57 protein-coding genes (2 of these 57 only partly in view) are annotated in these 57,671 nt (G+C 38.9%); 22 read left to right on the top strand and 35 right to left on the bottom strand.

Annotated features, from left to right (window positions below):
* Positions 1–120: the 5' end (the start) of a bifunctional aspartate kinase/homoserine dehydrogenase II gene (gene metL, locus BI291_RS07735; RefSeq protein WP_083601955.1), read on the bottom strand. The gene continues 2,346 nt to the left of window position 1, outside the view; 120 of the gene's 2,466 nt are visible here — the first part of the coding sequence; it begins with the start codon at positions 118–120; its stop codon lies beyond the left edge, outside the window.
* 24 nt (positions 121–144) lie between these two features.
* Entirely contained in the window at positions 145–1,305 is a 1,161-nt protein-coding gene (gene metB / locus BI291_RS07730; protein WP_074497948.1) for a cystathionine gamma-synthase, read from the bottom strand.
* 184 nt (positions 1,306–1,489) lie between these two features.
* On the opposite strand from metB, the gene metJ reads away from it, so the two are divergent.
* Positions 1,490–1,822 carry a met regulon transcriptional regulator MetJ gene (gene metJ / locus BI291_RS07725; RefSeq protein WP_074497947.1) on the top strand — a complete coding sequence of 111 codons (333 nt, stop codon included), beginning with the start codon at positions 1,490–1,492 and terminating at the stop codon, positions 1,820–1,822.
* 87 nt (positions 1,823–1,909) lie between these two features.
* On the opposite strand, the gene BI291_RS07720 is transcribed toward metJ, so the two are convergent.
* The 13 genes from BI291_RS07720 to BI291_RS07660 form a co-directional block, all read right to left on the bottom strand.
* Positions 1,910–3,151, bottom strand: a complete 1,242-nt coding sequence (locus tag BI291_RS07720) for a malic enzyme-like NAD(P)-binding protein (protein ID WP_074497946.1) — start codon at positions 3,149–3,151, stop codon at positions 1,910–1,912.
* Positions 3,152–3,544: 393 nt separating this feature from the next.
* A complete protein-coding gene (locus tag BI291_RS07715; protein WP_074497945.1) occupies positions 3,545–4,294 on the bottom strand; it encodes a hypothetical protein in 750 nt (249 codons plus the stop codon).
* 143 nt (positions 4,295–4,437) lie between these two features.
* Positions 4,438–5,733, bottom strand: a complete 1,296-nt coding sequence (locus tag BI291_RS07710) for an adenylosuccinate synthase (protein WP_074497943.1) — start codon at positions 5,731–5,733, stop codon at positions 4,438–4,440.
* A 147-nt stretch (positions 5,734–5,880) separates the two neighbouring features.
* Complete coding sequence (locus tag BI291_RS07705; protein ID WP_074497941.1) at positions 5,881–6,069, bottom strand: DUF2065 domain-containing protein; 189 nt, start codon at positions 6,067–6,069, stop codon at positions 5,881–5,883.
* Between the two features lie 70 nt (positions 6,070–6,139).
* Positions 6,140–7,021 carry a protease modulator HflC gene (gene hflC, locus BI291_RS07700; protein WP_074497938.1) on the bottom strand — a complete coding sequence of 294 codons (882 nt, stop codon included), beginning with the start codon at positions 7,019–7,021 and terminating at the stop codon, positions 6,140–6,142.
* Positions 7,022–7,024: 3 nt separating this feature from the next.
* Positions 7,025–8,170, bottom strand: coding sequence for an FtsH protease activity modulator HflK (hflK, locus tag BI291_RS07695; protein WP_074497936.1), 1,146 nt, complete (start codon positions 8,168–8,170; stop codon positions 7,025–7,027).
* 75 nt (positions 8,171–8,245) lie between these two features.
* Positions 8,246–9,532, bottom strand: a complete 1,287-nt coding sequence (gene hflX / locus BI291_RS07690; RefSeq protein ID WP_074497934.1) for a ribosome rescue GTPase HflX — start codon at positions 9,530–9,532, stop codon at positions 8,246–8,248.
* A 33-nt stretch (positions 9,533–9,565) separates the two neighbouring features.
* Positions 9,566–9,829 (bottom strand): RNA chaperone Hfq, encoded by a 264-nt coding sequence (gene hfq / locus BI291_RS07685; RefSeq protein ID WP_074497932.1) that lies wholly within the window; start codon positions 9,827–9,829, stop codon positions 9,566–9,568.
* Between the two features lie 128 nt (positions 9,830–9,957).
* Positions 9,958–10,896, bottom strand: coding sequence for a tRNA (adenosine(37)-N6)-dimethylallyltransferase MiaA (miaA, locus tag BI291_RS07680; protein WP_074497929.1), 939 nt, complete (start codon positions 10,894–10,896; stop codon positions 9,958–9,960).
* A gap of 7 nt (positions 10,897–10,903) precedes the next feature.
* On the bottom strand, positions 10,904–12,712 hold the full coding sequence (gene mutL / locus BI291_RS07675; protein WP_074497927.1) for a DNA mismatch repair endonuclease MutL: 1,809 nt from the start codon (positions 12,710–12,712) through the stop codon (positions 10,904–10,906).
* Between the two features lie 3 nt (positions 12,713–12,715).
* Positions 12,716–14,035: an N-acetylmuramoyl-L-alanine amidase gene (locus BI291_RS07670; RefSeq protein ID WP_074497924.1), complete on the bottom strand. Its 1,320-nt coding sequence runs from the start codon at positions 14,033–14,035 to the stop codon at positions 12,716–12,718.
* Positions 14,036–14,051: 16 nt separating this feature from the next.
* The gene (gene tsaE / locus BI291_RS07665) at positions 14,052–14,534 is read right to left on the bottom strand and encodes a tRNA (adenosine(37)-N6)-threonylcarbamoyltransferase complex ATPase subunit type 1 TsaE (RefSeq protein WP_074497921.1); all 483 of its coding nucleotides are present in this window, start codon (positions 14,532–14,534) and stop codon (positions 14,052–14,054) included.
* A 7-nt stretch (positions 14,535–14,541) separates the two neighbouring features.
* Positions 14,542–16,059, bottom strand: a complete 1,518-nt coding sequence (locus tag BI291_RS07660) for a bifunctional ADP-dependent NAD(P)H-hydrate dehydratase/NAD(P)H-hydrate epimerase (RefSeq protein WP_074497919.1) — start codon at positions 16,057–16,059, stop codon at positions 14,542–14,544.
* Between the two features lie 17 nt (positions 16,060–16,076).
* Between BI291_RS07660 and queG the strand changes: the two genes are divergently transcribed.
* Positions 16,077–17,234 (top strand): tRNA epoxyqueuosine(34) reductase QueG, encoded by a 1,158-nt coding sequence (queG, locus tag BI291_RS07655; RefSeq protein ID WP_074497917.1) that lies wholly within the window; start codon positions 16,077–16,079, stop codon positions 17,232–17,234.
* 7 nt (positions 17,235–17,241) lie between these two features.
* Here queG and BI291_RS07650 read toward each other — a convergent pair whose 3' ends face one another.
* From BI291_RS07650 to orn, 5 genes are all read right to left on the bottom strand, one after another.
* Positions 17,242–18,939: a response regulator gene (locus BI291_RS07650; protein WP_074497914.1), complete on the bottom strand. Its 1,698-nt coding sequence runs from the start codon at positions 18,937–18,939 to the stop codon at positions 17,242–17,244.
* Entirely contained in the window at positions 18,936–19,133 is a 198-nt protein-coding gene (locus tag BI291_RS07645) for a DUF1289 domain-containing protein (protein WP_074497912.1), read from the bottom strand. Before BI291_RS07645 ends, BI291_RS07650 begins: the two co-directional genes overlap by 4 nt.
* 5 nt (positions 19,134–19,138) lie before the next feature.
* The gene (locus BI291_RS07640) at positions 19,139–22,648 is read right to left on the bottom strand and encodes a hypothetical protein (RefSeq protein ID WP_074497910.1); all 3,510 of its coding nucleotides are present in this window, start codon (positions 22,646–22,648) and stop codon (positions 19,139–19,141) included.
* A 156-nt stretch (positions 22,649–22,804) separates the two neighbouring features.
* Positions 22,805–23,317, bottom strand: coding sequence for a DUF4442 domain-containing protein (locus BI291_RS07635; protein ID WP_074497904.1), 513 nt, complete (start codon positions 23,315–23,317; stop codon positions 22,805–22,807).
* Between the two features lie 77 nt (positions 23,318–23,394).
* A complete protein-coding gene (orn, locus tag BI291_RS07630; protein ID WP_074497902.1) occupies positions 23,395–23,940 on the bottom strand; it encodes an oligoribonuclease in 546 nt (181 codons plus the stop codon).
* Between the two features lie 158 nt (positions 23,941–24,098).
* On the opposite strand from orn, the gene rsgA reads away from it, so the two are divergent.
* From rsgA to BI291_RS07605, 5 genes are all read left to right on the top strand, one after another.
* Positions 24,099–25,136: a small ribosomal subunit biogenesis GTPase RsgA gene (rsgA, locus tag BI291_RS07625; protein ID WP_074497900.1), complete on the top strand. Its 1,038-nt coding sequence runs from the start codon at positions 24,099–24,101 to the stop codon at positions 25,134–25,136.
* 25 nt (positions 25,137–25,161) lie between these two features.
* On the top strand, positions 25,162–26,046 hold the full coding sequence (gene asd, locus BI291_RS07620) for an archaetidylserine decarboxylase (RefSeq protein WP_217693813.1): 885 nt from the start codon (positions 25,162–25,164) through the stop codon (positions 26,044–26,046).
* Positions 26,046–26,786 (top strand): glycerophosphodiester phosphodiesterase family protein, encoded by a 741-nt coding sequence (locus BI291_RS07615; RefSeq protein WP_074497897.1) that lies wholly within the window; start codon positions 26,046–26,048, stop codon positions 26,784–26,786. Before asd ends, BI291_RS07615 begins: the two co-directional genes overlap by 1 nt.
* Positions 26,787–26,943: 157 nt before the next feature.
* The gene (locus BI291_RS07610) at positions 26,944–27,330 is read left to right on the top strand and encodes a BlaI/MecI/CopY family transcriptional regulator (protein ID WP_074497895.1); all 387 of its coding nucleotides are present in this window, start codon (positions 26,944–26,946) and stop codon (positions 27,328–27,330) included.
* 24 nt (positions 27,331–27,354) lie between these two features.
* The gene (locus BI291_RS07605; protein WP_074497892.1) at positions 27,355–29,259 is read left to right on the top strand and encodes a M56 family metallopeptidase; all 1,905 of its coding nucleotides are present in this window, start codon (positions 27,355–27,357) and stop codon (positions 29,257–29,259) included.
* Between the two features lie 164 nt (positions 29,260–29,423).
* Here the strand turns inward: BI291_RS07605 and BI291_RS07600 are convergent, their stop codons facing one another.
* Positions 29,424–29,933 (bottom strand): Spy/CpxP family protein refolding chaperone, encoded by a 510-nt coding sequence (locus BI291_RS07600; protein WP_074497890.1) that lies wholly within the window; start codon positions 29,931–29,933, stop codon positions 29,424–29,426.
* A 148-nt stretch (positions 29,934–30,081) separates the two neighbouring features.
* On the opposite strand from BI291_RS07600, the gene BI291_RS07595 reads away from it, so the two are divergent.
* The 3 genes from BI291_RS07595 to BI291_RS07585 are packed head-to-tail and all read left to right on the top strand — an operon-like array spanning position 30,082 to position 33,204.
* Positions 30,082–30,786, top strand: a complete 705-nt coding sequence (locus BI291_RS07595; RefSeq protein WP_074497887.1) for a response regulator — start codon at positions 30,082–30,084, stop codon at positions 30,784–30,786.
* 3 nt (positions 30,787–30,789) lie between these two features.
* Entirely contained in the window at positions 30,790–32,172 is a 1,383-nt protein-coding gene (locus BI291_RS07590) for an ATP-binding protein (RefSeq protein WP_074497885.1), read from the top strand.
* A 48-nt stretch (positions 32,173–32,220) separates the two neighbouring features.
* Entirely contained in the window at positions 32,221–33,204 is a 984-nt protein-coding gene (locus BI291_RS07585; protein WP_074497883.1) for an alpha/beta fold hydrolase, read from the top strand.
* Here the strand turns inward: BI291_RS07585 and BI291_RS07580 are convergent.
* Positions 33,171–34,061 (bottom strand): cation diffusion facilitator family transporter, encoded by an 891-nt coding sequence (locus BI291_RS07580; RefSeq protein WP_074497881.1) that lies wholly within the window; start codon positions 34,059–34,061, stop codon positions 33,171–33,173. The two genes, BI291_RS07585 and BI291_RS07580, sit on opposite strands and share 34 nt — an antisense overlap.
* Positions 34,062–34,194: 133 nt before the next feature.
* Here BI291_RS07580 and trmL point away from each other — a divergent pair, with 133 nt between their 5' ends.
* The gene (trmL, locus tag BI291_RS07575; RefSeq protein WP_074497878.1) at positions 34,195–34,659 is read left to right on the top strand and encodes a tRNA (uridine(34)/cytosine(34)/5-carboxymethylaminomethyluridine(34)-2'-O)-methyltransferase TrmL; all 465 of its coding nucleotides are present in this window, start codon (positions 34,195–34,197) and stop codon (positions 34,657–34,659) included.
* Positions 34,660–34,662: 3 nt separating this feature from the next.
* Here the strand turns inward: trmL and gpsA are convergent, their stop codons facing one another.
* From gpsA to BI291_RS07555, 4 genes are all read right to left on the bottom strand, one after another.
* The gene (gpsA, locus tag BI291_RS07570; protein WP_074497876.1) at positions 34,663–35,673 is read right to left on the bottom strand and encodes an NAD(P)H-dependent glycerol-3-phosphate dehydrogenase; all 1,011 of its coding nucleotides are present in this window, start codon (positions 35,671–35,673) and stop codon (positions 34,663–34,665) included.
* Complete coding sequence (gene secB / locus BI291_RS07565; protein WP_074497874.1) at positions 35,673–36,173, bottom strand: protein-export chaperone SecB; 501 nt, start codon at positions 36,171–36,173, stop codon at positions 35,673–35,675. The genes gpsA and secB overlap by 1 nt, the downstream gene beginning before the upstream one ends.
* A gap of 79 nt (positions 36,174–36,252) precedes the next feature.
* Positions 36,253–36,510 carry a glutaredoxin 3 gene (grxC, locus tag BI291_RS07560; protein ID WP_074497872.1) on the bottom strand — a complete coding sequence of 86 codons (258 nt, stop codon included), beginning with the start codon at positions 36,508–36,510 and terminating at the stop codon, positions 36,253–36,255.
* 22 nt (positions 36,511–36,532) lie between these two features.
* On the bottom strand, positions 36,533–36,958 hold the full coding sequence (locus BI291_RS07555; protein WP_074497870.1) for a rhodanese-like domain-containing protein: 426 nt from the start codon (positions 36,956–36,958) through the stop codon (positions 36,533–36,535).
* Between the two features lie 289 nt (positions 36,959–37,247).
* Here BI291_RS07555 and gpmM point away from each other — a divergent pair, with 289 nt between their 5' ends.
* The 3 genes from gpmM (at position 37,248) to BI291_RS07540 (ending at position 40,819) form a co-directional block, all read left to right on the top strand.
* Complete coding sequence (gene gpmM / locus BI291_RS07550; protein WP_074497868.1) at positions 37,248–38,792, top strand: 2,3-bisphosphoglycerate-independent phosphoglycerate mutase; 1,545 nt, start codon at positions 37,248–37,250, stop codon at positions 38,790–38,792.
* 38 nt (positions 38,793–38,830) lie between these two features.
* Positions 38,831–39,991 (top strand): murein hydrolase activator EnvC, encoded by a 1,161-nt coding sequence (locus BI291_RS07545; protein WP_083601952.1) that lies wholly within the window; start codon positions 38,831–38,833, stop codon positions 39,989–39,991.
* A 75-nt stretch (positions 39,992–40,066) separates the two neighbouring features.
* The gene (locus BI291_RS07540) at positions 40,067–40,819 is read left to right on the top strand and encodes a divergent polysaccharide deacetylase family protein (protein WP_074497865.1); all 753 of its coding nucleotides are present in this window, start codon (positions 40,067–40,069) and stop codon (positions 40,817–40,819) included.
* A 6-nt stretch (positions 40,820–40,825) separates the two neighbouring features.
* On the opposite strand, the gene BI291_RS07535 is transcribed toward BI291_RS07540, so the two are convergent.
* Complete coding sequence (locus BI291_RS07535) at positions 40,826–41,587, bottom strand: serine protease (RefSeq protein WP_074497862.1); 762 nt, start codon at positions 41,585–41,587, stop codon at positions 40,826–40,828.
* 165 nt (positions 41,588–41,752) lie between these two features.
* Here BI291_RS07535 and BI291_RS07530 point away from each other — a divergent pair, with 165 nt between their 5' ends.
* The 6 genes from BI291_RS07530 to BI291_RS07505 all read left to right on the top strand — a co-directional run bounded on the left by BI291_RS07530 (position 41,753) and on the right by BI291_RS07505 (position 48,387).
* Entirely contained in the window at positions 41,753–42,607 is an 855-nt protein-coding gene (locus BI291_RS07530; protein WP_074497860.1) for a patatin-like phospholipase family protein, read from the top strand.
* Between the two features lie 110 nt (positions 42,608–42,717).
* A complete protein-coding gene (locus BI291_RS07525; RefSeq protein ID WP_074497859.1) occupies positions 42,718–44,313 on the top strand; it encodes an acyl-CoA ligase (AMP-forming), exosortase A system-associated in 1,596 nt (531 codons plus the stop codon).
* A complete protein-coding gene (locus tag BI291_RS07520) occupies positions 44,310–45,539 on the top strand; it encodes a pyridoxal-dependent decarboxylase, exosortase A system-associated (RefSeq protein WP_074497858.1) in 1,230 nt (409 codons plus the stop codon). The genes BI291_RS07525 and BI291_RS07520 overlap by 4 nt, the downstream gene beginning before the upstream one ends.
* A gap of 88 nt (positions 45,540–45,627) precedes the next feature.
* Complete coding sequence (locus BI291_RS07515) at positions 45,628–46,431, top strand: PEP-CTERM/exosortase system-associated acyltransferase (protein WP_074497857.1); 804 nt, start codon at positions 45,628–45,630, stop codon at positions 46,429–46,431.
* Positions 46,432–46,439: 8 nt separating this feature from the next.
* A complete protein-coding gene (locus BI291_RS07510; protein WP_074497856.1) occupies positions 46,440–47,300 on the top strand; it encodes a ThiF family adenylyltransferase in 861 nt (286 codons plus the stop codon).
* Positions 47,301–47,337: 37 nt separating this feature from the next.
* Positions 47,338–48,387, top strand: coding sequence for a hypothetical protein (locus BI291_RS07505; protein WP_074497855.1), 1,050 nt, complete (start codon positions 47,338–47,340; stop codon positions 48,385–48,387).
* A gap of 87 nt (positions 48,388–48,474) precedes the next feature.
* Here BI291_RS07505 and trpS read toward each other — a convergent pair whose 3' ends face one another.
* Both trpS and rpe read right to left on the bottom strand, forming a co-directional pair.
* Positions 48,475–49,479, bottom strand: a complete 1,005-nt coding sequence (gene trpS, locus BI291_RS07500) for a tryptophan--tRNA ligase (RefSeq protein WP_074497853.1) — start codon at positions 49,477–49,479, stop codon at positions 48,475–48,477.
* Between the two features lie 20 nt (positions 49,480–49,499).
* Positions 49,500–50,168: a ribulose-phosphate 3-epimerase gene (rpe, locus tag BI291_RS07495; RefSeq protein WP_074497848.1), complete on the bottom strand. Its 669-nt coding sequence runs from the start codon at positions 50,166–50,168 to the stop codon at positions 49,500–49,502.
* Positions 50,169–50,445: 277 nt separating this feature from the next.
* Between rpe and BI291_RS07490 the strand changes: the two genes are divergently transcribed.
* Both BI291_RS07490 and BI291_RS07485 read left to right on the top strand, forming a co-directional pair.
* Positions 50,446–51,114, top strand: a complete 669-nt coding sequence (locus BI291_RS07490; RefSeq protein WP_083601951.1) for a TorF family putative porin — start codon at positions 50,446–50,448, stop codon at positions 51,112–51,114.
* Between the two features lie 248 nt (positions 51,115–51,362).
* Positions 51,363–51,554, top strand: a complete 192-nt coding sequence (locus BI291_RS07485) for a DUF2970 domain-containing protein (protein ID WP_074497846.1) — start codon at positions 51,363–51,365, stop codon at positions 51,552–51,554.
* A 15-nt stretch (positions 51,555–51,569) separates the two neighbouring features.
* Here the strand turns inward: BI291_RS07485 and BI291_RS07480 are convergent, their stop codons facing one another.
* The 6 genes from BI291_RS07480 to BI291_RS07455 all read right to left on the bottom strand — a co-directional run.
* Entirely contained in the window at positions 51,570–52,388 is an 819-nt protein-coding gene (locus tag BI291_RS07480; protein WP_074497844.1) for a Dam family site-specific DNA-(adenine-N6)-methyltransferase, read from the bottom strand.
* 72 nt (positions 52,389–52,460) lie between these two features.
* Complete coding sequence (locus tag BI291_RS07475; protein ID WP_074497842.1) at positions 52,461–53,843, bottom strand: hypothetical protein; 1,383 nt, start codon at positions 53,841–53,843, stop codon at positions 52,461–52,463.
* 20 nt (positions 53,844–53,863) lie between these two features.
* On the bottom strand, positions 53,864–54,928 hold the full coding sequence (gene aroB / locus BI291_RS07470; RefSeq protein ID WP_074497840.1) for a 3-dehydroquinate synthase: 1,065 nt from the start codon (positions 54,926–54,928) through the stop codon (positions 53,864–53,866).
* A gap of 1 nt (position 54,929) precedes the next feature.
* The gene (gene aroK / locus BI291_RS07465) at positions 54,930–55,448 is read right to left on the bottom strand and encodes a shikimate kinase AroK (protein ID WP_074497838.1); all 519 of its coding nucleotides are present in this window, start codon (positions 55,446–55,448) and stop codon (positions 54,930–54,932) included.
* A 148-nt stretch (positions 55,449–55,596) separates the two neighbouring features.
* Positions 55,597–57,645 carry a type IV pilus secretin PilQ gene (locus BI291_RS07460; RefSeq protein ID WP_074497835.1) on the bottom strand — a complete coding sequence of 683 codons (2,049 nt, stop codon included), beginning with the start codon at positions 57,643–57,645 and terminating at the stop codon, positions 55,597–55,599.
* Between the two features lie 2 nt (positions 57,646–57,647).
* Positions 57,648–57,671 carry the end of a pilus assembly protein PilP gene (locus BI291_RS07455; RefSeq protein ID WP_074497833.1) on the bottom strand. The gene runs 516 nt beyond the window's last position, so the window shows 24 of its 540 coding nt (coding positions 517–540); its start codon lies off the right edge, out of view; the stop codon is at positions 57,648–57,650.

Below are 57,671 nucleotides of genomic sequence, written 5' to 3'. Positions count from 1 at the left end.
ACGCTCAATACACTGCACTGATGCCAACGAACTACCACCAAATTTGTGGACATTCGTTGCGTGTTTCGCTAATTGGTTATTATCAGCACTAAATTGTTCAATTACGTTAGTTTGATTCATTACTTCTTCAACTTAATTCGATATCTAGACTTTTTGACTTGCGTTTAAGCCATTATTTAAATCTGAGAGAATATCTTCACTATCCTCTATTCCAACGGAAATACGCACTAATGATTGGCTAATACCCGCGGCAATTTGTGCAGATAGTTCCATGCCTGCATGCGTCATTGTTGAAGGGTGACTTATTAAACTTTCAACACCACCTAATGATTGTGCCAGCGTAAACAAAGAAAGATTATCGAACAGTAATTTTACAGCCTCAACTCCGCCTTTAATTTCAAAGCTCATCATCGATCCATGCGCCATTTGTTGTTGCATAGCGATACGATGACCTGGGTGATCTTCAAAACCTGGGTAATACACTCGTTCAACTGCACCATGTTCACGTAAAAAATTTGCGACTGCATCGGCATTTTCTTGATGTTGCTTCATGCGAATGGGTAAAGTTTTTAGCCCTCTTAACGCTAAATAACTATCAAATGCAGAGCCTGTAATTCCAATACAGTTCGCCCACCATGCTAGTTCTTCTCCAAGTGCTTGATCTTTTGTGACCAGCACCCCGCCAACTACATCACTGTGTCCGTTGATAAATTTGGTGGTAGAGTGAAAAACAATGTCAGCTCCTAGCGCGAGTGGCTGTTGCAATATTGGAGATAAAAAAGTGTTATCTACAGCGACAAGCGCATTGACGTCGTGACTTTGTTTAACCACTTGTGCAATATCCACAATACGCATTAACGGGTTACTCGGTGTTTCTACTAGCACTAATTTAGGGCGTTGTGACAAGGCCTCTTTAAGTGCTGCTTGATCATTTTGATCTACGACCAGTAATTTGAATTGGCCTCGCTTTGCTAAATGGGTAAATAAGCGATAACTACCACCATAACAGTCATGTGGAATAATCACTAAATCATCTGTTGATAATAACTGACAAATTAAATGAACAGCTGACATACCCGTTGAAGTCACAATACCTACCGAACCGCCTTCTAAACTGGCAATCGCTTTAGCAAATGTAGCGCGCGTTGGATTTCCTGTACGAGAATAGTCAAATTGGCGTTTATCATTAAAACCTTTCAATGCATATGTACTTGAAAGATGTATGGCAGGGATCACAGCACCATGATGTTGATCTGTATTTATACCAGCTCTTACCGCGGTGGTTGCTAATTTGTTTTTACTCATATTGCCTCGCCTTTTTGCTGCAGTTACCAATCAAATAGATGTTTGGACGTCCAAAAGTCTATACGTTATAAAGCATCGGATCAAGCACTTTAGACATCTAAACTTCTACACATTCATATTGACTAAGATGCTACAAACAGTAAAATCAACGTAATTATGTATTATAGGTAACTAGAGGTCTTTCATGGCTGAATGGAATGGCGAATATATCAACCCGTATGCTGAACACGGTAAAAAAAGTGAGCAAGTAAAAAAAATCACCGTATCGATTCCAATTCGTGTGTTAAAAGTGTTAACTGACGAACGAACACGTCGCCAAATTAATAATTTACGTCACGCTACAAATAGTGAATTATTATGTGAAGCGTTTCTACACGCATTCACTGGACAACCCTTACCCAGCGACGAAGACCTTGCCAAAGACAATGAGCACAGGTTACCTAAAAGTATTCGCGATGCTTTAGCTGAGCAAGGCATTACTGATTTTAGCGTCTTTGAAGATGACGAAGATTCATAGTAAATCATTATTCAACATTCACATTATCAAACTCAGTCAGAATATTTGCATCGTTACTTAACACATTAAATAACGATGCAATAGCTACTAGTCTTGATATTTTTCTGGTAATGATAATGCAGCAACGCCAGATTCAACCGCAGTTAGTGCCACAGCTTTCGCTACTCGATGACATAACCTTGGGTCCATAGGCTTAGGAATAATATAATCTTTGCCAAATGATAACTGCTTGTCACCACTTGCTGATAACACTTCATCTGGTACCGGCTCTTTTGCTATTTCACGAATCGCATGTACACAAGCTACTTTCATTTCATCGTTAATAGTACGCGCACGTACATCAAGTGCCCCGCGAAAAATAAAAGGAAAACATAAAACATTATTCACTTGGTTTGGGTAATCAGAACGACCTGTGGCAATAATCACATCATCTCTTGCTGCCAATGCAATTTCAGGCTTTATTTCAGGGTCGGGATTCGAACAGGCAAATATAACAGGATTTTTTGCCATTAATTTTACCTGCTCTGCAGACAAAACATTTGGCCCTGATACGCCAACAAAGACATCTGCACCATCAATGACATCATCAAGGGTTCTTTTATCCGTATTGTTGGCAAAAAGTTTTTTATATTCATTTAAATCATTACGGCGAGGATGAATAACTCCTTTCGTATCTAACATATAAATTCTTTCACGCTGAGCACCGCAATTAATCAATAATTCCATACAAGCAATAGCAGCCGCACCCGCCCCCATACATACAATATTTGCGTGACGTAACTCTTTACCTTGAATTTCAAGCGCGTTGATCATACCCGCAGCAGTCACAATGGCGGTTCCATGTTGATCATCATGAAACACAGGAACTTTACAACGTTCTATTAAGGCCTTTTCAATTTCAAAACATTCGGGTGCTTTTATATCCTCAAGATTGATTCCACCAAAGCTGTCTGCGATATTGGCTACTGTAGTAACAAATTCTTCAACCGTTTTATGTTTTACTTCTAAATCAATCGAATCAATATTTGCAAAGCGTTTAAAGAGTAAAGATTTACCTTCCATCACAGGTTTGGCAGCCATTCCACCTAAATTACCCAACCCTAAAATTGCCGTACCATTGGTAATTACAGCAACAGTATTTCCTTTAGCAGTATATTGATAAACAGCCTCTGGGTTTTCGGCAATCTCTCGCACTGGTTCGGCAACACCAGGGCTATATGCTAATGCTAAATCATGGCTAGTTTCTGCGGGTGTTGTTAATTCAATGCCGATTTTCCCTGGTTTAGGAAACTGATGATAATCAAGAGCTTTTTGGCGAAAGTCCGTCATGGGGTGTCCTTGTGCGTTATATTAAAAATTAAAGTAAAGTTATTGTTTTTATTCTTTCAGGCTATAGTAAAAGATCTTCTTAGCTCTTAGCAAGGCCGACCAGTCGGCCAATAAAGTGCATTAAATTAAATCATAGTCACTTTTCTTGCCTAATTCACATAACAGTCGTTAATGCTCAGTATCTTTACGTTTAATAATGTTGTTATTTTTCGTACAAAAAACAAAAAAATAGATATAAACGGGGAAAAATTGCCGTTTAGCACTCGTTAATCAATTATTACTCGTAATTTTTTAACATTTACAATTGGCACTAACGCAGTAGTTTTTACGTAGGTATACTTTATTCTCGCTATATAAAAAAGAAAAAGAATATAAGAAAGCTGAATGATTTAGCTATTTACCCTGCTCATTTTCTTTGTATACGCTAATATCATCAATATGATACTTTTTTTTGAGCTTTTCTAATAAGACCTGATTATTTAAGAGGAATTGATCAAACTCTTTTAAGACTTCAGGGTAATGAATTGTAGAAAGATGATAGCTATACACTTCGTGAGGCAAGCTCTCATCAATCACAAGTGCACCTTCTCTATTTAGCAAACGTAAATGATGTTTCACAACGGCAGGTTCTAAATTTAACGCATCCACATAGCCATGAGCTGCTTGTTTAACAATATTTAAGGTGGATGGGCTTTCAACTAACGTAGTATTACCATTTTCAATTAAATCTAGCCACAAGGTTGGATGAAAACCAAAGATGGTGCCTAATTGTTTAATCTCTTCACGTTTACGACCTAATTTCTCCACTGGCACTATCGCTGCGGCCAACAGTTCAACAGTAGGTAAACTAAACTTTAAAAGCGGATAATAACTTCGGCCGTTCGTCCAACGTTTATTATCTGGATATTTAAAATCAATCGCATTTTCTTTATACCAAAAGTTTGTTCGCTTAACCGGTAACGCTATATAGGTAAAGGTGTAACCTTTAGATTTTGCAAATGCATCAAGAAGATCTTTGGTATGGCTTGGATTAGGAAAATCATACAAGGGGTAAAAAGAAGTGTTTTGAACTCCAACCGTAAACTCTTTCGCCGTTAACGGTAATAACAGCATTAAAAAAAATATAATCGATATGGCTTTCATTTACTACCCTCACCTCTTTAATTTAGTATAGAACAAAACAAATTAAATATGCGTAAAGGCCACTTATAATTCGAACAATCACGACAAACACCCATAAAAAAACCACCGAAATGGTGGTTTTTTTATGGGTAGAATACATTCGTTTATTGGAACGGATTCACTTTAATAATAGTTTCAACACGATCTGGTCCTGTTGAGATTATATCTACAGGAACTCCAGTTATGTCTTCAATGCGCTTGATGTAAGCCTTTGCATTTTCTGGTAATGCATCATAGCTAGTTACCCCAACGGTAGAATCATCCCAACCTGGTATTTCTTCGTATATTGGCGTTACTTTTTCGTAGCCTTCTGCTGCTGTTGGTGACACAGTGATCACTTCACCGTTCTCAAGCTGATAACCCGTACATATTTTTAACGTTTTTAAACCGTCTAATACGTCTAATTTGGTCAAACAAAAACCACTTATTGAGTTTATTTGTACTGCACGATGCATAGCAACAGCATCAAACCAACCACAACGACGCTCACGACCTGTAGTAGCTCCAAACTCATGACCAACCGTACCTAAATGATGACCTATTTCATCAGCTAGCTCTGTTGGGAATGGGCCTGAACCTACACGTGTTGTATAGGCTTTGGTAATACCAAGAACATAATCAAGATAACGCGGACCAAAACCACAACCTGTAGCAACACCACCAACGGTAGTATTTGATGAAGTTACGTAAGGGTAAGTCCCATGATCAATATCAAGTAACGTGCCTTGGGCACCTTCAAACATGATTGAATCGCCATTTTTACGTGCTTGATCAAGTAATTCTGGTATATCAGCAATCATACCTTTGATCACCTCACCAACTTCAAGTGCGTCTGCTAGCACTTGTTCAAAATCGACAGGCTCAACTTTATAATAATTCACTAAAGAGAAATTATGGTATTCAACAATTTCTTTGAGCTTAGTTGCGAATGTTTCAGCGTTTAATAAGTCGCCTACACGTAAACCGCGTCGCGCAACTTTATCTTCATAAGCTGGGCCAATACCACGACCAGTAGTACCAATAGCTTTGTTGCCACGTGCTTTTTCTCGCGCAGCATCTAATGCATTGTGGTAAGGAAGAATAAGTGGACAAGCATCACTAATTAAAAGACGTTCGCGTACAGGTACGCCGCGCTCTTCTAACATGTTCATTTCTGTCATTAAGGCTTTAGGACAAAGCACAACACCATTACCAATCAGACACTTTACATTTTCACGTAAAACACCAGAAGGGATAAGATGAAGTACGGTTTTTTCACCGTTAATCACCAAAGTGTGACCTGCATTGTGCCCACCTTGATAGCGCACCACATATTTAGCTTTATCAGTAAGTAAATCTACAACCTTACCTTTACCTTCGTCACCCCATTGAGTGCCGAGAACAACGACGTTTTTACCCATATTCACATATTGGAAAGAAAATTAGGCGGGGATTCTACCAAAAACCCTAATTGAGGCCAAGGAATTATTTGGTGGTTTTTAATACGATTTTAAAATTTAAAAGAATCAGAATAACTTAACAGCAGTATTCTTTTATATTAATTGATATTAATAAAGCAGCCATAAGATTAAACAGCCGATAAAAACCACAACTATTCCCATAGTACGAATGTTCCTAGGGCTTTCTTGTGCGATTTTCAACACATAATTTCGCCACTTATTTGGGAACAATGCGGGTATCAGCCCCTCAATAATTAACGCAAGACAAAATGCCGTTAGCAATAATTCAACAGTCATTATATTCCTTAGAATAAAAAGGCCATGATCATTAAACTGAGCATGGCCTTACATCTTTAACGTTATCAAATTACTTTGATTTATCTGTATTCTTTAAATAACGAAAGAAGTCACTATCGGGTTTCACAACCATGATATCGTTTTTACTATTAAAGCTGTTTTCATACGCTTCTAAACTTCTTACAAAGCTATAGAATTCAGCATCTTCGTTAAAAGCATCCGCATACACTTTAGCCGCTAATGCATCACCTTCACCACGAATTTCAAACGCTTCTTTTTGCGCGTTAGCTAACATAACCGTTACTTTTGCATCAATCGTGGCTCGAATAATCTCTGCCTGCTCTTGACCTTTTGAACGATGCTCTTTCGCTACTGCAGTACGTTCAGCACGCATTCGATCATAAATAGAATTACTGACTTCTGTTGGCAAGTTAATAGCTTTAACTCGTACATCAATAACATCAATACCTAAATCTTCACGACTACTTTCAGCGCTTTCTAAAGCTTTGCTCATGATATCGTCACGATCACCAGAAACAATCTCTTTAATAGTGCGAGAGCCAAATTCAGTACGTAGGCCATTATTAATTTTCTGTTTCAGTAAAGCTCTAGCATTTTCTATAGAGCCTGAAGTACGTAAGTAATACGTTGAAAAATCAACAATGCGCCATTTCGCGTATGAATCAACCATTAAATCTTTTTTCTCTGATGTAACAAAGCGATCTGGTTCTTCATCTAACGTTTGGATACGCGCATCAATCTTACGAACAGATTCAATAAACGGTATTTTAAAATGTAACCCTGGCTCATAAACCATCATTTGGCCGGCATCGTCACGTTTAATTTTTGAAAATTGAAACACAATGCCACGCTGACCTTCGAATACAACAAAGACAGCAGAAACTGCTAGCACCAACAGGGCGGCAATAAGGGCAATAAGAAAGTTTTTCATTGCTTAATTTCTCCCATTGTTGAAGCGATCAGCACGACCTGAAGTAGACGGCGCTGAGTTCTTAGAGGAATGTGTTGTTGTCACAGGTTGACTGGACTGATTATTCACTCTTGGTGAATTTGCTGATTGCTGTTGAATAATTTTATCGAGCGGCAAGTACATCATGTTATTACCACCATCAACGTCGACCATAACCTTACTGGTATTGCTGTAAACCTTTTCCATTGTAGTTAAGTATAAGCGTTGACGCGTCACTTCTGGCGCAGCTTTATATTCAGGCAACAATTTTGAAAAGCGAGCAACCGAACCTTCAGCATCTAATACCGTTTGCTCCTTATAGGCTAGCGCTTCTTGTTCCATTCTCTTAACACGACCACGAGCACGTGGCTCTATACCACGAGCATATGCTTCAGCTTCTCGCAAAAACCTAACCTCATCTTCTTGCGCTGCAATTGCATCATCAAATGCATCTTTTACTTCTTCTGGTGGACGAGCATCTTTAAAGTTAACATCAACAATCAAAATACCAAGATTGTATGGTTCAATCACTTTTTCTAATTCTGCCCAAACCGCTTGACGTACAATTTCACGCCCACTTGTTAGCACATCATCCATGATTGAATGGCCAACCACATAACGTAATGCACTATCTAATGATTGGCTTAAACTATCATCGGCATTCGTTACGCTAAATACATAGTTACGTGGGTCAACAACACGATATTGAATTTGCATTTCAACACGTACTACGTTTTCATCTTGCGTAAGCATAAAGCCTGACGCTGGAAGATCTCGTGTTGTTTGTATATCAACAGGGATCACTCGTTCCACGAAAGTCCATTTCCAACGTAAACCTGGCTCTACTGTGCCAGCATACTGACCAAACCTTAGGACGATCCCTTTTTCAGCCTCTTTGATGGTATAAAAACCACTAAATGCGTACACAAGTACAGAAACAATGATAGCCAGCGCTAAGCCGATGGATGAGAAGCTTTTACCGCTACCACCAGAAGACTTGCCGCCAAATACACCACCAAACTTATTACCTAAATCTTTGATTAAATCATCTAGATCTGGTGGTCCTTGGTTTTTACCACCTTTATTTTTCCAGGGGTCTTTATCATCTTTCCCTGGTTCGTTCCAAGCCATAACGCTCTCCGCTATTAATACTCTATGCCTATAAATGACATATTAAGTCAAGAATTGCTCTAATATATCAGTCTGTTAACTTTCGATAAAGCGTTCTATGTGCACTTCATCTTGTTTTCTTAATTTATTCCACTCTTGTTCCGGTAATTTTACCTCTATTAAACAATTACCTTGTTCATCATATGACTCTCGTTCTATGCAATTTAAATCATACAATTCACCGCGTAATTTGCCGTATGCTGGTGGTATTTTTAAACTAAATTGAACGATTTTACGAGCCATACGTTCGCTTAATGCCATGAATAATAAATCGATACCAATTCCCGCTTGCGCAGATAACCAAACACGTATTGGCAACCCTGATTCATCACGATCTATTCTTGGTTCACCATCTTCGAGCATATCAATTTTGTTACAAATTAACAGCTGAGGTACATCACCAGCGTCTATTTCATCTAGCACAGCTTGTACTTGTTCAATATTTTCTGAACGTCGTTCATCTGCAATATCAATAACATGAAGCAATATTTCAGCCTCACGTGTTTCAGTTAATGTCGCTTTAAATGCAGCCACTAAGTCGTGAGGTAAATGGCGAATAAAGCCAACCGTGTCTGCTAGTATAACTCGGCCAACATCTTCCACTTCGATTTTTCGTAACGTTGGATCTAAAGTCGCGAACAATTGATCGGCAGCATAAACTCCCGCCTGGGTGATTCGATTAAACAATGTTGACTTACCGGCATTGGTATATCCAACTAACGAAACCGTTGGAATTTCTGCTCTATTACGAGCCCTTCTACCTTGCTGGCGTTGTTTTTCAACTTTTTCTAAACGCTTACGAATGTTTGTCATTCTTTCTCGAAGCAAGCGTCTATCAGTTTCTAATTGAGTCTCACCTGGTCCTCGAAGACCAATCCCCCCTTTTTGACGCTCTAAATGCGTCCACCCTCTGATTAATCGCGTACTAATATGTTTAAGCTGAGCAAGCTCAACCTGTAACTTACCTTCATGCGTACGGGCACGTTGTGCAAAAATATCAAGTATTAAGGTTGTACGATCAACAACACGACACTTACATAACGCTTCAACATTCTTTTCTTGAGACGGGGATAAACTATGATTAAAGAGTACGACATTGGCTTGATAACATGCCACTGCTTCAGCGATTTCTTCCGCTTTGCCACTCCCTACAAAGAATTTCGGGTGCGGTGTATCGCGCTTACCTGTTACAACAGCAAGCGACTCTATACCAGCGGAGCTTACAAGCATTTCAAACTCTTGTAAGTCTTCGCGGGCATTTTCGTCTGGAAAATCTACATGAACAAGTATCGCTTGTTCGCCTGCTTGATAACGATCAAACAAATGAACAACTCCGAACAATACGAGTTACTAGCATTAATCTTCGTTTTCCACTGATTGATTAAAACCAGTTTGGCTAGCTTGAGGTGCGGTATTAACTGCACGAGCTGGTACAACCGTAGAAATGGCATGTTTATAAACCATTTGACTAACGGTGTTTTTTAATAAAATAACAAATTGATCAAATGATTCTACTTGTCCTTGTAGTTTGATGCCATTCACTAAGTATATTGCTACTGGAATGCGATCACGACGTAACGCATTTAAAAATGGGTCTTGTAAAGATTGCCCCTTTGCCATTATTTGGCCCCTTTTGTTATTGTTGTCAAAATCAACGAGTAATACTCACTCAAAATTTAATGTTTAAGCAGATAGTCAAAAGAGTAATTTAATCAATACTATCTGCAAAACTAATTATACATCAATGTTTACACTTTGCTTACTGCGTTTAAAATTTCTTGGAGATTGTTTTTATTCTCCATCGCTAACCAAGTAAGTGTTGGCCAGTTACGTAACCATGTTAACTGACGTTTTGCTAATTGCCTAGTGGCACATATACCTTTAAAAACCATTTCCTCATGACTACATTCACCCTGTAAATATTGCCACATTTGGCGATAACCTACACACCGAATAGCAGGAAGGTTTTCATGTAAATCGCCACGTTCTTTTAATTTAACGACTTCTTGCTCAAAACCTTGAGCAATCATTTGCTCAAACCTCAGTTCAATTCGAGCATGTAAATCTTTGCGTTCTTTCGGTGCAATCGCAAATTGTAAAACATTACCGGTTAGTCTCTCACCTTTTATTGCGGTTAATTGTGTCAAAGTGTTACCGGTAATGCGGAATACTTCTAACGCTCTTGTCAATCGCTGCGGGTCATTCGGATGAATACGTTGCGCAGATTGCGGATCAACCTTTGCTAATTCATCGTGTACCCCTTGCCAACCAAGAACACTTGCTTGTTTTTCAATCTCAGCCCTAATTGTGGCATTTGCTTCAGGTAATGGCGAAATACCATCAATTAAGCTTTTAAAGTACATCATAGTACCGCCAACTAAAATTGGCATACGACCTTTGGCGCGTATAGCAGCAATTTCTGTTAAGGCATCTTGGCAAAACTCAGCGGCAGAATAGCTTTCACTCGCATCTTTAATATCGATTAATCGATGCGGATACCTCGCTTGCTCAGCTAATGTTGGCTTTGCCGTTCCAATGTCCATATCCTTGTATACTAGCGCAGAATCTACACTGATGATGTCACAAGGTAATGCATCATAAAGTTCACATGCTAATGCTGTTTTTCCAGAAGCCGTCGGCCCCATTAAACAAATAACTGGCGGCAGCTCATTAAACGTAGATGACATACAAGAACTAATTGGCCTGCTGTAATTGCTGTATAGCTGATGTAAGGTCTACCGGCAGTGTTTTCAAGACTTGTTGTTGTTTATTTTTTTCAGGAAAATAGTGTTCGAACTCTTTCATCAAATTGTTCATGTCTACGGCTTGAAAGCTTGATGGTGTTGCAACTTCTGCAAATGCCTGTTGCCAAAGTTTTTCATCAGTTAATTCACATTCAGCCACACTAAGAGCTTCTATTAATTTCAAGTAACAATAGCTAACATCAACATGTCGTAACATTGCCGGAAACTGCCTTATTTGGACAGCCTTATCGCTGATAAGTTCTACCACTATGCCTAACTGCTCAAATTTTGTTTGGTGGTTATTCACCATACTCCTATGCACCTTATCAGCATTCAGTTTTACAGGTAACAATAAAGGCTGACTCGTTATACCTCTTGGCCATTGTGACGACACTTTTTCTTGCAGAATTTTCTTAGCTAGCTGTTTTAGACAGCATAATTGAACTTGTTGCTGATCATCAACAAACAACCCATAGTGCGGAGCTACAAATAACCAAGTATTTGCAGTTGTCTCTAATGATTGCTGAGGTGACTCAGTCACTGGCGTCATTAGCTGCTGATAATTTTCAGCTGCGTTTAACGGCACTTGCGACGAAGACGAAAACGGCGCCTGACTGTTTGCTCTGTAGCCAGATACCGAACCTGAGGATCTTAAGGGAGCGATATAATCCTGACTCTGTTCTGCTGCTCCTCTGATAGCAGTACGCTGTTCAAGGTTTTGATATGATGAAGTCGCTTCGGAGGTTTGTTCTATCAGTTCTGTCTGTTCAGTAAGTGCTTGATGGCAAGTTGCGTAAATAAAATCATGAATATAGCGACCTTGGTGAAACCTCACTTCATGCTTTGCCGGATGCACATTTACATCCACTTCCCGTACATTTAAGGTAAGAAATAACACAAAGGCGGGATATGTTTCCGCGGGTAACAGTTCTTGATAAGCTTGCCTTATTGCATGATTAATTAATTTATCGCGCATCATACGGCCATTAACATAGCTATAACATAAGTCATTTTGATTGCGATGAAAGCTAGGTTTGGTTAACCACCCCGTTAACGACACTCCATTATGTTGACAATTAATTTCAAGCGCATGATCAATAAATGCTTGTCCACACACTTGTGCAACACGTTTACTTCGCTTTGTGTCGGTGTCAGCAAGGCGATATTGTTTTACCACTTTATGGTTGTGCGTCAGCGTTATTGCGACATCAAAACGTGCAAGCGCAATTCTTTTGATCACTTCTTCAATGTGGCCAAATTCTGTTTTTTCTGTCCGAAGAAACTTTCGACGTGCAGGGGTATTAAAAAATAAATCTACTACGTCAATAGTTGTACCGTTGCCATGCGCTGCTGGCTGCACTATTACTTCCATGTCTCGACCTTCAGCATGCGCTTGCCATGCTTCTGGTTGTTCAGCGGGCTTTGATGTTAATGATAACCGCGCAACAGAACTGATACTGGCTAATGCTTCACCTCTAAAACCCAATGAAGCGATACCTTCAAGATCGATTAATGCTTTTATTTTACTCGTTGCATGACGACTTAATGCTAAGGTAAGTTCTTGTTTAGCAATACCACAGCCGTTATCAGAAATACGGATGCGTTTGGCTCCACCTTTTTCAATGTCTATTTTTATTGCTGTTGCACCGGCATCTAAACTGTTTTCAACCAACTCTTTAACCACTGATGCAGGGCGTTCAACCACTTCACCCGCTGCTATTTGGTTAGCAAGTTGAGCGGGTAATATTTCAATTGTCATAGATTAATCTGCGCGAGGAATTTTTAAGGTTTGTCCAATACGAACAACATTTGATGTAAGTTTGTTCACTGACTTTAATTTTTTTACCGACACATTATATTTGTGAGCCACTACTGATAACGATTCTCCCCTTGCGATTTTATGTTTACGATGGCCGATTGAGGCATAATAAGTACCGTCAGGGGCGTTAGCCGCAAAATAATTATCTATTGAAGTATAAATTGCTCTGGCAAGTTTTTGTTGATGCTGAGTAGAGCGCAATCGTTTTTCTTCCGCATGGTTTGAAATAAAACCGGTTTCAATTAATACGCTTGGAATATCAGAAGACTTTAATACTGCTAAGCTCAACCCTTCTGGTCTCTTTTTATGTAATTTGGTAATTTTACCTAACTCTCGCAATACATATTCAGCAAAAGCATAACTGCTTGCCATAGTGTATTCTTTTTTCATATCAGCTAGCGTTAATGCAAGGTTGTGATCTTTCGTTTTCTTAATCGTATCGCCCGCCCCTCCAAGTAATTCAGACTCTTTCTGACGATTAGCAATCCAGCGGGTAAATTCAGAGTTAGCTCTTCTGCTCGATTGCACCAATACCGATGCCCCATGCGGCTGTGGCGATGTGAATGCGTCAGCATGAATAGACACTAATAAATCGGCTTTATTTTCTCGTGCGATTACCGTTTTACGGTTATGATTCACATAATAATCACCTGTTCTTACCATCACAGCAGACAAGCCTTTTTGTCGATTAAGTAATGCGGCGAGTTTTTTTGAAATATTCAGCGTTACATGCTTTTCGTATGTGCCTTTCGCACCGATTGAACCAGGGTCTTCGCCACCGTGACCTGCAACGATCGCGATCACAATATCACGGTTGCCTTGAGAAATAGGGTTTGTTTGCTTCACCACTCGATTTTGATCAAACAAGTCAACCACAAGGCGATCTCCATATTGCCCCGCTGGCGGCAATGCAAAGATATCAAGCTTAAATGCTTCGCTTAATTCTAATACTAAGCGAGTTGAGCGTTTATTTTTTGGTGTTGATGTGCGAATCTTCCGAATTCGCTTATCGTTATTTAATACATTAACCAAGTTAGCAATGTTTCGCGTATCATTAAAATCAATCACTAAACGTTGAGGATTTTTTAAAGAAAAATAGCTATAATCTGGCGTGGATGATAAATCGAATACCACACGCGTGTTTTCTGGTGCAGGCCACACCCGCACACTATCAATGTTATTTTTTGCAACTGATTCACTTGCATAAAACAGGGTGAAAATACTTGCTATAAACCACACTATAGCAACACTTCGTTGCAACATTATTATTACCTCTTTCTTAGCGCTCACCTAATACTGCCAAAAGTGTTCGTCCTTTGGAAGTATGAGCGGTTAATTCTACTTCTCTTTGTTCACCACAATATTGTAAGGAAATACTAATATCAGCGTTAGGTAACACGCCCTTACCACGATCTGGCCACTCAACAAAACAGCAAGCTTTTTCATCAAAATAATCACGAATTCCCATAAACTCTAACTCTTCGGGGTCTGAAAGGCGATAGAGATCAAAATGGTACGCATGCCATTTTCCTATTTCATAGGGCTCAACTAAAGTATATGTTGGGCTCTTAACCTTACCTGAATGACCTAATCCTTGTACAAAACCTCGGGTAAGCGTTGTTTTGCCTGCACCAAGATCACCGTAGAGATAAGCAACAAAACCGCATTTTAATTGGTTCACGACTGCTTTTGCGAATGTATTGCCTAAGGCAACCGTTGCCTGTTCATCAATCAAACGTAAATGTAACCTGTTAACTGTCATAAATGATTCACTTGTTTAGTAACTGCTGAATAGGTAGAAAAAGATCGCTAGCTAACATACCTATTTTACCCTGTTTTTTTGCAATATCATCTGCTGCCTTACCGTGTAGATACACGGCTAATCGCGTTGCTTCCATTGGATCTGATAGCTGCATTAATAACGCAGCTATTATACCGGATAAAACATCGCCCATGCCACCAGAGGCCATCCCTGAATTACCCGATGTATTTATCCAAATTATCTCTCCATCTGAGATCAAAGAACCTGCACCTTTTAACACACAAATACCACCAAACTTTTTAGCGATAGCTTTCACTGCATCAAAGCGATTTTCTTCTACCTCACTGATAGTACAATTCAATAACTTAGCGGCTTCACCTGGATGCGGTGTTAGCACCCAATGCTTACGTTTACAGGGCGACTTAGCTAATAGTTGCAATGCATCTGCGTCAACAACTAAAGGGCGCTCTTCTTCAAGTATCAACTGAAATAATGCTGACGACCATTCATTTTGCCCTAAGCCAGGTCCAATTAACATCGCTTTTGCTCTTTCAACATAATGGCTTTTCATTAATGACTCAGCATCACTTGGCGCAAGCATAAGCTCTGGACGTCCGTTTACTACAAAGTGATGGTTATTGAAATCGCAACACACCGCAACCAATGACGCACCTGTGCGTAATGCGGCTTCACCTGCTAACCGAATTGCACCCGGCATACCCACATGACTACCAATACAAAGCAATAACCCCACATGACCTTTATGACTAGCGTCATTACGTACAGGAAAATTCGGAATAGCATTTTTCCCTTGAAGGTGTATTTGCGTATCAACACGTTGTTGAAAGCACTCATTGAGCGAAAGGGTTGCAAGATAAAGTTGACCAACAAAATCTGCAGCCTGGCCTGTCATCAACCCTTGTTTAGCAGCAATAAAAGTAACGGTTTCACTTGCACGTATTGCAGTGGTTGCTACGTATCCAGTGGTGGCATTTAACCCGGAAGGTACATCAATACTAACGATTGTAATATTTGTTCCATTGACAAGGTTGATGATTTTCGCAAGCTCTGACTTTAATGCTCCTTGATAACCAATACCAAAGAGCGCATCAATAATCAGCTCATATTGATTCTCTTGAAAAAAGTTGGGCGTGAGCGCTAGCTCACTTTGATATAGAACCGTAATGGTTGTTTTTTGTAAAGAATTAAAAGCTGTTAGTGCGCAGCCTTTAAGCTGTTCAGCTTCTGCGCATAAATAAACAGTCACTTTGTAACCGACTTCTGCTGCTAGTCTTGCAAGCACAAAACCGTCACCACCATTGTTACCCTTACCAGCTAAAATAAATAACTGTGTTGTTTTTGAGTATTGTTCTTGGATGCGCGAAAAAACAGCTTGTCCAGCTTTTTCCATCAAGGCATATAATTCAAGCCCTTGCTCCTTGGCAAGACAATGTTCATTCGTCAACACTTGTGTCGCGCAATAGGCGCTTTGTGGTAAACTTCTCAACAATTTTAATATGGGCATCGTTTAACACTCAATAAATGGATAACTCAACTATCAACTATCTAGAATTAGCCGAAAAAATCAAGTCTTGGGGCAAAGAGCTTGGCTTTGCCGATGTCGGTTTTAGTGATATTGATCTGTCCGAGTATCATCATCATTTTGAACAGTGGTTAGACAATCAATACCATGGTGAAATGGGTTACATGGCCAATCATGGTGATATGCGAGCGCACCCTGATAAACTTCATCCAGGTACAATTCGTGTCATCAGTGTTCGAATGGATTATCTTCCCGAAAACGCAAATTTTGCTCAAACATTAAAAAATAAAGATCATGCTTATGTGAGTCGATATGCGCTTGGAAGAGACTACCATAAATTGATGCGCAAACGTTTAAAAGCTTTAGGTGAAAAAATAAAGCACCATTGCCACGAGCTTGATTACCGCCCTTTCGTTGATTCTGCTCCAATTTTAGAACGCCCTTTAGCTGAAAAAGCAGGCTTAGGCTGGGTTGGAAAACATAGCCTGCTGATTAATAAACATGCCGGTTCATGGTTTTTTCTCGGTGAGTTATTAGTCAATATTCCGCTGCCAATAAGTGAAAAACAAGAAAGTTCATGTGGTTCATGTGTTGCTTGCATTAAAATTTGCCCGACTCAAGCTATTGTAGCGCCTTACGAGGTTGATGCCAGAAGGTGTATTTCATATTTGACCATTGAATTACGAGAAGCCATTCCGATAGAATTTAGACCCCTAATAGGTAATCGAATTTATGGCTGTGATGATTGCCAATTAATTTGCCCTTGGAATAAGTTTGCACAACTGTCTCAAGAAACAGACTTTCAAGCTAGACAAGGATTAGATGCCGTGACTTTACTTGAGCTATTTGCATGGGATGAAGAAACATTTTTATCAACACTACTAGGATCTCCCATAAGGCGCATAGGTTTTGAATGTTGGCAACGAAATATTGCGGTAGCCTTAGGAAATAGCGATTACTCACCTAACATTATTTCAACACTAAGCGCTAAAAGAACGCAGGCAACGGCTATGGTTGCAGAGCATATTGATTGGGCCATTGCACAACAGAAAAATAAACAATCAGAAATAACGATTTCAGTTAAGCAAAACAAGCAGCACCGCTTACATGCCAGGTTAGTCCGTTCAATAGAAAAAGGTCTACCAAGAGACGCTTAGCGGTTTATTAACCAGCTTCTTCAATGTTAACATCTTCTTGAGCATGGGGGTTTCTAAAGAAACGTTGCCAGTTTTCTTTCACTTCAGCCACCACTTCAGCATGTTTCCCTTCAAGTTTCGTGTTATCAAAAAGTTTAATCGCTTTATCTGCAAACGGGTAATCTTCTTCCTTTAGTTCTCCGGTTTCTTTCATAGCCACCATAATTTTTAATAAACTCGTGGAAAACTTCACACTGTTAGGTGCTAATTGTATCGCTTGCAACACAGATTCTAGTGCAGGTGAAAACCTTTTTTTCTGGTAATGTTCAACCGCCATATCATGTAATTGTTTAGGTGTGAAATGGATGTCAGCACGTTCTTTGGTTTCTTGTTCGATATACCGGTTAACCACTTGACTCGTTAGTGACTCTCCAGATATTTGATTTTTAATCGCTTCTAACAAAAGCATAGCCTCTTCACGCATACCTAATTCGTGAAAAACTTTCACCTTATCCAGGTTATCTTCAATTTCTGGCGTTGGTCTAAGCGATATTTTATGTTCAACAATGCGTTCTGCACGTTTTTCTTCGTTTTGAGCTTTAAATAAGCGAGCTTGCGCGACCGCTATTTGTTCTTTAAAGTCACTTGCTTCTTTATAGTCTTCTTGAACTTGTTGAATATATCTTTCAATCTGATTTAACAGTTTATCTGCGCTACCGTCTGTTATCGTTATTGCTAAATCAATACCTGCTCTGATCACGTTTAATAAGAGTTCAGGCGAATCATGAATAGAATTTTTCGCATTGGCAACAATACTTTTTGTCGCTTGAAATTGTCCGATATGATCATGATTAAGCCGTGCAAGGTCCCATGATTTTTTATTTCGCTCTATGTTTCGTGGCGATAATAATGTTGCTTTTTTGATTTCCTCGTAAGCCGTAGCATACATTTCCTGTTCAATATGGTATTGAGCTAATAAGTCATGCATTGCAAAACGTGTTTCTGGTTTGTCGGTTAAAGAACTTATCAGCTCATGTATTTCATCTATACGACCTTGCTTTAATAAAGACTTTACGTACCCTAAATATACCCAGCCAAATTTATATTTTTTCAATAACCCTTGAAAAAATAATTCTGCTTCATGAAATTCCAATAAACTTAACAAGGCTTCACCACGCATGCGCAATATATTGGGATGGAGGTGGCGTAAGGATTTATTCTTCAAATGCTGATCAGCAAAATAAATTACTTTAGAAAACTCACGTCTATCAATCGCTTGATATAAGTTAAATAATTTACTCTTTATTTTTAATGTATTCGATAAGCGTTCTTTAACAACCTTTGGAATTAAAGGCTTAACCCAAAAGTCATCAGGTTGTAATTCAATAATCGAGTTAACTAAACTTTCACTGGTCTCTGTGCTTAAAAAAATGAGCACCGTACGCTTAGTGACATGTCCTTTAAACTTCAACTCTTCTAATAAATGAAACCCGTCTTTATCACTATTTACATTGAAGGCACAAACCACAATTTGAAATTGCATTTCATTACAAAGTCGCATGCCATAATAAGCATTTTGCGCACACCTAACTTCGCGAATACCAAGTCCATATAAGGTTTTTTTTAATGTGTCGTGAATTAAGGTGTTATCATCGATAATTAATACCTTAAGTTCTTCATAACCTACAAAAAAGTCTTTACCGGCAGTTTCCATTAATTGTGTCACTTATTGGTGTCTTTACTCTTATTACTATGCACCCTTTCAACACATCTGTCCAAGATTTGGTATTTTTGTGCATCAGAAAAGTTTCGCCAGCCAACAATTTCATCAACATGTCGACCACACCCTATACAAACGTCCTTGTTGTCTAAACAGCAATTTCGAATGCAAGGGCTTAATGTTTTACTATCAATTTTCATGGTATTTAGATCGCTTGGCAAAAGTCGTGCAGTGCTTGATGGTGTGTTATCACTGTTTGCAAAGCCTCATGAATGTCGGTGCTATGTCCAACAGCAACTGCTTGAGCTAATGCATTAGCACTAAGGTATAACTGTTCTGCGGCTACTATTTTACTGCTATTGATCAAGATTGATAACGGTTCATCTAGTTCAATATTATTATTTTTCAGTGCTGAACTTATCGTCGATATCGCTTGCGAGATGTCTTGCAAATAATCCTCTAGCATAAATACTGCTAACTCTGGCGAACCTTGATTTTCAGCATACTGACTCAAATCAAACGGGGTTTGGTGTGCCAAATGCTGAGTTGGCTCAATGTCAGTTGTTCGAATAGGCTTTTCTGGTTTACTAATCTCTTTCTTTTTACTTAACGCTAACTTTTCTACCGGCTTATTTTTAGATTCAATCAACTCAAGTGACGGTAATGGCGATAGCCACGGCGCTAACTGCGCTAGTAATTCCTCTAGTTTATCAATAGGTGCTAGCGTCCCTATTTGCCAATGTAAAAAGTCTTCAGGAGTGTCAATATTTGATGCAGTTGAGTCGAGGCGAAAAACTCCCCTGTTTAGTTTTCGTCCTGCTGATAATTCGACATAAGGTGATTGAGTAAAGTCTGTCAATAACAAAGTAAATCGTCCCGTCTGCCAATAATTGATAGCTTGATGAGCTTCACTAACAGTAGTTACTTTTACCCCAGCCCATTGTAATAATGTTATCAACGGTGCTAGGCGCGCTATGCGATCACTTGCTAACAACACCTGAACTTTAGATGCTCGATAATGATAGTGGTTAAAAACTTTCCTAGAAAGAAGTTGATTATGCCTACCCGAATTATGCAATAATCCAGACAAACTGGTCAGCAATTGTACATTTGATATAGCGTTATCACTTAACGAGCAAAGCCCAGTTCGCGTTAAATACTGCCCTGAAAATCCTTGTATAAATTGTAATTTTGGCGCAATTTTTTCAGGTAATCCATTAAAGTGATTAGTCATAAGTTCAAGATCTTTCTGACTAAACTCCGATGTTATTATTAACACAGAATCAGCATGTTTTTTCAGATGTTTTACATGAAGCGCATCACGTACTTGTGCTGCTTTTGAAAACACCTCAACTTTCCCATGATTGTCGATGATCGTATCATTAATAAATGACGTTAAGTATGGATCAGTGGATAACAAATATATTTGTTGCTGTTTAAGGTAAACGTCTTTAGCAGGTTTTTCACGATGACTCGCTACTGCAAGAGGTAAATCAAAATTTAAATTGAATCCATGTTCAAGTTGTGAAATTCGAAGGTCTTTAATATGTAATTTACGGCAAAGCGCCTGCAGATAAGGTATAACAATTGGCGTATTAGGCATCACCTTATCGTCGTTAAGTAAAGCAACAATCGCCGGAATTGAAAGGTGATTGGTGTGATGTTTAACTTGATAATCAATGGTTAACACTTGCTGACCAGGGTTTATATCTTTTACGTCAACCGACAACAACAACACAGCAGAAATTTGCTCTTGCAGTACAAGTTTTCCAATCGTGAGTAAAAAATCATAGGCATAAGGCTGACTTATCGTCGCTTGTTCTGCTATTTGATGACTTAGGGATAAAAACACACGATTGGTTTTAGATTTTTGCTCAAGCGCAATGTTATTCATAACAGAGTGCGTAAAGTTGCTAACATTAACCTCAGCAGTATATTCAGGTATTCGTTTAGTGCTGGCGCCTAAAAATAACGCCTGATGACACCAAGTAATCGTTTCTTGGAAGCGTCGATATAGCTGCTGGTAATGATCTTCATAACTTTTAGCTGTATTTTGCGTACTTAATAAGGCACGTGTAATTGTTAATTGCAGCTCTGATAGTTGTGTTTGATGTTGATATTGTAACGAGTTTATTTCAGCTTTAGCGTCATTAAGTTGTTGTTCTAAAGCATGTTGTAGGTTGATGTAGACCTGTCTATCTTGTATCAAAACCCGCCACTGACCTTTAAGGTAGAGCATAGTAAAGCTAAAACTTGCTCCCCATTTATTGTCAACAATACATCTTGATACCGTTTGTTGCTTTTTACTTTGTTTTGCTGTTTTTAATAATGCTTTTATCTGTTGATTCGAAAATAATGCACGCCATGTATTATGTTGTGTATTACTTCCTTTTGATAATATTTCACTGAGTGTGCTAGGTATTTCAGTGGGCTCTTTAGTATAAAAAGATCCTAAATGCTCTAGATAAAATGCTTGCTGCTCTTGAAACGATGCTTGTAATTGTTGGTAGTCAGATTCATTGTGTAAAGGTTTTTTCAGTTGGGTAATTTCTTCACATACTGTTGCAAGTGACTTTGTGGTTATCTGCTCTTTAATAACCTCACTACCAGAGCTACTTCGTTCTACAACAGATAATAAGTTACTTTCATACTGTTTAAGTTGCCGTTTACTATGACGTATTTGCACAATTAAGAGCAAATAAAGAACACTAACAACAATAAGTATCGCCAATAAAAAGTTGCGATAGTTATATTTGGCATAAGGTGCTAACAATACTGCCAAGTACCCAGGAAACTCAGGTTGAGTGATTGTAGGCAGTCTTACTCGTTGTAATATTTCCAGTGTATTTTGACGCTCTAACGTAACCTGTTCTATGTATTGTTGAGCAATACGAATATGACCTCGCCATTTAGCAACAACATTTTGCTCGCCAAACATCAATAACTGCAACTCTTGAAGCACAAGTAGTAATTTATTGCTGCTATCATCAGACTTCGAATACTCTGTTAACGCAGGCTGCCAATAAGTTAATATTTCAGAAAATCGGTTAGTTAGATAATTAAAGTCAACTTGAACACTGCGGATAGATAGTCGCTGAAACATCACCTGTAATTCAACGACACTATTGAGTGTTTTAGTTAATAATGTCATCTCACTCGTCAGGTTTAGGTGTGCTTTCGCCCGAGATACCGTAACAGAATCAGATACTTTATCTTCAGTGATTTGCTGTGAAAGTTTATCCATAGCAAGTTGTTTACTGGTAATTTCTTGATTTAGTTGATCATGAACAAGTTGTAGTTGAATCAATACATTTTTATGAAGTAACTCGTTTATTTCAGCATGATTAGTGATTGTTCTTGCATGGACATTGAGCTTTTCAAAGCGATCGACAATAAGTGAAAGCTGTCTTTTCCCCACTGGGGTTAATTGTCTTATTTGTGCAAGAAGTGATAGTAATTGCTGGTGTTTATCTGTTAATTGTGTTGCTTCAGTACTTTCAGTGAGCTGTTGAAACAACACCATACTTTGCCAGGTTAAATGATGGAGTGCGGCTTGTTTTTGCAAAGCCGGCACTGCAGAACTATTTACCGCATCTAATTCTGTTTCCCGCGCATAAATAAGATAGAGTAGAATAAATACCGAAAGCAAAAACACCAACGATATCTTGGTGAAATGCGATGCTAACTGCTTATGAAGTGACGTTTTTGAATCCATGCGTTTATCAACTACCTGCAAAAATAGATCAGTACGCTATCGTAGCGTTACTGCTTCAGCTTGAAGAATCTTAGTGATTACAGTTTATTATTTAGTGTAATCAGCGGTACATATTCAACATGCAATCTTTACAGTTTATGGAATTATGACTAATAATCAACGGCTTTCTTTAACAGCTTCAGTTTTTCGTTTCGGTACCCATGCCCATTCCATTGTGCATACAATAGGTTGTTGGTCAGTTTCATCAAATATCTCCACAGGGACGACTAACTCACCTTTTTCAATATGATTAATACTGTCGCGTTGATCTTGGTTTAACAATGCAATCGCTTTTAAGTTCCCTTGCATTCGTCGTTGATAATCAATACGCATCGACTTTAGTAATGGAATGCAAGTGTCTGGTACATTCATACCAAAAACCATACCCGTTGTAGATTCTGCTAATACCGCAGCGGCCACAGCATGTATGGAGCCGATGTGATTCTGTACCTTTTTTCGATTGGTTAATCTCACAACCGCTTTTGATTCGGTTAATTGCTCAATACGAATGCCGGTGGTGCCTGCATACTTTACTTTTGAGCAAAAAATCTTGGTTATTAAAAAACCTTTTATGCCAGCAGGCAATACATTTAATTTATTAATGGTCTTCGCGAGTTTATTACGCATCATTCACCTCTTAACTGGTCAGACCATAAAACCTTAGCAAAGAAAAAAGCACTTGTCGTGCTTTTCTAACAGTATTGCTATTAACATTTAAATAAATGTTCGCGATACACTTTAAGCTCTTCTATCGACTCTCGAATATCATCCAACGCTAAATGCACGCCTTTTTTTTCTACTTTAGCTAAAACTTCTGGTTTCCAGCGCCGAGCAAGCTCTTTAATCGTACTAACATCTAAATTTCGATAATGAAAATATTGTTCAAAGTGAGGCATATATTTATTAATAAAACGTCTATCTTGCCCAATACTGTTACCACACATTGGTGACGCGCCCGCTGGTACATACTTTTCTAAAAAAGCTATGGTTGCTGCTTCTGCATCTAACAAGGAAGCATTACTTTCTCGACAACGTTGCGTTAACCCAGATGCACCATGCGTATCGATGCACCACTGATTCATATTGTCTAACACATCGTCAGGTTGATGGATAGCAAAGACTGGCCCTTCAGCAAGCAGGTTCAACTGGCTATCGGTTACAATGCTAGCAATTTCTAAAATCACATCATGTTCAGGCTCAAGACCTGTCATTTCCAAATCTAACCAAATTAAGTTGGTTTCGCTTAAAGACATATGTTTCCCTTGATGACTTGCACTTGAACATTACTAAACGTTGACAAGTAATAGCTGTAAGATAAATTTATCCGTATAATACGTGACAACACATATTGATTAAAACATTTTGTTTTAACCAAACTATATATTAACGACGATTAAAATGAAAAATTTCTGTGGCAAAAGCTAAAAAATTAACCAAAGGTCAACTCAGACGAATTAACGCCAACCAAGCGAAAAAGTTAGCGCGAAAATCTGCTGCTGTCGAATGGCAAGATGACGAATTAGGAGAATCACAACAAGGGGTAGTGATCAGTCGATTTGGACAACATGCTGACGTTGAAAGCACATCAGGTGACATTGTTCGCTGTAACTTGCGTCGTTCTGTTGGCTCTTTAGTTTGTGGTGATAAGGTACTTTGGCGACAAGAAAAAGAAACACAGCACAGTATTTCTGGTGTTATAGAAGCAGTTCATGAACGTGATTCTGTATTATCTCGTCCTGACGTTTATGATGGCGTTAAGCCCATTGCCGCCAATATTAGTCAGATAATAATCGTGACTTCGGTATTACCTGCTTTTAATGCTGATATTATTGATCGTTATCTTGTTGCTGCAGAGCAAACCGATATACCACCAATTATTCTGCTCAATAAAATAGATTTACTTGATGATGACCTCGCTGAAATTATCGATGAGCAATTACAAATATACCAAGATATTGGTTATAAAATATTGGCAGTTTCCAATACAACTCAAGAAGGTATCGCTACGCTTAAAGCACAATTAGCAGATAACACCAGTATATTTGTCGGGCAATCAGGTGTTGGCAAGTCCACACTAACAAACTCGTTGATGCCTGAACTTGGCTTATTAACCAAAGAAGTTTCTGGAAACTCAGGATTAGGACAACATACAACAACAGTGGCGAGGCTTTACCATTTTCTTGATGGTGGTGATTTAATTGATTCGCCAGGCATTCGTGAATTTGGCTTATGGCATTTAACGCCTGAGCAAGTTTACCAAGGCTTTATTGAATTTGCAGACTACCTTGGCACCTGTAAATTTAGAGACTGTAAACACCAAACTGATCCGGGGTGTGCACTAGTAGCCGCTTGCGAAGCTGGTGCGATTCATCCCGAACGATTAGCAAGTTTTCAGCGTATTTTATCAAGTTTAGGTACAAATACGCTAACCTCCAGATTTAATGATTAACATAAGATAATTAAAGGAACCATACGTGTCCGTAGATAACATAAAAATCGCTTTACAATACTTAATGCCAAAACACGGTATTTCACGACTTGTAGGTAAATTTGCCGCAGCAGAAGCTGGCTGGTTAACAACCAAAGCTATTCGATGGTTTATTAAAGCTTACAATATCAATATGAATGAAGCGAAATTTAAAAATGCCGAAGATTTTTCTACCTTTAACGAGTTTTTTACCCGTGAGTTGGCAGAGGGCGTTCGACCAATAAATCCAGATGAAAACGAAGTTTGCTACCCTGTAGACGGCGCTATAAGCCAGCAAGGAGACATAGTAGATGGACAACTCATTCAAGCAAAAGGGTTTAATTATAGTCTACAAAGTCTACTCGGTGGCGATAACAAAACCGCAGAACCCTTTGAAAATGGCAAGTTTTCCTGTATTTATCTAGCGCCGAAAGATTACCACCGCATACATATGCCAATGAGCGGCACACTTAGAGAGATGATCTATGTGCCTGGTGACCTGTTTTCAGTAAATCCGCTCACTGCGCAAAATGTTCCAGATTTATTTGCTCGAAATGAACGTGTTGTCACTATTTTTGATACAGAGCATGGTAGTTTAGCAATGGTGTTAGTGGGCGCTACCATCGTTGCCAGCATAGAAACTACGTGGGCTGGTACCATTACACCACCAGCAGGAAAAGATGTATTTCGTTGGCAATATCCAAAATCTGGCACAGGCGCGATTCACTTGCAAAAAGGTGAAGAAATGGGCCGCTTTAAATTAGGCTCAACAGTGGTCGCTACATTTTCACCAAATATGGTTGATTTTGTACCTGAAGCAGGTCCTGAAACTATCACCCGTTTAGGAGAGCCTTTCGCGACAATTTTATCCAAAGAATCGCCGTCAGAGTAATGAAAATTATTGCTCATCGAGGTGCAAGCGGCGAATATCCCGAAAATTCACTTCTTGCCTTTGAACAAGCAATTATACAGGGGGCTGATGGAATAGAACTTGATGTTCATTACCACGCTCCCAGCAACTGTTTTGTTGTTATTCATGATTATTTTGTGGATAAAACTACCCAAAACTACGGGCATATTAACCGCTATAGTTTACCCGAATTAACAGCTTTAACTCTTGGCTACGCACAACATATCCCAACACTTACGCAGACACTTCGCCACATTGATGGTCGTGTAATGGTCAATATTGAAATCAAAACAGTGCCTCAAGACAAAACAGAACTTAGCGCTCTGTTAAACTCATTACAAGTTCATTTAACGGAAGCTGTAACACAATGTAATTTTTCGTCGACACAAATATTATTGTCTAGTTTTGACCACCAGCTAATCAGCGCTTGCCAGCAGTTTATGCCTCAATACGCCGTTGCTGCATTGATTGCACATAACCCTCACGATCTAGGTGCATCTTTGATTTCACTAAATGTAGACGCTGTTAACCCTGCAATTGACTGCTTATCCGCTGATTTAGTCCATCATTTAACTGAAGCAGATATAAAGATATGGGTGTATACTGTTGATCGTGAAGAAGATATTTTACGTTGTTTAGCATTAAACGTTGAGGGTATTTTTACTAATTTTCCTAAGCAATCTCAAAAAATTGTTTCAGATTTTCATGCGAGACAATTATAAAGTAAAAATTTAACATAAATAACAACAGGTTAATTCAATATTAATTTAATGTAAATTTTAGTTGCTCATTTATTCAACACGAGATACGATTATGTTCGTAATATAATCGTAACAACGTGGAAACAGTGTTAACCACACAAAGCATTAAGGAACTTCAATGGCTCATGATAATAATGGTGTTAAGCCTACAGAAGCCGAGCTGACTTTATTAAATATTTTATGGCAAATTGGTCCTGCAACAGTACGTCAGGTGCATGAAACGGTAAGCCAAACACAAAGAACAGGTTATACAACCGTACTTAAAATATTACAAATAATGCATGAAAAGTCATTGGTGATTCGCGATGAAAGTAATCGCGCACATGTTTATGCCGCGGCTAATAGCGAAATGCAAACACAATCATCGTTAATTCGTGATCTGATCACTCGAGCATTCGGCGGCTCAACGTCAAAGTTAGTGATGCGAGCACTCAATGAAAGCACAAGTAAAGAAGACATAGCAGATATTCGTAAGTTATTAAATGATTTAGAAAAGCAGGAATAACGCACACATTTGTGAAAAAACAGAATGGATAGCATAGAAAATAGCGCAATATTATATTATCTCGCACTTACCTTGATTCACTTTTTGTGGCAGGGTGGTTTAATCGCGCTTACGTTAAAATTTTCTTTGGTATTAACTTCTTTTAAACACACAAATATTCGATACCTATTATCAACCACAGCAATGGCGTTGTGCTTGATTGTGCCAATGATAACCTTCTCCCTCATCTATCAGCCGGATATTAGCCCTTCTTTAATTTTACAACATGCTTTACCTACCTCTAATGCTGACGAATTATTCTTGGTCACAGACCCTCAAACTTGGCAACAAGATGTGCTTGGTTCACTACCTATTCTATCTATCCTTTGGTTAGCAACGGTTTGCATGCTTGCATTAAAATTATTCATCGAACTTTACCACGTCGTTCAATTACCAAAACATGGCGTTAGGTTGCCGTCTAAATCGTTAGATAACACATTTGAAGCCCTAGTAAAAAAGATTAAATTAACACGAAAGCCTAAATTACTCATTGCGTTACATTGTGATGTACCTATGGCGATTGGCTGGTTGAAACCCGTTGTACTAATACCTGCAGCAATGATAACTGGATTAACACCAGCCCAACTATCAATGCTAATGTTACATGAATTAGCGCATATCAAGCGTTATGATTATTTGGTCAATTTACTGCAAACGTTGATTGAAACACTGTTATTTTTCCATCCTGCTGTACGTTGGATTTCTAAACAAATGCGCAATGAGCGTGAATACTGTAGTGATGATATCGCCGTAGCACTGTCAGGCGACGCCTTAGCTTATGCGCATACACTTACCGATACAGCAAGCTTGTGCCATCACCATCGACATCACGCAATTCCAACAATGGCAATGGCAGCATCAGGCGGTGATTTAAAAAAGCGCGTACTTCGTTTAGTTGATCAACACCATTGTGCTAAAACAGATGAATCAGGAAAGTTTTTAGCTTCAGTGTTGATTATCGTTTCTATTCTTGCTGTAGCACTAAAACCATATATAAAAATGCCAATAGTCGATTTATCTTCCGGTTATATATCATTTGCTAGCTCAGCAAATGATATTCCCCGTTCTCTGTCTGAACATGAAGTGGAGTTATCAGAAGCTTCTATTGCGAATTTATTAATTAACCAAGATAAAGCTCCGTTGAGCCCTGAACAAACTGCTGCTCCAGATATCGTAAGCTCACCTATTACAGATCACATCACTTCCGATATGGTTATTGATCAAGAAGTCACTCAAGCGATTGCAAAACAAGAACAAAAGCTTAAAAAAGACATTAGTGCACCAGTGCCGACCAAAACACCATTGTCTAATGAGACAGTTTCAAACAACGTATTAACGAGTGACCAAACACCAAAAAATACGATTGAAACGATTTTACCTGTGACGAAAAAATCAGCATCAGATATAGCTTTTGAACGAACGAGTTCATCAAATAAAACGTCACGTCTTGATAACCCCTATTCGCAACAAATTGCGGCTTTAAATCATGAGCCAGAAGTTGATAAAAGTCAGCACCCAATAAAACGAACAGCTCCGCTCCCAATCCCACATTCGCGATTAGCAAGGTTTACTCAGCCAAAAGAAACAACACCTGTTAAGATAGCACCTCCGCCAGTTCGCTCTAAAGCGTTATTGCTAACCTCTCCTGATCCGAGATACCCCTCATCAGCAAAGCGTAAAGGCTTAGAAATCGACGTAGCTGTAAACTTTACCATCGATACCTTAGGCCGAGTGAAAAACATTGAGTTCGAAAAGAAAAGTAGAGTGAGTTATTTTAAAAGTGCGATCAGAAACGCAATGGCCAAATGGCGCTTTCAACCTGCAAAAATAAATAACAAACCTATCGAAAGTAAAATGACAAAAATATTTTCGTTTAGCTTGATGAAATAAGCGGTATCCAATAAATAATTATCGGTCGGTATCAAACAAAAAACCAAAGTAGTATTATTCAAACATACTACTTTGATTCTACTTACGATCATCTTAATGTTAAATTGCAGCGATTATCGTATTTACCTTCAGTAAAAAATAATGTCTGTCGTGCCTATACCACGTTATGAATCGTGATGCTTACGCTTACCTTTACGTTTACCATTTTGTTTATTTTTTCTTTTTTCTTGAAATTTGGCAAATTTTTCACGCTGTTCATCGTTCAAGACCAAATAGATAGCATTTTTAGTTTTTGCGCGTTGCAACGCTGATTCTGTTAATTGATCTTGGTTTTGCTGGTGTAGCGTTAAGAAAGCTTGCTCAGTAAAGTTTTCACTTTGCACTAACGCTTTCATTTCGTCACGAAATGCTTTTCTGCTTGCTTTATTTTGCTCTTTTACAATTTTTGCATCTTGATAAATCGTTTTAATCTGTGCTATCTGAGCATCATCTAGTTGTAAAAATCGCGCCATTCTTTTTAACTGATGCTTCGCCATTGATTTACCTTTATGGTGACGCATTTCTTTTTGGGCTGTATCTGTTGATTGATCTAACATCATTGCTTGAGCAGGTAGCGCTAATGGTAAAGCTAAACTGATTGCAACAATACAAGACTTCAATGATAATTTGTTCATAGTACTCTCCTCTAAAAGATTCACCATTATCATAACGAACTCAATGCAAAGAAACGCAAAGGAATGTAAAAGTTGTGTAAAGACTTCATGTCACCCCCTTCGCTCAGTTAATATAACAATGCAAGTACCAACAACAGGGATATAAACGATGACAGATACACGTACAATATTAATGATTGATGACGATAAAACGTTAACTGATCTGTTACGTGAATATTTGTCGTACGAAGGTTATCAACTTGAAGCGCGGCATGATGGTATTTCAGGCTTAGCAGCAGCACAAGACAGTAAATATTGTTTAATATTACTTGATGTTATGATGCCTGGGCTTAACGGCTTTGAACTGTTAAAAGCATTAGGCGGCAAGCATACAACGCCCATTTTAATGCTTACCGCAAAAGGCGATGAAACCGATAAAGTATTAGGGTTAGAGCTTGGCGCTGATGATTATCTTGCTAAGCCTTTTCAGCACCGTGAGTTATTAGCCCGTATCAACGCCATTTTACGCAGAATTGATATTGTCCAACAACAGCAAAACAACAATTCAAGTTACCATATTAATCATGTTCGGCTAAACCCCGCGACTCATGAAGTACATTGTCATGATCAACTCATTGAGTTAACTGGCACAGAATACCAATTACTCACGTTATTAATGGAAAACACGGGAACAATTGTGAGTAAAGAGCTCATATCACAACAGGTGATGCAGCGTAAACTGAGCCCATTCGATCGTAGTATTGACATGCATGTGAGCAATATCCGTAGAAAATTTTCAACTTACGCACAAGATGAAAAAATTAAAACTATACGTGGTGCTGGCTATATTTTCTTATCCGGAAGCGAGCAATAACGTATGTTGAAACTTAAGCAATTCCTTAGCTCAATTGGCGTGAAACTTTTTTTCGTTTTTTGGATCACCACTATTGTCTCGATTTCAATGACACATTTTCTCACCAGCCAATTAGATCAAGAAAATGTTATTCTGCCGTTAAATGCTAAAGATATGGATAAATTAGCCCTCATTACAAAACGGATCCAAGAAAAGAATTTTAAACACCCATCACAAGTGATCAAACGCAGTGATCGATTCATTCAACAAACATTATTTATAAAAGATCCAAGAACAAACAACATTTTTTACCATAATAAACGCTTTGCTAGACCTCTGGCGAAATACCTAAGGAAAAACGAAATCACCCATAACACCAGCGTTTTATTCCATTATGCACGTATCAGCGGCCCAACTAATCTGGAGATTCAAGGAAATAGTTATCAACTATTTATCGCTTCTCGTGTAAAAAGTAGCGACGTTAATGAAACAATCTTACTGCTACCTCATTGGGTACGTATTTTCGTGCCTATTTTATTAAGTATGTGTTTTTGTTGGGTGTTCGCAAAATATTTAACTCGGCCTGTACGCGCCATGGAAAAAACGGCTTTGACTATCGGCAATGGTGACTTCAAAGCTCGCGTGAAAAATAATGAAAACCGACGAGATGAATTAGGCCAGCTTGCCAAGAGTTTTAACTTAATGGCTGACAAGCTAGAAAATAATATTTCTGCTCATCAGCGTTTATTAGCTGATGTATCACATGAGCTAAGATCTCCACTCACCCGTTTGCAAATCACACTAGGTTTATTAGAAAAAACTTTACCCGAAGCTGAGAATAAACAAGATTTACTTTCTCGCTGTGAAAAAGAAGTAATGCAACTCGATGAAATGATTAGCAATGTATTAACACTATCTCGCCATGAAAACACCCTAGAATCAGTTCATATGGCACAATGTGATCTTTCTCAATTAATGGCAATAATTGTTGAAGATGCTCAGCTTATCGCTAATGAGAAATCAATTAATGTAAAGCTCAACGCAGAAACAAACATCTCTTTGGCTATTAACGAGTCACTTTTTATTAGCGCGGTTAATAACGTAATTTCAAACGCCATTAAATATAGTTTTGATCAACAAAGTATTGAGGTCTCACTGCGTAAACATCAAGAAAACATAGAAATTACCGTTGCTGATAACGGTAAAGGTGTTGAAACGCAACATTTAGCCAAGCTGTTTGACCCGTTTTATCGAGTATCTGATGCAAGAGACAGAGACAGTGGCGGCACAGGTTTAGGCCTTGCCATCGCCAAACAAGCGATAGACAAACACCAAGGGAATATCGTCGCAACGCATAATCCAATGGGTGGACTTATTGTGACCATCACTTTGCCATTCGGTCTATAATTCTATATTAGTTGTGCGCAGATAAAATGTAATATAGTACTGAAACTCATGAGTAATTTGAATAAAAAGAAGTTAGACGCAATTGCAAGCTTTTGGCGACAAGCGAAAACAGCCAGTTTTATCGGTATAGGCAATATACGTATTGCTTACGTTAATATTGTCAAAGATCCGCAATTACCAACCATTGTGATCTCTACTGGACGTAGCGAGAGTTATCTAAAGTATCAAGAACTTGCTTATGATTTATCCGCTATGGGTTATAACATCTTTATTCACGATCATCGTGGCCAAGGCTTATCTCAACGAATGCTATCTAACACGCATAAAGGCTATGTTGAATATTTTGATCATTATGCCGATGACTTAGCAACATTTATTACTAACGAAGTACAGCCTAATATCACGAATAAAAGTATATCAATACTTGCCCACTCTATGGGTAGCGCAATCACATTACGCATGTTACAGCGGCATTCAATATCTATAACATCGGCTATCTTAGCGTCAGCTATGATAGCCATAAATTTCGGAAAAACGCCTTACTGGTTAGCCAAAACGATTATTCATGTAGGGCATTGCATGAATCGCATGGCAACAGTAGAACCCTGGTACTTTCCTGGTCATAAAAATTACCAACCAGCATTGTTTACTAATAACCCATTAATGGGATGTAGTACTCGATTTGAACGATTTATCAATTTGTACCAACAAGAATCTACATTACAGTTGGGTGGTGTCACTTTTCATTGGTTAGCGCAAGCATTGCAAGCAAATCAGCATATTTTTCGAGAATTAACGAATATCAAAACACCGGTTTTTATATTACAAGCGGCTAATGATGTCATTGTAGATAACCAAGCACAAAACATATTCTGTCAACAGCTTCATCAGCTGTATCCACAGTTGTGCGCACACAAACCCAGAGTGTTTAACGACGCTAGGCATGAATTATTATTTGAACAAGAGTACATACGTGAAGACGTACTTGCTTATATTCATCAATGTCTTACCACAACGGATACAGGGTCATGATGAATGAACACCTCACAAGGCGCCAGTTGCGCTTCTACCGCTAACCTAATTTCTTCGCCTATTTCGTGTGCTTGATATAAAGGTAAGTCATCATCAAGTTCTAAATGACATTGTATAAAGCGTTTTTCACCTGCTTGCCGGCTTCGAATATCATGCACACCAATAGCTAGTTTGTGTTTTTTTACCACATCTTGAACGACCTTTAGCTCTGCGTCCGTTAATTCATGATCCATCAATTGGTCAACACTTCGCTTTAATATTCTAAACGCACCAACAATGAGAAAAGCACCAACAATGATAGTAAAAATGCCGTCTGCTCGTGGCCATAAATAATCGCTCAGTATTAATGAGCACAACACCCCAGCATTTAAGAGTAAATCAGATTGGTAATGTAAGCTGTCAGCTTCAATGGCCAAAGAATTTGTTTGTTTAAGTACCCACTTTTGAATAAAAACTAACAATAAGGTAAGTGCAAAAGCAACAATTGTTACCCATATACCTACGTGTGATTGCTGAATAATAACGGGGTTTGAAGTATGTTCAATACCATGAATAATAAGTAATATTGCCGATGCTAAAATAAAGGCTGATTGAAACAGCCCTGTTAAGCTTTCTGCTTTGCCGTGACCAAATTTATGGTTGTTATCGGCTGGCCTTAAGGCAATGGTTAACATGATAAGATTAATAAACGAAGCAGCAAGATCTAACAGTGAATCTGTTGAAGAGGCAAGCATGGCACTTGCGCCAGTAATAAACCACGCATATAACTTTATTGAAATTTGCACAACAGCAAACAGTACAGCACAAAACGCCGCGATTTTTACTAACCGTTGATAACTGGCCTGTTTTTTTGTCATTACTTTACGACACTATTGATACATAAGAACCATTATAGTGTACCTAACATACACTAAACTTTCTAACCAAAGCTGTTCTCTTCGAGATGCTTAGCGGTATAATACCGTTTTATTTCGATCGCGAGAATTCATTATGTTAGACGTGGTATTGTTTCAGCCGCAAATTCCGCCCAATACCGGTAACATTATTAGGTTGTGCGCCAATACAGGATTTAATTTACACCTCATTGAGCCACTAGGCTTTGATTTAGATGATAAGAAATTAAAACGTGCGGGGCTTGATTATCATGAGTTTGCCGCAATAAAGCGTCATAAAAATTTTGCAGACTTCGTGAATACCGAACAACCTCAACGTATTTTAGCCATCACCACTAAAGCCACAAATTATTACGGCGATGTTTCATTTTCTAAGGGTGATTATTTACTGTTCGGCTCGGAAACAGCAGGTTTAACAGAAGAAGTAAGACAGCAAATACCTGACGAAGATAAAATACGTATCCCAATGATTGCAGGCAGTAGAAGTATGAATTTATCTAACGCCACATCTGTGATCATTTACGAGGCGTGGCGTCAGTTAGGGTTTGAAAACTCGATATAAATATTATTCGAATTTACGTTCACGTGACAATAAATCAGACGCTGCTAATTTAGCGTCTTTACCACAATACAACACTTGGTATACCTGCTCAACAATCGGCATTTCAACATTAAGTCGTTGCGCCAGCATATGTACTTCTTTAGTGTTTCGGTAACCTTCAACCACTTGACCAATATCTCGCATTGCTTGTTCAACATTTGTGCCTCGACCTAACGCTAAACCAAAACGACGATTACGTGATTGATTATCCGTGCAAGTAAGTACCAAGTCACCTAAGCCCGCCATACCCATAAAAGTGGTAGGCTCGGCATGTAAGGCAGCACCTAAGCGCGACATTTCCACCAAACCACGAGTAATTAATGCTGTTCTAGCGTTAGCACCAAAACCAATGCCATCAGCCATTCCTGCGCCAATCGCAATAACATTTTTTACTGCCCCACCTAGTTGCACACCAATAAAGTCGTTATTGGAGTATACCCGAAAGGTTTTTTCACAATGTAATAAACGAGAAAGCTCATCTACAAATGACTGTTCTGTCGACGACACTGAAATTGCGGTAGGTAAACCTGCGGCCATTTCTTTCGCAAAAGTAGGGCCAGATAATACAGCCAATGCAATTTCATTACCTAAAATTTGACGAGCAACATCTTGCAATAAGCAACCAGTATCCGGATCTAACCCTTTAGTTGCCCATGCTATACGTGCATTAGCAGTTAAATCAGATTTAATGTTTTTAAGTAAATCGGCAAAAGCATGACTTGGCACCACGACTAATACATTATCACTTGCCGATACCGCCGATGATAAGTCATTGGTTACCGTTAATGTTTCTGGAAATTTAGCATCGGGTAAATAACGTTCATTTGACCGCGCCTTTTCCATGGCTGAAACATGTTTAACATCACGCCCCCATAACAAAGTGTTATGGCCATTACGAGCAAAACAAATAGCAAGGGCGGTGCCGTAAGACCCCGCCCCTAATATGGTAATATCCATTGCTGACTGGTGTGTCATTAGTGAGTTTCTGTACTCGCAGGCGCTTCCGCACCTTGCTCAGCTGAACGCTGTTGAACGTAAGAAGCAAATAATGCATCAAAATTAACCGGCGCTAAGTTAATTTGAGGGAAAGAGCCTCGGTTAACTAAACTAAATACCGCTTCACGCGCGTACGGGAAAAGTGTTGCAGGGCAAAATGCGCCAATAGTATGTGCAAGTTGTGCTTCAGGTAAGTTACCAATAGTAAAAATACCCGCTTGTTGAACTTCTGCTAAAAATGCCGTTTGTCCTTCAACCGTTGCAGTTACCGTAAGCGCTAAACACACTTCATAAGTGTCATCCGCTAACTTCTTAGAGCGTGTGTCTAAATCTAATTTTAACTCTGGCTTCCACTCTTTTTGAAAAATCGCAGGAGAGTTAGGCGTTTCAAAAGAAATATCTTTAGTGTAAACGCGTTGAATGGCAAATTGTGGCGCCTGTTCTGCGCCTTCTGTGCTGCTTTGATTTTCGTCAGCCATAATATATGTTCCTTAGTGAGTTGCTGTACATTAAACAGCGGTTCTATTTATTAAATAACGAGAGATCGGTGATCTGTGTTTATATTTTCTGCAATAAGTCATCAAGCTGGTTACGGGCATGTAAAGCAAATAACTCATCACAACCGCCAACATGGTGATCATGAATAAAAATTTGCGGTACAGTATATGCGCCATTAGCTCGCTTGATCATGTCTTCACGTCGTTTAGCATCACCGTCAATTTTAATTTCACGATAATCAACGTTCTTTTGATCCAACAGCATTTTTGCTCGCATACAAAAGCCACAAGTAACTTTGGTATAAATTTCAACAGCCATGACAAATTCTCAATTAATCAAATTATTTTGCTACTGGTAACCCTGCACCAGACCAAGCATTCATGCCACCTTTCAAAACACTAACACGGCTAAAACCTGCTTTAAGCATTTTATTGGCAACATTTGAAGCTGATACGCCAGCAGCGCATACAAGAATAATGGGTTTATCTTTCAATTTTTCAAGCGCAGTAAAGTCATCTTTATTCGCTTTTTCGCTGGGTAAGTGTTTCGCGTCTAAAATTCTAGCCGTTTTAAACTCTTTTTCTGAGCGTATATCTACCACAACCCCCTCTTCTCTGTTTACGAGAAAAGTCAATTCTTGAGGAGATAACTGTTTGATCGGAGAAAGCTTTATGCGAACACTTATGACTACAATCGCCAAAAATATACCAACCCAAGCAGCGGTTAACATAGGGTGATTCCCTAAAAACGCAATAAATTGTTCCATTTGTTTAATCGTATTTAAGTTCGAAAATTTTGCCGACAGTATACAGATTACTACGTTTTTTTACAGATTTTTCAATCATTCATTCCGTCTTTTATGCAATGATGAGGTTTATCCACAAAAAACTCACTTTTACCTTATTTTCCCCCGTTTAAAAATTTACCGCATTGCGATCAATATTATGGTTTTTGTTAGAACGATTTTGTCTAGTTCAAAAGCAGCAATTTATCATCGTAATTGATATACTTGGCAACAGTTTACGTTCGCTGAAAAATATATGTTAGGAACTGGCATGGCTAATAAAAAACCAACCGTATTAATTATTTTAGATGGCTGGGGCTATCGAGAAAACCAAGAATCAAATGCAATTCAACATGCAAAAACTCCGGTATTAGATAACTTATGGGCCACCAAGCCTAAAATGCTTATTCAAACGTCTGGAATGGCAGTAGGATTACCCGATGGTCAAATGGGCAATTCTGAAGTTGGACACGTAAATCTAGGTGCTGGACGCATTGTTTATCAAGACTTTACTCGTATCACGAAAGCCATTGCAGATGATGAATTTGATCAAGTGCCAGCACTTGTTTCTGCTGTAGATAAAGCAGTTGCTAACAATAAAGCGGTACACTTATGTGGCTTATTATCACCAGGTGGTGTACACAGTCATGAAGATCATATTCTTGCCATGATTGAGCTAGCACACGCTCGGGGCGCAAAAGAGATCTATTTGCATGCTTTCCTCGATGGTCGTGATACGCCGCCACGTAGTGCTGAGAACTCACTGATAAAAGCACAAGAAAAATTCGCGCAATTAGGTTGCGGTCAAGTCGCTTCTATAATCGGACGCTATTACGCGATGGATAGAGATCAACGTTGGGAACGTGTTGAAGCAGCCTATAATTTGATGGTACTCGGTGAAGCAGAATACCAAGCAGCAGATGCTGTTTCAGGCTTACAAGCCGCCTATCAACGTGATGAAAATGACGAATTCGTCAAAGCAACGGCAATTCCTGATGCAAACGGTCAAGCAATTACCGTTGATGACGGTGATGCCATTATATTTATGAACTTTCGAGCTGACAGAGCAAGACAGTTTACCCGTGCTTTTGTGGAACAAAATTTTGATGGTTTTACTAAGAAGAAAGCACCTGCGTTAGCCGATTTTGTGATGTTAACAGAATATGCCGCCGATATTGATGCGCCTAGTGCCTTTCCTCCAGAAGAGCTCAATAACGTATTGGGTGAATGGTTAGAAAAGCATGATAAAACACAGCTGCGTATTTCTGAAACAGAAAAATACGCGCATGTTACCTTCTTTTTTAGTGGAGGTAGAGAAGATACTTTTATTGGCGAAGAACGGGTGCTAATTCCATCTCCACAAGTCGCTACATACGACCTTCAACCAGAAATGAACGCGCCTTTATTAACAGATAAATTAGTTGCAGCCATAGAATCTCAATCGTATGATTTTATTGTCTGTAATTATCCAAATGGGGATATGGTGGGTCATACAGGAAACTTTGATGCCGCAGTTAAAGCCTGTGAAGCTGTAGATAACTGTATCGGACGCGTAATTACTGCGCTAGAAAATGTTGGCGGTGAATGTTTAATTACAGCAGACCACGGTAACGCAGAACAAATGGCTGATAACCAAACAGGTCAAGCTCATACCGCACATACTTGTGAACCGGTTCCACTAATTTTTGTTGGCCGTAACGCAACGCCCGCATCGACAGGTGCACTTAGCGATATTGCTCCTACTATTTTAAATTTGATGGCACTACCGCAACCAAAAGAAATGACAGGTTCAAATCTGATGGAGCTTACTTCATAATATCGCATGATACTTTTTCAGCGAGTTTATTCTTTAGTATGACAACACATAGCCTTTTGCAAGTATGGCGGGATAAAAAGCGAGTACTTACTCGCTTTTTATCTGTTGTGGTTCTGTTGTTCTCACCAGTACTATATGCGCAAGAAACCGCGACAGATGAACAACTCGATCAAGTAAAACAAGCGATCAAAAAAGAAAAATCTACTATTAAAGAGGTTGATCAGGAACGCGAACGTCTACTAAAACAACTTCAATCCGATGAACTCGCCATATCTCAGCAAACTAAATCGCTACGAAATACAGACAAAAAACTAGACAACACGCAACAAACGCTGCGTCGTCTGACGGAAGAAAAACAACAGTTAACCAATAAAAAACAGCAACAAGAAGCCCTACTAGCAAAACAGCTTAGAGCGGCATACAGTACTGGGCATCATGATTATCTAAAATTAATTTTAAACCAAGAAAACCCAGGTAAAGTCCAACGTACTGTTAGTTACTATCAATATTTAAATACCGCTCGCATAAAAGAAATAGAAGCCTTTCAATCAACAATTACTCAATTAAATGAAGTTGAACAGCAGCAACGATCGCAACAACAACAACTTGCTCAATTAAAAAAGAAACAACAAGTAGACAAGCAAGCACTTGAAACAGGCAAACAACGTAGAGAAAAAACAGTTAACGCTTTAAATAACCAACTAATGTCAGCAAAACAGCAGTTAGAAAAATTAGAAGCTGAAGAAGAAAGTTTAGTTGCAGCGTTAGCTCGAATCGCCCGTTTAAGTAAACAAGATTTTTCACTCAGCGGATTATCATCATTACGCGGCAAACTTAATTGGCCGGTAAAAGGCAGAATAAATCGCAGTTTTGGTTCGAGAAAGCAAGGCTATTTAAAATGGAAAGGCGTTTTATTAGCTGCGTCCTCAGGCAAAACAATATCAACCATTCACCATGGAGTCGTGCTATTTTCAGATTGGCTAAAAGGCTATGGATTGGTGACCGTTATTGATCACGGAGACGGTTATATGAGTTTGTATGGCCATAACCAAGCGTTATTAAAATCCGTTGGCGATAGAGTAGAAACGGGTGAACCCATCGCTCTTGTTGGGCAAAGTGGTGGGCAAAATCAATCAGCACTGTATTTTGAAATACGTCATAATGGCAAGGCGGTAAACCCTAAACTATGGTGTCGGTAATTAATTGTTCGTTAGTCTCGAAACTCAGCAGGTTACTTGATAGACTCATGAGAATAATAAAATAATACCTATCGCATGACTAAATATTCGCTCTTAGCATTCTTCGTTTTTTTTGCTTGCCAATGCATTGCCCAAAATGCACAGGTTGCCATTATTATTGATGATATTGGTTACCGAAAAACAGATAGCGAAACCTTAGCATTACCCGGTAATATCACCTTTGCGGTATTGCCTCATACGCCGTTTGGTAAAGTAATCGCAGAACAAGCCCATCAATCAAACAAAGATGTGATCATTCATGTACCGATGGAATCAACCTCAGGTAAGGCATTAGGGCCTGGCGCCTTAACTGCGGAAATGGATGAAACAGAAATTCGCCATACCCTGACACTCGCATTAGAAGAAATACCCTTTGCTGTTGGCATTAATAATCATATGGGCAGTAAGCTCACTACATTATACTCACCCATGGCATGGACCATGCGTTTTTTAAAAGAAAAAGAACTTATCTTTATTGATAGTGTTACCACTCGAGAGTCAAAAGCTAGAAGCTTAGCCAGACAATTTGATGTACCAAATTTAAGTCGTCGAGTTTTTCTCGATAATCAATTAGACCAGCACTATATTCGTCAACAATTTAATGAACTTATCTATTATGCTAAAAAAAATAAACGCGTAGTAGCCATTGCACACCCTCACCCTGAAACCATGCAAGCACTGCAAACACTAATTCCTGAATTAGCCAAACACAATATCGACTTAGTCAATATTTCAGCCCTACTTTCAACAAAGTCCCCTGTACTTTCAAAAATTGCTGCAGAAGACTAGGGCCTGTTACTTGAACAAAATTTTGTTTTTTTCCAGCAATTCAATAACATATTTAATAGGAATAGCATAAGTTATCCCACTAGGATTTGTGATCACCCCTTCTTTGGTTTTTTGCACAAACACTTTATTAATCACACCAACCACCTTACCTGTGGAAATTTCATATAAGGCACTACCACTGTTACCAGGGTAAGCGGTTGCATCTAATTGATACACTAAGTAAGGATCACGTAAACGTTTTAACATCGCGATATTAATTTTTTTAGCATCTGCAACAGGTGTTATCGTTGGCGTGATACTCGCAACAATACCTCTGTGTGTTACCGGATAAAGCCCTAATACTGCACCAATAGGAAAACCAGTAAACGCAACATAACTACCTTCTCGGATAAAATCACTATTTGATAGCGTCATAGCGGGTAAAGGGTCACCCTCAATGGCAAGTACAGCTAAATCATACTTCGCTGATGAATCAATCAAACGTGCTTTGCGCACAACTGCTTGCCGCCCAGAGCCAACGAATACCGCTAGTTGTTGTTTTAATGCAACGTTTAACGATTCAGGAACTACATGATGATTTGTGACAACAAATTTGCCGTTGCCGATGACAAAACCTGTGCCATGTAATTGATTTTTAGGCCGACCCGTTGGCGTATAAACACCAATTCCAACAACAGATGGTTTGATTTTTTCGAGGGTATCGGCTAACTCGCTCGCGTGTACTGCTCCACAAAGAACAAAACAACACCACATTATCCATTTTATCATCGGCTTACTTCGCACCTTATACGTTATTATTCTGAGATTAAATGTATCAAAAAGCCTCAGTAGCAAAAAACACTTTTGCATGAACTTTTATAAATTATTAGGCAATATTATGATTTTTGACCATAATTATATTGATAACAATAAGTTAGTTTTAAAGTGAAAGCTATGAATACTCAAAAAATTGTCCCTATTCTTGCTGGCGGCGGAACACGCCTTCCCGCCCACGTAGGCATTTTACAAGCGCTTCATGAATATGATCTCGACTTTGATCATATTGTTGGGGTTTCCGGTGGTAGTATTATTAGCAGTCTATATGCTTCAGGCTTATCCATTGCTGAAATTAAACATATCGCTTTAAACACAGATTATACAAAGTTTCGTGGTTATTCTTTAATTAAATTATTGCGTAATGGTGGCCTTAGCTCAGGTGATGTCTTTGAACGTTGGATCGATCGCCTGCTTCACGGCAAAACATTCAAAGAAATGCCGTTTAACTTACACATTGTTGCAACTGACGTAGCTCGCGGTAAACCCGTGATCTTTAACAAAGAAAATACACCTGATTTAAAAGTGTCGCTTGCGGTACGCTTCTCGATGTCAATTCCCTTGGTTTTTAGCTTTAAAACCTTTGATAAACATTTAATGGTTGATGGCAGCATTTTATCAGAAGATGCCTTACATCGTGATTGGGCAAATGATGGCACTCCTGTGGTTTGCTTTCGCTTGAAAGGCGATTACGAATATGACGATATCAAAATAAAAGGCATGTTCCCAATCGTGCAATATGTCAGCTTATTAATACGTACTTTTATGACCACCATATCCCGAGAATATATTAATGAGGCATTCTGGCATAATACGGTAGTCGTCAATACTGGTATTTCTTCAGCAGTTGACTTTGGAATGACATTAGCACAAAAAGAAGCGCTATTTTACAAGGGCTATCATACTGCCACGAAAATATTACCGATCAAAGTAAAAGCCCTATCCATTGATGTAAAAAAAACCGTAAAGCTTTAATTGTTCTTTCAAAGTAATTTAACTTGAAAAGCAAAGGCATAGCATCAATACACAATTTGTATTAACATAACATCAACATTTTATATTTACGCTTCTCGTAGGCATTAGCCATGACCAGCTTTGTTCATGAACTCATCTCAAGTTCAGCCAGCAAATATGCCGATAAAACTGCTTTAACCTGTAAGTCTACCAGCCTTACATATCAACAGTTGCAACACGAAATCACCACTAATGCTAATGGTTATAGCGCATTATCGATCACACGTTTCGATCGTATCGCTGTTTTACTACCGAAAAATATTACAGCAATCACCACTTTATTTGCATGTAGCCGAATAGGCGCAGTTTTTGTTCCGATTAATCCATTATTAAAAACAGCACAAGTTGAACATATTTTAGAAGATTGCCAAACAACGTTATTAGTCACCAATAAAGCAAGGTTTCATACCCTTAAAAATCAACTAAATAACCTCACGGCTTTACGCTATATATTACTGGTTGATGAACAAGAAATTGCTCACGAAACCATCGAGCACATTAGTGTCATATCTTGGCGTTATTTTCGTGAAAATAAACGAACCGCACCAATTTCTAGGCCGATAAAATCAACCGATATGGCGGCTATTTTTTACACTTCGGGCAGCACAGGAAAGCCCAAAGGCGTGGTACTATCCCATCAGAATATTGTTATCGGCGCACACTCTGTTAGTAGCTATCTACATAACAACGAGCAAGATGTGATTCTTGCTGCATTACCCATTAGCTTTGATTACGGGTTTAGCCAACTTACTACAAGTTTTCTCGCTGGTGCGAATGCAATTTTGATTGATTACTTATTACCACAAGATTTGCTCAAAGCAGTAGAGCAACATAACGTCACTGGTCTTGCAGGTGTACCGCCGTTATGGGGGCAATTAGCAAAGCTTAATTGGCAAAAGTACAACACCACAAGTTTGCGGTATTTTACCAATTCTGGTGGTGCACTACCTGAAAACATTTTATCTACATTACGAGCAGCAGTACCTGATGCGCTACCTTATATGATGTATGGGCTTACAGAAGCTTTTCGTTCTACCTACTTGCCACCAGAAAAAATTGATTGTAAACCCAACTCAATAGGCAAGGCCATTCCAAATGTAGAAATATTTGTGATTAATGACCAAGGAAAAGAATGCACGGAGAATGAACCTGGCGAGCTTGTGCATACCGGACCATTAGTCTCTTTAGGGTATTGGAATGCACAACAAGCAACACAAATGCGTTTTAAACCATCCCCTTGTTCACCACAAGGTATAAAATTACCTGAAATAGCTGTGTATTCAGGTGATACCGTGACAAAAGATAAAGAGGGTTATTTATATTTCATTGCTAGAAACGATGAAATGATCAAAACATCAGGTTATCGAGTAAGTCCCACTGAGATTGAAGAAGTGTTATACCAACATGCAAATGTTTTAGAATGTGTGGTTATCGGTATAGAACATTTAATGCTAGGACAAGGTATTATAGCACTTGTCTCGAGTACGCAAGAGGCACAAACATTACAAGACGAACTATTGTTGCATTGTAAAAAAACACTGCCAACTTACATGATACCAGAAGCTTTCATTGTTTTATCAGAACTACCACATAACGCAAATGGTAAGCTTGATCGTAGTTTACTAACATCAACGTACCAATCTTTCTTTTCGGATAAAGTATCATGAGTAAATTACATGCCCCTATGTCACAGTTTAACATTGATCAACAACAGCTATTGATTGGTGACAAAACCTTAGCACAAATTGAAATGCTCGTTGGGCAAACTCCCTTTTATGCTTATGATGCAAACATCGTTAAAGATACTATTACGGCACTCAAAGCCACCTTACCACCTCAAGTAAGCTTGCATTATGCTGTTAAAGCGAACCCTTACCCGCCACTGGTCAATTTTATTAAACCGTTAGTAAAAGGCTTTGATGTTGCTTCAAAAAAAGAGTTATTACTGGCACTACAAACAGGCATGCCACCAGCCAATATCAGTTTTGCAGGCCCAGGAAAAACCCAAGAAGATATCACGGCAGCTATCGTTGCCGGTATTACCTTACATGTTGAGTCAACAAACGAACTGGCGAGCATCATTGAGCGTGGTAAACACCTTGATACCACACCAAATGTAGCAATACGGGTAAACCCAGCATTTGAACTGAAAGCTTCTGGTATGCGAATGTCAGGGGGAGCTAAACCCTTCGGTATCGATGAAGAGTTATTACCTGAAGTGCTATCAACACTTGATTATGATGCGGTAAATTTTAGAGGTTTTCATATTTACTCAGGCTCCCAAAACTTGCAAGCAGATGCCATCATAGAGATGCACAATAATACCTTTGCACTTGCAGAAAGGCTGATGCACATCACAAAGAGTAAGATCGACTATATTAATATAGGTGGTGGCTTTGGCATTCCATATTTCCCGGGGGATAAACGGTTAAACACCGCGCCTATAATGGAAAACTTAACGCGCTTATTTGCGCAACATGTAACGCTTTCACACGTAGAAATGATCATTGAATTAGGCCGATACCTCGTGGGTGAATGTGGTGTTTACGCAAGTAAAATAGTTGATATTAAAACATCTCGAGAGCAAAAGTTTCTCGTGTGTAATGGTGGTTTACATCACCACCTTGCCAACTCGGGTAATTTCGGACAAGTGATCAGAAAAAATTATCCTGTGTCGCTCGGCAATAAATTATTGTCTGGAAGTAGCGATACAGAATGCGTGACTCTTGTTGGGCCGCTGTGTACACCGCTTGATGTTCTAGCAAGTAAAGTTGAACTACCCAAAGCAAATATTGGTGACTTTGCTATTATTTATCAATCGGGTGCATATGGTCCTACTGCTAGCCCGCAAGACTTTTTAAGTCAGGGAAGAGTAGCTGAAATTTTACTATGAAGAAAAAAATTAGCATAAAATTAGTAAGGTATTTTTACCAGATACTGTTATATTTAAACTTAAGTGATAAAAGGCGTTTTCTGATTATATGAGCGGATATTCTATAGCAAAGAACTTTGATCAATTTTTTAAGATCAGGTTTGCTAACACCAAGGAACTTCAACAAGAAGCCTACAAAATCCGGTACGGAGTCTATAGCGAAGAGCTAGGCTGGGAGCCTAGTAACGAAGAGCGAATGGAAAGTGACGACTGCGATGACTTCTCTTACCATTGCTTATTAGAACACCGACGAACAGGAATTTACGCAGGTTGTATTCGGTTGATTATTCCACCTGCCGAAAACCCGTCTTATCAGTTACCTTTCGAAGCACACTGTTTAGAGAGTGCAAAAAAAGAGGTATTAGATACACAAAGCTTACCACGAGGAGGCTTTGGTGAAATATCTCGACTTGCCGTTTTAGCATCGTTCAGACGCCGTGAACAAGAAAAAAATAAACCTTATGTTTTAAGTAATGTTGATCCAGATACCATGTATTCAGCAGAAGAGCGTCGCAACTTTCCAAACATTGCTATTGGGCTTTATTTAGGTGGTTTAGCGTTAGCCAGTATGTGTCACCATGTTGGCATCATGGTAATGATGGAGCCAAGGTTAAACCGACGATTACAACGCTTTGGCCTTCCCTTTAAGCAGGTTGGCGAAGAAATGGATTATCATGGGCGTCGTGCAATGTTTTTCTTAGAAGAAGAGAACTTCTACGTTGATCTAAACGAACAAATGCAAGAATTGTATGAGATCGTTTATCAAGAGTTATCCACTCAAATTCAATTAAAACCATATGGAAGTGACGGACAATTTGGGATCCCCGAAATTTATAGAGCCCCCACTACATAGGCAAAAAAATGTCACAACAATTTGATTACGATTTAGCTTTTTCTCGTAATATTGGCTGGTTTACAGAAGAAGAACAACAGACACTACGCAACAAATGTGTAGCGATTGCAGGCTTAGGTGGTGTTGGCGGCGATCATTTTTTAACCCTGGTAAGATTAGGCATTGGAAAGTTTCATGTCTCTGACTTCGATGAGTTTGGCTGTGAGAATACCAATCGACAAGTAGGAGCCAACATTAATAGTTATGGTGCTAAAAAATTAGACACCATGGTTAAAATGGCTTTAGAAATTAATCCGGAACTTGAAATAAAAACCTTTGATGAAGGTATCAACGCTAACAATATCCATGAGTTTTTAGCCGGTGTAGATTGCTACGTAGATTCTCTTGATTTTTTCGTAATGGATGCTCGACGTTTAGTCTTTGATCAATGTTCGAAAAAGCAAATACCTGCAACGACTGCTGCACCTATTGGTATGGGAACAGCTTGTCTGAACTTTCTTCCAGGTGAGATGACATTCGAGCAATATTTTCGCTTAGCAGGCCATACTGAAAATGAGCAATACTTAAAATTTTTTCTTGGCTTAACCCCTGCCGCGCTACAAAGTGCCTATTTAGTGGATCCAACAAGACTTGATTTAGCCAATAAAAAAGGTCCTTCTACTTTTATTGGTTGCCAACTAGCCGCTGGCGTTGCTGCATCACAAGTGATGAAAATTTTTCTAAATCGCGGCAAAGTGCTCAATGTCCCTTGGGGTCTACATTTTGACGCCTATACAAATCAGTATAAAAAAACATGGCGACCAGGTGGTAACAATAACCCTATTCAAAGATTAGCTTATATCATCGCCAAAAAGAAAATGGCGATTTAAACCAACTGTTTCATTCACTGCTAGAAAGGTACGCTTTGTGCTCAACCATTCCGATTTAGAAACCATCATTAAAGCCGCGATATTTGCGCCTTCAGCTGATAATAGTTCACCATTTACATACGAGTACCATAAAAACGGGGTTCTCAGTTTTTACATTGATGAAACACGTTCTGGAAAAGCAACTGATGAAGATTATATTTTATCGGATATATCACTTGGTGCGGTGGTAGAAAATACAGTGATTCAAGCAGAACAACTCGGCTACACCGCTCAAGTAAATATTTTACCATCACCAGAAAATGCTCCTCGTCATGTTGCCGACATTAGCTTTAAGCAAAGCCATTCGGCAACTCATAACCTTGCAGATGTAATCGCTAAACGCTGTACCGATAGACGATTTCCTTTCAAAGGACCCGTGAAAGATGAAGTATTAACTCGATTAGCACAAGCAGCAGAATACCATGATGCTAAGGTTACCTTTTTTACTGATAAATCAGCAAAAAAATCAGTTTTACCGGTAATGCGACACGCTGAGAGTTTACGCTTTGAAAGTAAAATACTTCATCAGGAACTATATTCTTCGGTTATTTTTAATGATCCGAAGCCACAAGAAGGTATGCCTGTATCAACGCTGGAAATTGAACCACCAGCAAGACCCTTTTTTAAAATGATGTCGAATTGGAAAACAATTAGCTTTTTCAATAAGCTTGGGGTATCAAAAATACTCGGCTTTCGTTCCGTTCAGGTACCTATTAGTTTTTCTCCGGTACTCGCCTTGATTTCTATCGCGGATAATACTCGCGCATCAGTGATAAAAGGGGGCCAAGCATTACAACGCTTTTGGTTACAAGCTGCTATGGAAGAATTATCCGTTCAACCTTATGCAGCAGCGCCTATATACTCATTAAGAGGGTTAAACATTGAACCAGAATTCATGCCTAATATTGAGCAGATCAAACAAGATATGAAAGATATATCTCCTGATGGACACCACGGCTTAATGTTTTTACGACTAGGTTATACAGCAAAACCTGTCAAGCATCGTACTTTAAGACGTACAATGACCTCTTATCAACGCCAAACATAGCACTACAGGTACATTCTACAGATAACTAAACAATGCTTAATGGTGACAAGTTACGCTAGCTTGTCACCATGGTTTGAAAAAGTTCAATTATGGCTTAGCAATAAAACCCACCGCGTTATAAACGGCTTTCAATACATGCTCTGCCCGCTCAGAAGCTTTCTCTGCGCCTTTTTGCATCACGCTATTCATAAAAACTTCATCATTGCGATATTCATGAAAGCGCGTTTGAATTGGCTCTAACATTGCCACGACAGCATCTGCTACATCACCTTTTAAATGCCCATACATTTTATCTTCGTATTGTGGCACTAATTCCGTTATTGATTGCCCTGTCGAACATGACAATAACGTTAATAAGTTTGATACCCCTGGCTTTTCTGCCACATCAAAATAAATACGCGCTTGCTCATCTGAGTCAGTGATTGCACGTTTTATTTTTTTGCTGATTTTTTTAGGATCTTCTAACAAGCCAATAAAGTTGCCTGGGTTTGTATCTGATTTAGACATTTTCTTAGTGGGATCTTGCAAACTCATAATACGCGCACCAAATTCGGGTATCTGAGGTTCAGGTACGTTAAAAATATCACCATATAAATTATTAAAACGTGTCGCAATATCACGGGCTAATTCTAAATGTTGCTTTTGGTCGTCCCCAACTGGCACTTCATTGGCACCGTATAACAAAATATCTGCCGCCATTAGCACCGGGTAAGTGAACAAACCTGCGTTCATATTTGCTTCTGACTTTTGAGACTTATCTTTATATTGGGTCATGCGATTAAGCTCGCCCATTTGCGTATAGCAATTTAACACCCAGCTTAATTGGGCATGCTCTGGTACATGTGACTGAATAAAAATAGTGCTTTGCTCAGGATCAATGCCACAGGCTAAATATAGTGCAAGGCCATCTAGCGTTGCTTTTCTAAGAGCATCTGCTTCAGGACGAACCGTTATCGCATGTTGATTCACCAACATATAATAACAGTCGTGACTTTGTTGCATATTTACCCATTGCTTTAATGCGCCTAAATAATTACCAATGGTTAATTCGCCCGACGGCTGACAGCCACTTAATACTACTGGTTTTGTCATTTTCTTTTACCTAAAATTTATCAAACAGTTGCAAGCGCTCGACGCATCCCATCAATCGCTTCTTTATAGTCTGGTTGAGAAAAAATTGCAGAACCAGCGACAAACATATCAGCCCCCGCTTTAGCGATATCAGCGATATTATCGGCTTTTACGCCTCCATCTACCTCTAAACGAATATCTCGGCCACTTTGGCGAATTTTTTCTCTTACTAATTTAATTTTTTCTAGTGTTGTTGGAATAAACGATTGTCCGCCAAAACCGGGATTCACAGACATCAATAACACCACGTCTACTTTGTCCATCACAAAATCTAAAATATGCAAAGGCGTGGCAGGGTTTAACACGACGCCAGCCTGACAACCTTGCTCTTTAATCAACTGCAAAGTGCGATCAACATGCTCACTCGCCTCTGGATGAAAAGTAATGATATTAGCGCCTGCTTTTGCAAATGCGGGAATTAATGAGTCAACCGGTTTAACCATTAGGTGAACATCAATTGGAGCAGTAATGCCATAATCACGCAATGACTGACACACCATCGGTCCAAAAGATAAGTTTGGTACGTAATGATTATCCATCACATCAAAATGAATCACATCAGCACCTGCGCTGATCACATTTTCAACTTCTTCACCAAGACGAGCGAAATCAGCAGATAAAATTGATGGCGCAATAATATAAGAAGACATAAATCCAACACCCCTTTGAAAAATCTGCGCTACTTTATACTAAATTTCAATAATAATCGACCAATGTCAATTGCACTTTTTTTGCTCATTTCGCCTTCCTCCTGCACCAGTATTGATCACCCAAGACAATATAAAATTGAACACACAAATAAACTCATTTCATAACCAATTGTATTTAAATGATTTTATGAGTTTTTTGTTTTTTATTTACCGTAGGCACTGCTTTTGCAAAACCCATAGTAAATAATAGACACAACAATAACTTTATGAGAAAAATATGAAAAATAACTTAATGAAAGTCGCACTCGTTTCAACAATCTTAGCTTCATCAACATTAACAACCCCTGCTATTGCAAGTGAATGGTCTGCTAATGCCGCAGTGACAAGCAATTATTTATGGCGTGGTTTAGAACAAACTGGTGGTAAAGCTGCTGTTTCAGGCGGTATTGATTACGCAGGTGATACAGGCTTTTACGCTGGTACTTGGGTATCAAATGCCGATTGGGCTGACGGCATGACTTATGAACTTGATTTTTATGCCGGTTTTGGTGGTGATATCAATGAAACAGTTTCATATGATGTCGGGTTTATTTATTACGCCTATCCTGATGAAACAACTGGTGATGCTGATTTTTCAGAGGTTTATGCGAATATCAGTTTCAATGGTTTAACATTAGGTGTTGCTGTATTAACTGACGGAGAAGGAGCTGATGCTGGTGATACCATTTATGCCTCAGCAGATTATAGTTTCGCATTAACTAATGAAGCAGAAGTTGGTCTTCACTTAGGTTCTTATTCTGGTGATTGGTTAGCTGAAGATTCAATTGATTATGGCGTTAGTATCAGTAAAAGTGGCTTTACTTTAGGTGCTTCTCAAACAGACTTAGACGGTGGTGCTGGTGATCTTAAAGTATATTTAGCCTATGCGATAGATTTCGATCTATAAGTAACCATTCTCAAAAAAGCCTGATACTGAACGGTTTCAAACGATGGAAACATTCAATCATCAGGCCTTTTTCTTTAACGGTCTAATTGATTCAATAACCTCAGCTTTGTATAAGAAATTGTGCTATCTCAATTAACAAGAGTCGCTTAATTTTATTTCATAGTTAACCTGAGCTTAAATAATGACCCGATTTGGTTTTAATGCTAAAGTGGTTTTCATCGTTTTATTTATTCTTAAAGAAACGCACTATGAAAAACGCACAGCCATTAAAAGAAACAGTAAAAAGCGTTGCAGCCGCCTTTTTAGGTGTACAAAGTAATAAAAATAGGGAACGAGACTTCTCTCAAGGTAAATTTAGCCACTTCGTGATAGTTGGTTTAATTGCTGTCATTTTGTTTGTACTTGGTTTATTTACTGTAGTTTCTTTAGTCGTAAAATAAACATAACACACTGCGTTATTTATAAAGTACCATCAATTCTGCAACTTTCTTACGCGTAGTACCTTTCTGACTAATCGTTCGTGACACTTTGATCGACTTTCGTGTTTTCGCGCCTTGATATATTTTACGTGTCCAAATGGTATCGTGATTACTGATCAACACACTGACCTTCTTCTCGCTCGTTACCTCTTCAGCAGCGTTTGCTAAATCGGCTTGTTCGTCTAAGCCAAAACCATTACCAGCATAACTGGTAAAGCTTGCTGTTTTGCTCAATGGCACGTAAGGTGGATCACAATAAATAACGTCACCATCATTAGCACGAGCAAAAGTTTGTCGATAGCCCTCGCAAATAAAAATGGCTTTCTTTGCTTTTTCCGCAAAAAACTCTAACTCAGCTTCTGGGAAATAAGGCTTTTTGTATTTACCAAACGGGACATTGTAACCGCCTGACTTATTATATCGACATAAACCATTGTAACCGTGGCGGTTCATATACAAAAACAATAACGAACGATAGTGCTTATCGACCGTAGCATTAAATTCGCTGCGCAAATGGTAATAGGCTTCAGGCAGATTATTCTCACTAACGAAAAAGCGTTTAGCATCGTCAATAAAGTTAACGGGATCTTGTTGAATAGTTTGGTAGAGATTAATTAAGTCTTTATTAATATCGTTTAGTACATAACGCTCAAAATCACTATTAAGAAAGACTGATCCCGCACCCACAAAAGGTTCAATTAATCGTTCGCCATTTGGCAATAACGTGTTTATTTTTTCTGTAAGGCTGTATTTTCCACCAGCCCATTTTAGAAATGCTCGTTGCTTTTTTACCATTTAGCTTTAAAAACCCTAATATGGCAACCAAGCCACTTCATTACTCAACGGGTGAATTGTAACTTGATTTGATTAAGATTGGGAGCGTTGATAATCATCAATTTCAGCATTTATACTCTTTACTGATCGAATAAATGGTTGTCTACTCTTGATAATTTCTGGTGCAGTCGCCAACCAATCAGCCGCTGATACTCTCGATTCAAAGATTTTAGATGTTAATACCGTAACCGTTCCTTGCGTAACATTTCGTTGGTATTGGTACACTTCAATCGCTGCTACGCTATCAATGAATGCTTGTTTCGACTTCTCTTGTTCAATTACTGCAAACTGTAATACAAACCCACTTTTGTTTGCATAATAACTTAACGGTGCAGGCTCAAGTGTTGTGGATGATTGTACTTTTAGCGCATCATTATTTTCGATAGCTTCTACTGCCTTGGTTTTCTCATCTAAAGGAGCTTGTTTTACGGGTTGTTCAACAATTGGTTGTTTTGCGGTAAGTGCAGTTGCAATATCTAACACAGATGCCTTTTCAACCACCTTTTTTTCTGTACTTTGAGATAACGTCTCTTTACCTAATAATCTGTTAGATATTTCTTCTGCGTTGGCTATAGCAATATTAACCGCAGCGCTAGCAACACTTTCACTGCCAGTACTTTCTGCCTCTAGAGGAATGTTGCCTGCTTTCTCTTCAAGGTTAGCTTGTTCACTCGTTTGCTTTACCACAGGCATTTCTACAGATTCAGATACTGGCTTAAGCTTACTAAAATTAAACGTGTCTACCTGATAGAGTTGATAAACAATCAATGCGCCAATAGCAGTCAACCCTAAAAAGCCGACAAGATACTTCTTAAACTGTGATAATGTTTGCCATTGATTGCCAGCGTTAAAACGTTTGTCATTAAGTGGGATCAGCTGGCCGCTGTATGCATCTACAATAGAGAGTTTTTTATCAAACAGCATTGCATGTTCGGTTAATTTTTGCCCAACTGATGTCATGGCTAACATCACCACTTGTATCGCTAAATTGGCTTTTTTCGCTATTTCAGCCAGTTGAGTTAATTCATGCAATAATTGAAAAGAAAGATGATGTGCATGCTCGACTACAATACTTACGGGTTGTTTGTGTTGCTTTATCAGGTTGATTAAACTGACGGCTACTGATTGCTCAGGATCAAATAATACATTGCCAAATAGCTGCTCAATAATACGACAGCGAACCTGTAAATCATCAAGCCTTGGCGACATTGTTAAATAAGCAGCATTAAAATCATTAGATAAATTTGCAAGATACTGGCTACCCAATGAAGAATAACGCATGGTGTCTTCGTCAATAACGACAACAGCATGTTTTGAAAAACGTAGAATATAATCAACTCTAGCGACAGAGCTAATTGAGGTAACCTCGTTTATATAAGACTGTTGATTTTCGTTGTTATGCGCCAGTGCTGACATGTTTCACCTTTCTGTACTTTCTACAGAATTTGCTGAAGCATATCCTCACTAATATCATCACGCATAACCGCTTGGCCAATAGTGTTGGGTATAATAAGGCGAAGTTTCCCGCCGATGTTCTTTTTGTCTCTGCGCATGTGTTTGATAAATGAATGAAAATCCATTGTTTCAGGAGCTTCCAATGGTAAATCAAACGCAGCAAGTAAAGACTCAATTCGACGAAGTTCTGACGCTTCTAGCAAATTCAATGCTACTGAAAGCTTAGCAGCAAGGACCATGCCAGTAGCTACTGCTTCGCCGTGTAGCCAGTTACCATAGCCTTGTTCTGCTTCTATTGCATGACCGAACGTATGACCGAGATTCAACAGCGCTCTACATCCAGCTTCTGTTTCATCTTGGGAAACAATATCAGCTTTGCACTGACAACAGCGTTCTATCATTTCAATTAATACATTAGATTCTGATGATTTTATCGCATCTATGTGTTGCTCAAGCCAATAGAAGAATTCACGATCACCTAAAATACCATACTTAATGACTTCAGCCATACCAGCAGAAAACTCTCGTGCTGGTAACGTAGCTAAACTGTTAATATCGATTAGTACCGCTTTAGGTTGGTAAAAAGCACCGATCATGTTTTTCCCTAGAGGATGATTAACCGCTGTTTTACCGCCTACTGATGAATCAACCTGAGAAAGTAACGTGGTAGGAATTTGAATAAAATCGATGCCACGTTGATAGCAAGCAGCAGCAAAGCCAGTTATATCACCAATAACACCACCGCCTAAAGCGATCAATGTTGTGTCTCTGCCATGGGTATTGGCAAGTAAATGCGACATGATTTTTTCGAAATTATGTAAGCTTTTTTCTGCTTCTCCATCAGGTAAGATAATTTCATCTACCTGAAAGCCACTCAACAATTCTTTTACTGATGACAAATACAATTGAGATACTACATCGTTAGTCACCACACAAACTCGCTTTGCACGAATATGCTTTGTAAGCAGATCTCCTGCTTTTAAAAGGTGACTATCAATATAAATTGGATAACTGCGCTCAGCTAAATCAAGCTGTAAAGTGGCCATATTAAAAATCTAGGCGATCAACAATTTTATTCGCGACAATTTTTGCACTTTGATCGTCAGTTTGTACAATCACATCGGCAACTTCTTCATATAAAGGGTTGCGCTCTACTGCTAGTTTTTCAAGCACAGAACGTGGCTCTTCAGACGTTTGCAATAAAGGACGACGGCGATCACGCTGTGTACGCGCTACTTGTTTATCAATGGTTGTTTCTAAATAGACAACAATACCACGTGCAGATAAACGATTTCTCACATGATCACTGATCACTGAGCCACCACCGGTCGCTAACACGATACCCTGTAATTGGCTTAAATCATCAATAACCTGCTCTTCTCTGATACGGAAACCTTCTTCACCTTCCAAATCGAAAACCCAAGAGATATCCGCACCTGTGCGACGCTCGATTTCCTGATCTGAATCATAAAACTCTAAATGTAGTTTATCAGCTAACTCTCTACCTATGGTGCTTTTGCCTGCGCCCATTGGGCCCACCAAGAAAATGTTACGTTTTTCTGCCATGAGACTAACTTAATACTCGTTAATTAATTTGCGTTTATGGGTAAGAGGGAACCTCCCTCGAAAATTTTAAGGGCGTAATTATCGCAATTGTTAACCCTAGATTGCAAGTAAGCAATGGACAAAAACACAGTTTACTTGCAAAAAGTCTTTAAAATCTTTCAGTTACAATACGCGGCGTGACGAAAATAAGCAGTTCTTTTTTCTCATTAAAGTTATTTGTGTTGCGGAACATCCAACCGAAGTAAGGAATATCACCTAAAACAGGTACTTTTGAGATGCTATTGATCACTGATTGCTGATAAATACCACCTAAAACGATAGTCTCACCATTATTAACCAACACTTGTGTGCCTATTCTTTGAGTATCTATCGCCGGTGCGCTGCCATTAGTCACTTCAGAAACGGTATCTTGCGTCACGATTAAATCTAGAATTATACGATTATCCGGAGTGATCTGCGGTGTTACTTTCAGGCTCAATACCGCTTTTTTAAACTGTGTTGACGTTGCACCACTTGAAGCTGCTTCTTGATATGGAATTTCAACACCTTGCTCTATATAAGCTTCTTTTTGATTTGCGGTAGTAATACGAGGACTAGCAATAATCTCACCTTTATTTTCATTTTCAAGCGCGCTTAATTCTAAGTCTAAAATCGTTCCGTCAGCTAAGCGAGCAACCTGAAAGGCGATACTACCAGCAGCAGAAGAGGCCGGTAAATTAACATTAAGCCTCTCCGATAAAGAAGGTACTGAACCGTTATTAGCAGAATTAGTGCCTCCTATAGAACCCGAAGTAGCATACTCGCCGTCGGTATCAGTAACTCCCCAACGTATACCGAGTTCTTCATTAATATTATCTTTAACCGTTACCATACGAGACTCGATCACTACCTGCCGTACAGGAATGTCTAACACGCTCACCATTCGTTTAACATCTTCAATACTTTGTGCGGTATCGCGGATCAATAAGGTGTTCGTTCTTTCATCAACACTCACACTACCTCTAGGTGATAAAATACTGTTTTCTTCATTTTTAACAAGAGCAGCAAATTCAATCGCTTTTGCATAATTAACTTGGATATATTCAGAATACAGGGGAGCCAGTTCAGCGACTTGTTGCTGAGCTTGTAATTCTTGAGCTTCTCTAGCGGCTAGTTCATCGCCTGGGGCAACCATTAAAATGTTACCTTCCATGCGTTTATCTAATCCTTTAACCTTTAAAATAATATCTAATGCCTGATCCCAAGGAACACCATCAAGCCTAAGTGTTATATTGCCTGCAACAGTATCACTGGTCACTAAATTAAAGCCGTTTAAATCTGCAATAATTTGCAGCACTGTTCTTACTGGAATATCTTGAAAATTAAGAGAGATTGCACGCCCGCTAAAGTCTTCTGAATCCGCTAAATAACCAGGCGCTTTCACGTCTTCGGTTACCGTTAACGAGAACACATTTTGTTGCTGTTTATGTTCAAAAGTAAAACTGCCATCAATATCCACGACTAAGCGTGCATTCTTTCCTTCTTTGAAGGTTTCAATAGTCGTCACTTTAGTGCCAAAGTCAGTCACATCTAATTGATATAAGAGATCTTCGGTAATTTCTGTATTATGAAATTCAATAAATAACTTGCCTAGACGATCACTAACATCAACAGCAACCATACTATCATCAAGGCTGACAATAATTTGTGCCTGATCATCTTTATTACGACGAAAATCAATATTCGATATTTTGTTAATAAACTGACCACCCACAGGCGATAAATTGTTAATCGCTTTCGGAGCAACATCTTTATTTAGAAGCAATGAAAATTCATGTCCTTGAGCACTCACATCAAAAATGGCTAATTTATCTAACGAAACCCGAGCAACAATATTGCCAGCAATTTTTTGCATGGTGACCGTTTCAACGCCTGCATGTTTAATGCTGGTCTCTAGCAATGCTTGATTAAAGCTGTCAGCCTCAAATGTTATATCAATATGCGCTGGCGTCATTGACGTTTCAACTTTTGGTAACTCAACTATTGGTTGAGATAATGAAAAAACCAGTTCGATTTCATCATTTTGCAGTGTGTTATAACGTAAGGAAGTTACCTCAGTGGCCATTGAAAATATCGAAGATACCGACAAAATAACCAATACAACAAACTTATGTTGCCACTTAACACCTTTCATTTTCATTTTATTTATTTGCAACATCATTAGTTCCTTTGCCCTTGACTCTC

The organism is Thalassotalea sp. PP2-459, assembly GCF_001913705.1.
Classification (GTDB): Bacteria; Pseudomonadota; Gammaproteobacteria; order Enterobacterales; family Alteromonadaceae; genus Thalassotalea_C; species Thalassotalea_C hakodatensis.
This window is presented reverse-complemented; position numbering and strand designations above follow the sequence as displayed.

Excerpts from the sequence above, each read along its gene's own strand:
- tsaE (WP_074497921.1), bottom strand. The coding sequence starts at position 14,534 with ATGACAGTTAACAGGTTACATTTACGTTTGATTGATGAACAGGCAACG.
- BI291_RS07590 (WP_074497885.1), top strand. The coding sequence starts at position 30,790 with ATGTTGAAACTTAAGCAATTCCTTAGCTCAATTGGCGTGAAACTTTTT.
- BI291_RS07530 (WP_074497860.1), top strand. The coding sequence starts at position 41,753 with ATGAATACTCAAAAAATTGTCCCTATTCTTGCTGGCGGCGGAACACGC.
- aroK (WP_074497838.1), bottom strand. The coding sequence starts at position 55,448 with ATGGCAGAAAAACGTAACATTTTCTTGGTGGGCCCAATGGGCGCAGGC.
- BI291_RS07720 (WP_074497946.1), bottom strand. The coding sequence starts at position 3,151 with ATGACGGACTTTCGCCAAAAAGCTCTTGATTATCATCAGTTTCCTAAA.
- BI291_RS07595 (WP_074497887.1), top strand. The coding sequence starts at position 30,082 with ATGACAGATACACGTACAATATTAATGATTGATGACGATAAAACGTTA.
- BI291_RS07605 (WP_074497892.1), top strand. The coding sequence starts at position 27,355 with ATGGATAGCATAGAAAATAGCGCAATATTATATTATCTCGCACTTACC.
- orn (WP_074497902.1), bottom strand. The coding sequence starts at position 23,940 with ATGTCTTTAAGCGAAACCAACTTAATTTGGTTAGATTTGGAAATGACA.
- queG (WP_074497917.1), top strand. The coding sequence starts at position 16,077 with ATGGATAACTCAACTATCAACTATCTAGAATTAGCCGAAAAAATCAAG.
- BI291_RS07640 (WP_074497910.1), bottom strand. The coding sequence starts at position 22,648 with ATGGATTCAAAAACGTCACTTCATAAGCAGTTAGCATCGCATTTCACC.
- BI291_RS07520 (WP_074497858.1), top strand. The coding sequence starts at position 44,310 with ATGAGTAAATTACATGCCCCTATGTCACAGTTTAACATTGATCAACAA.
- BI291_RS07645 (WP_074497912.1), bottom strand. The coding sequence starts at position 19,133 with ATGAAAATTGATAGTAAAACATTAAGCCCTTGCATTCGAAATTGCTGT.
- gpsA (WP_074497876.1), bottom strand. The coding sequence starts at position 35,673 with ATGACACACCAGTCAGCAATGGATATTACCATATTAGGGGCGGGGTCT.
- BI291_RS07660 (WP_074497919.1), bottom strand. The coding sequence starts at position 16,059 with ATGCCCATATTAAAATTGTTGAGAAGTTTACCACAAAGCGCCTATTGC.
- gpmM (WP_074497868.1), top strand. The coding sequence starts at position 37,248 with ATGGCTAATAAAAAACCAACCGTATTAATTATTTTAGATGGCTGGGGC.
- BI291_RS07525 (WP_074497859.1), top strand. The coding sequence starts at position 42,718 with ATGACCAGCTTTGTTCATGAACTCATCTCAAGTTCAGCCAGCAAATAT.
- BI291_RS07670 (WP_074497924.1), bottom strand. The coding sequence starts at position 14,035 with ATGTTGCAACGAAGTGTTGCTATAGTGTGGTTTATAGCAAGTATTTTC.
- BI291_RS07580 (WP_074497881.1), bottom strand. The coding sequence starts at position 34,061 with ATGACAAAAAAACAGGCCAGTTATCAACGGTTAGTAAAAATCGCGGCG.
- BI291_RS07615 (WP_074497897.1), top strand. The coding sequence starts at position 26,046 with ATGAAAATTATTGCTCATCGAGGTGCAAGCGGCGAATATCCCGAAAAT.
- BI291_RS07535 (WP_074497862.1), bottom strand. The coding sequence starts at position 41,587 with ATGATAAAATGGATAATGTGGTGTTGTTTTGTTCTTTGTGGAGCAGTA.
- secB (WP_074497874.1), bottom strand. The coding sequence starts at position 36,173 with ATGGCTGACGAAAATCAAAGCAGCACAGAAGGCGCAGAACAGGCGCCA.
- grxC (WP_074497872.1), bottom strand. The coding sequence starts at position 36,510 with ATGGCTGTTGAAATTTATACCAAAGTTACTTGTGGCTTTTGTATGCGA.
- trpS (WP_074497853.1), bottom strand. The coding sequence starts at position 49,479 with ATGACAAAACCAGTAGTATTAAGTGGCTGTCAGCCGTCGGGCGAATTA.
- hflK (WP_074497936.1), bottom strand. The coding sequence starts at position 8,170 with ATGGCTTGGAACGAACCAGGGAAAGATGATAAAGACCCCTGGAAAAAT.
- BI291_RS07635 (WP_074497904.1), bottom strand. The coding sequence starts at position 23,317 with ATGATGCGTAATAAACTCGCGAAGACCATTAATAAATTAAATGTATTG.
- trmL (WP_074497878.1), top strand. The coding sequence starts at position 34,195 with ATGTTAGACGTGGTATTGTTTCAGCCGCAAATTCCGCCCAATACCGGT.
- hflC (WP_074497938.1), bottom strand. The coding sequence starts at position 7,021 with ATGAAAAACTTTCTTATTGCCCTTATTGCCGCCCTGTTGGTGCTAGCA.
- BI291_RS07490 (WP_083601951.1), top strand. The coding sequence starts at position 50,446 with ATGAAAAATAACTTAATGAAAGTCGCACTCGTTTCAACAATCTTAGCT.
- BI291_RS07515 (WP_074497857.1), top strand. The coding sequence starts at position 45,628 with ATGAGCGGATATTCTATAGCAAAGAACTTTGATCAATTTTTTAAGATC.
- aroB (WP_074497840.1), bottom strand. The coding sequence starts at position 54,928 with ATGGCCACTTTACAGCTTGATTTAGCTGAGCGCAGTTATCCAATTTAT.
- BI291_RS07715 (WP_074497945.1), bottom strand. The coding sequence starts at position 4,294 with ATGAAAGCCATATCGATTATATTTTTTTTAATGCTGTTATTACCGTTA.
- BI291_RS07600 (WP_074497890.1), bottom strand. The coding sequence starts at position 29,933 with ATGAACAAATTATCATTGAAGTCTTGTATTGTTGCAATCAGTTTAGCT.
- BI291_RS07710 (WP_074497943.1), bottom strand. The coding sequence starts at position 5,733 with ATGGGTAAAAACGTCGTTGTTCTCGGCACTCAATGGGGTGACGAAGGT.
- BI291_RS07510 (WP_074497856.1), top strand. The coding sequence starts at position 46,440 with ATGTCACAACAATTTGATTACGATTTAGCTTTTTCTCGTAATATTGGC.
- hfq (WP_074497932.1), bottom strand. The coding sequence starts at position 9,829 with ATGGCAAAGGGGCAATCTTTACAAGACCCATTTTTAAATGCGTTACGT.
- BI291_RS07585 (WP_074497883.1), top strand. The coding sequence starts at position 32,221 with ATGAGTAATTTGAATAAAAAGAAGTTAGACGCAATTGCAAGCTTTTGG.
- miaA (WP_074497929.1), bottom strand. The coding sequence starts at position 10,896 with ATGTCATCTACGTTTAATGAGCTGCCGCCAGTTATTTGTTTAATGGGG.
- BI291_RS07610 (WP_074497895.1), top strand. The coding sequence starts at position 26,944 with ATGGCTCATGATAATAATGGTGTTAAGCCTACAGAAGCCGAGCTGACT.
- BI291_RS07705 (WP_074497941.1), bottom strand. The coding sequence starts at position 6,069 with ATGACTGTTGAATTATTGCTAACGGCATTTTGTCTTGCGTTAATTATT.
- BI291_RS07485 (WP_074497846.1), top strand. The coding sequence starts at position 51,363 with ATGAAAAACGCACAGCCATTAAAAGAAACAGTAAAAAGCGTTGCAGCC.
- BI291_RS07460 (WP_074497835.1), bottom strand. The coding sequence starts at position 57,645 with ATGTTGCAAATAAATAAAATGAAAATGAAAGGTGTTAAGTGGCAACAT.
- BI291_RS07545 (WP_083601952.1), top strand. The coding sequence starts at position 38,831 with ATGACAACACATAGCCTTTTGCAAGTATGGCGGGATAAAAAGCGAGTA.
- metJ (WP_074497947.1), top strand. The coding sequence starts at position 1,490 with ATGGCTGAATGGAATGGCGAATATATCAACCCGTATGCTGAACACGGT.
- mutL (WP_074497927.1), bottom strand. The coding sequence starts at position 12,712 with ATGACAATTGAAATATTACCCGCTCAACTTGCTAACCAAATAGCAGCG.
- BI291_RS07475 (WP_074497842.1), bottom strand. The coding sequence starts at position 53,843 with ATGTCAGCACTGGCGCATAACAACGAAAATCAACAGTCTTATATAAAC.
- BI291_RS07480 (WP_074497844.1), bottom strand. The coding sequence starts at position 52,388 with ATGGTAAAAAAGCAACGAGCATTTCTAAAATGGGCTGGTGGAAAATAC.
- BI291_RS07540 (WP_074497865.1), top strand. The coding sequence starts at position 40,067 with ATGACTAAATATTCGCTCTTAGCATTCTTCGTTTTTTTTGCTTGCCAA.
- BI291_RS07555 (WP_074497870.1), bottom strand. The coding sequence starts at position 36,958 with ATGGAACAATTTATTGCGTTTTTAGGGAATCACCCTATGTTAACCGCT.
- metB (WP_074497948.1), bottom strand. The coding sequence starts at position 1,305 with ATGAGTAAAAACAAATTAGCAACCACCGCGGTAAGAGCTGGTATAAAT.
- rpe (WP_074497848.1), bottom strand. The coding sequence starts at position 50,168 with ATGTCTTCTTATATTATTGCGCCATCAATTTTATCTGCTGATTTCGCT.